The organism is Mesorhizobium sp. M0898 (assembly GCF_040319695.1).
Taxonomy (GTDB): Bacteria; Pseudomonadota; Alphaproteobacteria; order Rhizobiales; family Rhizobiaceae; genus Mesorhizobium.
Genome location: NZ_JAMYOE010000021.1, coordinates 54,089 through 108,045 on the forward strand (window position 1 = coordinate 54,089; position 53,957 = coordinate 108,045).

A 53,957-nucleotide genomic window follows, 5' to 3' on the forward strand; every position below is an offset into this window, starting at 1 on the left:
AACCGGTCCAGGCGCCAAGGAACTCGGCGTTGCGATCTACATCGATCGGCAAATGGCCGGCGGATACGGCAAGGGCGACCGGCTTTATCTGGAAGGGCCGTTCGGCGAGGGCACTCCAGAACAAGGCTATCAATTGCCGATGACACCATCGGAATTGATCCGGGCCGGCATCGCCGACGTCAGTGCCTATGTGCAAAAAAACCACAAGAGCACCTTCGACGGCCTGTCGGCAAAAGATCGCGCCGCGGTCATGTCCGAACTCGACGTCAAGAAGGTCGAGCTTCCAACCGTGCCAACGGCGACCTTCTTCGGGCTTCTGCTGCAGCTCACGATCGAGGGTTATTTCGCCGACCCGATGTATGGCGGAAACAAGGACAGGGCAGCCTGGAAGATGATCGGGTTCCCAGGCGCCGACGCCATGTACATGGACAAGATCGAACCGTTTCGGAACAAGGCCTATACGGCTGAACCGAAGGGCATCCAGGATCTCGTTTAGTTGACTGAAGAAGAAGGAGATGTAGCATGGCCACCAAACTCAACGCGGTCGATGTCCTGATTGTCGGTCTTGGCTGGACAGGCGGCATTATCGCCAAGGAGCTTGCATCGACCAAGCTGAAGATCGTCGCCCTTGAGCGGGGAGGCCCGCGCGACACCAATCCGGACTTTATCGACCCGCAGATCCATGACGAGCTGCGCTACGCCGCCCGCCACGACCTCATGCAGAACGTGCGGCGGGAAACCATTACCTTCCGCAACAGCGAATCGCAGAGGGCGCTGCCAATGCGCCAACTCGGCTCATTCCTGCCCGGCCAGGGCGTCGGCGGCGCCGGCGTGCACTGGAACGGCGTCACCTGGCGCTGGCTCGAATGGGATCATCAGGCGCGCACCCGGACGATCGAAAAATACGGTGAGAAGATCATCCCTTCGGACATGCACCTGCAGGACTGGCCAATCACCTATGACGATCTCGAGCCCTATTACGACAAGTTCGAGAAGACCTGCGGCACCTCCGGCAAGGCCGGCAATATTAACGGTCGGAAGATCGACGGCGGCAATATCTTCGAGGGATCGCGCAAGGACGAGTACCCCAATCCGCCGATGATTGCCGCACAGAGCATGGTGATGTTCGAGAAGGCGGCCCGCAATCTCGGGTACCATCCGTTCCCCAACCCTTCGTCTAATGCGTCGCGCGATTACGTCAATCCTGATGGCGTAGCCTTCGGCCAATGTCACTATTGTGGCTTCTGCGAACGTTTCGGCTGCGAGGCGAATGCCAAGGCGAGCCCGCATTTCACCGTGATTCCGCTGGCGCTGAAGAACCCGAATTTCGAGCTGCGCACCAACTCCATCGTGCTGAAGGTCAATCTCGACTCGACCCGCAACAAGGCGGTCAGCGTCACCTATCTCGACGCACGCGGGCGGGAGTTCGAACAGCCTGCCGACCTCATTATCCTGTCGGCCTACGCGCTCGGCAACGTTAACCTGTTGCTGCATTCGGGGATCGGCGTGCCCTATGACCCGACAACGGGAAACGGTGTGGTCGGGCGCAACTATGCCTATCAGTGCGGTGGCGGAGCTACCGCCTTCTTCGACAAGGACACCATTCTGAATCGCTTCATGGGAGCAGGTGCGCTCGGCACCTGCATGGACGATTTCAACGGCGACAATTACGATTTCGTGAAGGCCGGCTATATCGGCGGCGGCGGCATCAGTTGCAGCAACTCGGGCGCCAGGCCGATCCAGTCACATCCCACGCCGCGCGGCACGCAGCGTTGGGGCTCCGACTGGAAAAAGGCAGTGGTCGACAATTATGACCACGCGGCCAGCGTTGGCAATCAGGGCGCCGTGATGGCCTACCGCCAGAACTATCTAAGCCTCGATCCGACCTACGCCGACGTCTTTGGACGTCCACTGATGAGAATGACGTTCGACTTCCACGACAATGAGGTAAAGCAGATGAACGGTCAGGCCGACATCTGCGTGAAGATCGCCAGGGAGATGGGTGCGACCAAGGTCGATCGGAGCATACCCCCCGTGCCTTATTCGATCGTGCCTTATCAAAGCACCCACAACACAGGTGGTGCAGTCTTCGGAGCCGATCCGAACACTAGCGTTCTCAACAAATATCTTCAGGTCTGGGATGTTCCGAACGTATTCGTCACCGGCGCTTGCGTGTTTCCGCAGAACGCCGGGAAGAACCCGACCGGACCGGTAGGTGCTCTTGCCTACTGGGCGGTGGATGCGATCAAGAACCAATATCTGAAGACTCCCGGCCCACTGGTTCCCTCCTGAGGCAAGGCCTGCCGGATCCGGATCCGCGGTTTGGATCCGGCAGGCTGAGTGTGTTCCGAATCCCGATAATGCCAGGTGCGGACTTGGCCATAACCAAGCCGCCGCTCATTGAAAGCAGAAAACATGAAATCGACCTTGCTTGGATTGGCGACCGCGATTCTCACCGCAGTTGGTTCGGTCCATGCGCAGGACGCATTGTCCAGCAATGCCGAAGCCGGTGCCATCGTCTTCAAACGGTGCATGGCCTGCCACAAGGTCGGCCCTGACGCAAAGAACGGCATAGGTCCGGTCCTAAATGGTGTTGTGGGCCGAGCGGCCGGTGCATATCCCGATTACAGTTATTCCGCGGCGAACAAGAATTCGGGTCTGACGTGGGACGAACCGACGCTGACGACCTATCTGCGCGCGCCGCGCAAACTGGTTCCCGGCACAAAGATGGCGTTCGCCGGTCTCAGCAAGGACCAGGAGATCGCCGACGTCATCGCCTACCTGAAACAGTTCAACGCTCAGGGTCAGAAGGTCGGCCCCTGAGGCGCGACCAGTCACGGGCTGCAAAGCACAACCTGTATGAAGTTCCTTCTGCACCAGGGCCTGGGGTATTCCACGGTTCATCAGATCGGCGACTACCTGCGCAGCCATGGCGCCGGCCATCACTGGATCGAGCGATATCGCGGCGACATCTTCGTGTTCGTGTCGGATGCAGCCGACGAGGCAATCCTCAGAAGCGAATTCTCCGGGCTTCTCGACGCTGTTGACGATACGGAGACGGACAGGACAGGACGTCGATGAGCGAAAAAATCTTTCACGAGAGAGTAAAATTGAAAAGGGCATATGAGAGCCCTGCCGCCGTCGATGGCACGCGCGTGTTGGTGGACCGCCTTTGGCCGCGAGGGGTCAAGAAGACCGAGGCCTCCATCGATTATTGGATGAAAGAACTCGCGCCAAGCACCGAGCTTCGGCAATGGTTCGGACACGATCCAGCACGCTGGGAGGAATTCCGCCGGCGATATGCGGCGGAAATCCATGAGCATCGCGATGAGCTCGACCGACTAGGCGACCTGATACGGCAAGGCGCCGTCACACTCGTCTACTCGGCTCATGACGAGGCCCACAACGACGCCGTTGCCCTTAGAGAGATTTTGCTGAGACGTCGATAGAGAGGTCACGTCGCTCCTGCACTAGCACTGCGTTCAAAGACATAGGGCGTGCGATCACGACAGCGACAATAAACTCGTCTCTCCGGAACCAAACCAGAGAAAATTCATCCAATCATCGATTGGCGCGTTGAATTGAGGAGAAAAAACAATGAAATTCTTTGTCGATACCGCCGATATCTCTGAAATCCGCGAGCTTGCTGCCGCTGGCATTCTCGACGGGGTGACCACAAACCCGTCCCTTATCTCAAAAACTGGCCGACCGATCAGGGATGTGATCAAGGAAATTTGCCAGACGATCGAGGGCCCGGTTTCAGCGGAGGTCACCGCGACCGACTTCGACGGCATGATCGCCGAGGGAGAGCGTTTGGCCGGCATTGCCGCCAATGTAGCCGTCAAGGTGCCGTCGACCTGGGATGGATTCAGGGCTTGCCGGGCACTCAGTCAGCTCGGGCACAAGGTCAATGTCACACTGTGCTTTTCAGCCAACCAGGCACTGCTCGCAGCCAAGGCAGGCGCGACCTTCATTTCGCCGTTCGTCGGCAGGCTCGACGATCTCGGTCTGGACGGTATGGAATTGATCCGAGAAATCCGCACGATATACGCCAACGACAAATCCTTCACGACGGAAATCCTGGCGTCCTCTATTCGCACGCCTCTGCATGTCAAACTGGCGGCAATGGCGGGCGCCGATATCGCAACCGTACCGCCCACAACACTCAGAAACCTTGCCAAACACCCACTCACTGACAAGGGACTCGAGTCCTTTCTAGCCGACTGGGGGAAGACGGGGCAAACGATCCTGTAATCACCCGGGGGAGGGGCGGGGAGGTCGCAGGCAGCTATCACAAAAGTTGCACTCAATTGCCGATTAAATTCGTTTGCATGACGCCCAAAATGGCAGGAAATTGCGCGTGAAGAGCCGGTTCCGCTCTGGTCGGACGTTACCCGGAAGCGAAATGGAGAATTCGAAGACGCGCTGGCTATGTGCGCTCACAGGCTGATGAGCCTAGCACCGCTCCCCTAGGGGCGATTTTGTATAAAATCGCCAAGGACAAGAAAATGGCTGAAACCTATAGTAAATTGATCGGGCCGGATCTGATCCAGGGCATCGCGTTCTCGGACCTTCTAGATGGCGGCAAGCTAGTCGGCTATTGCCGCGATGAGCAGGTGCTACTGGTACGCCGCGGGACCGAGGTCTTCGCGGTCGGGGCGACTTGCACGCATTACGGCGGGCCGCTTGTCGATGGTCTTGTGGTGGAGGATACCGTCCGCTGTCCTTGGCATCACGCGTGCTTCGATTTGCGTACGGGCGAGGCCTTGCGAGGGCCTGCCTTCAATCCACTCGCGTGCTGGTCGGTGCAACAGCGAGATGGCCGGATATTTGTCGGCGAGAAACTCAAACGGACGGCACCGAAGCCGCGCGACGGAAGCGCTGGCCAGGCCCCCGAGAAAATCGTCATTGTCGGTGGCGGCGCGGCTGGTTTTACTGCGGCCGAAACACTGCGGCGCGAGCAGTACCAGGGCAGAATCGTCATGATCAGCGATGACCAAGCACCCCCCGTCGACCGGCCGAACCTCTCCAAGGACTACCTCGCCGGAAAGGCACCGGAAGATTGGATTCCGCTCCGCGGGGGGAAGTTCTATTCAAAAAACAACATCGACCTCCGTCTCGATACGAAGGCCGTTCGCCTCGACCTGCATTCCCGCGAGGTTGTCCTCGCGGATGAAGGCAGGATTCCTTACGACAGGCTACTCCTTGCAACCGGGGTCGAACCGATGCGCCTGACCATACCCGGCGCCGACCAGCCACACGTACACACGCTGCGCTCGTTCGCAGATTCCAAGGCGATCATCGAGCGAGCCACGACTGCGCGAGGCGCCGTCGTGCTTGGCGCCAGTTTCATTGGCCTGGAAGTTGCAGCGGCCTTGCGCTCGCGCGGCATCGACGTTCATGTCGTGGCGCCAGATAAGCGACCCATGGACCGGGTCCTGGGTCCGCAAATGGGCGACTTCATCCGCGCCCTCCATGAGGAGAACGGCATTGTTTTCCATCTCGAGGACACCGCGGGCAGCATTGACGGCAGGACGGTGAAACTCAACAGCGGCAAGACATTGACAGCCGACTTCGTCGTGGCCGGCATCGGCGTGCGACCGCGGATCGGGCTCGCCGAAAAGGCGGGGCTTAGCCTCGATCGCGGTGTCGTTGTGAACGCGCTTCTGGAGACGAGCGCACCAGGGATATTCGCCGCCGGCGACATTGCGAGGTGGCCAGATCCTCACAGTGGCGAGAACATTCGGGTCGAGCATTGGGTGGTTGCAGAGAGGCAGGGGCAGACAGCGGCGCTCAACATGCTCGGCCATCGCGAGAAATTCGTCGCGGTGCCGTTCTTTTGGAGCCAGCACTACGATGTTCCCATCAACTATGTCGGCCATGCCGGGCAATGGGACGAGATCGCGGTGGACGGTGACATTGCCGCCAAAGATTGCTTGCTCCGCTTCAAACGAGAAGGGCGCACTCTGGCTGTCGCCTCGATCTTCCGCGACGTTGAAAGTCTGGAGGCCGAGGTGGAAATGGAGCGCCAAATGGCAAGCTAGCTTCGGCTTCCGAACAAACGCGCATTCAGGTTCAGAATGGCGAAGCGGAATGTTGGTTGTGACTGAAAGGAGTTCGACTATGTCCACAGTGCAGCAGGAACTAGGTATCACCAGTGGCTTGGACACGTTTGCGCCCGTCCAGCGTTATTCAAAGATCGTGAAATTCGTCGACCAGGTCGCCAAGCAGGCGGCTAACGATCCACCGACCCTGGTTGAAATCTTCTCGGACAGCGGCCGCTGGTATTGCCGTGTTCGTCGCGGCGATGAAAAGACCCGGCCGATGGGTCCATATACCAAACAACAGGCTGAGCGGATCCAGGAAGCTCGGAGAATGTTGCTTGCCAAAAGAGGCGCCGCTCGGATCATGTTCGAGTAGGGAAGGAACCTTTGCGACCACACCGGCCGGCGAACTCCTGCTACAATGATCGTCATGACTTTTTGAGTATTTGCAGAGCAGGCCTTCGGCTTGCCGCGTTGGGAAGCCGCTTTTCGCCACGGCACGTCTGCTATAACTCGATGCGATCTAGGCACGGGCGAGGACGTCTCAGGCTGGATAGATGTTCCAGCATAGTCAACAGACCAGACGGACCTTGTGCGAGAAATTCTCGAGCTTGTCTAGCTTGTGCGTCTGCAAGTGTGGTTTTGCAATGTCCGCGTCAAATTACAAGATGCGATGTAAACGGCCGTTGCCGTTCTCGACGAAAGATAAGAGCACGACCCCCGCGCGAACGCTTTGCGAGCAGGATTGGGGTTTTGCCACCCTTTATTGATTTTGTACGAAGTACCCATCTACAAACCTGGATCTGATTATGGACGACTACGACAACCAGAAAGGCGCTGAGCCTGAGGACGTACGCGCCGCATTGAAGGGGTGGGCATGGTTTGGTGTTCTGATGAGCATTGTCTTTGGTGTCGCCTACGTCCTGATTGAGATGTAGTGGCCCACGAAGCAGCTAGCCTTGCGGATTGCGCGAGAAGAGGCGCGTTTGCAATGCCTTAGGCTGTGCTCGGTGCTGGTATATTTAGAATCGACTTTTGCATTCTAGCAGATTTCCGGCAGCGCTACCCGCTCGCTGCTTGAAAATGGCCGACTGAACCGTGTCATCTCGAATTGATTGCGTTAGTCGCCCTCGGTGGCGATCAACATCCAGTCGCGCTTCGTTGACTGGGTTTCGCGTGCGAACGTCCACGTATCGGTCACCTCAACAATCAGCGTGGGATCGCCAGCGGCGACCGAGTCGTTGGCTGAACAGGTGACACTGACCACCTCGGAAACGAAGCGAACGGCGATCTCTACGGTCCCATTCTCCCCAAGAGCGTCGATGACTTTTGCTTCACTCATGCCGATGAGGGTCAGCTGCAGCGTCTCTTCCCGATCCCGGCGCCCGGCAATCGTTCGTTCGAAGGTCTGAAGCACTTCCGGCCCGACAAGGCGTTTCAACGTTTGGATGTCGCCATGCGCGTAGGCCTGCAGGATAACTTTATAAGCCGTTCTGGCGCCGGCCAGAAACGCCGCCAGGTCAAAATTGGGATCGATGTCCCGGATCACATCGACGGGCTGGCCCGCCGATGAACTATAATCGGCAACGTCGCTTCCTTGCTCAGTGACGGCGTCGCCCCGCCTGGTCTTGTCTTCGCCCGAGCGCGGCAGCAGTTGGTCCCAACATCCCAGTAGTGCCCAATAGAACGCGACGATTGTTACGAGCAGGATCTGGTTGTTTGGATCTGTGGTCTCGTTCATGACGTTCTCCCGACAATAACAGACGCCGATTTGGAACTGGAGGCGAGTGTTAGAGAATGCGCGGCAGCTTTTCCCATTGGTGGAAGGGTGGCGGCGACGGCAGCAGCCATTCGAGGGTGGTCGCCCCTTCGCCCCATGGATTGGCGCCAGCCTGGCGTTTGCGGCTGAAGGCTTCCGCTACCGTGATGAAGAAGACGATAAGGCCGGCCGTTGAAATGTAGGAGCCGATCGACGAGACGAAATTCCAGCCGGCGAAAGCGTCGGGGTAGTCGGCATAGCGTCGCGGCATGCCGGCCATGCCGAGAAAATGCTGCGGGAAAAAGACCAGGTTGACGCCAATGAACATCACCCAGAAATGCAGCTTGCCCATCGTTTCGTTGTACATATAGCCGGTCATCTTCGGGAACCAGTAATAGAAGCCGGCGAAGATGGCGAAGACCGCGCCCAAAGACAGCACATAATGAAAGTGGGCGACCACAAAATAGGTATCGTGATACACGCGGTCGATACCAGGGTTTGCAACCATGATGCCGGTGACGCCCCCGATGGTGAACAGCAGCACGAAACCGAGAGCCCACAGCATCGGTGTCTTGAACTCTATCGATCCTCCCCACATGGTCGCCAGCCACGAAAACACCTTTACGCCGGTTGGAACGGCGATGACCATCGAGGCGAAGGCGAAGTAACGCTGGGTGTCCACGGACAGGCCAGTCGTATACATATGATGCGCCCACACGACGAAGCCGATCGCGGCGATCGCCACCATCGCGTAGGCCATGCCGAGATAGCCGAAGATCGGCTTTCTGGCGAAGGTCGAGATGACACGGCTGATGATGCCGAAGCCGGGAACGATCATGATGTAGACTTCGGGATGGCCGAAGAACCAGAACAGATGCTGGTAGAGGATCGGATCACCGCCGCCGGAGGGCGCGAAGAAGGTCGTCCCGAAATTGCGATCGGTCAAAAGCATGGTGATGGCGCCGGCGAGCACCGGCAGCGACATTAGAAGCATGAAGGCAGTAACAAGCATCGACCAGGCGAACAAAGGCATCTTGTGCATCGTCATGCCAGGCGCGCGCATATTGAAGATGGTGGTGATGAAGTTGATAGCGCCAAGGATTGAGGAGGCACCCGAAAGGTGGATCGAAAGAATGACGAGGTCGACCGCGGGGCCTGGCTGGCCATCAGTCGACAAGGGCGGGTAGAGCGTCCAGCCGCCGCCATGGCCAAGCGTGCCGGGCGCTCCTGGAACGAACATTGAGGTGATGAAGAGGATGAATGACATCACCAGCAGCCAGAATGAGATGTTGTTCAAGCGCGGAAAGGCCATATCGGGGGCGCCAATCATGATCGGCACCATCCAGTTGCCGAAGCCACCAATCAGTGCCGGCATGAGGACGAAAAAGATCATGACCAGCCCGTGGGCACTGACGACGACGTTGTAGACCCCCGGATCGCCAAATATCTGCAGGCCCGGCTCCTGCAACTCCATGCGGATCAACACGGAAAGCGCTGTGCCGAAAACCCCGGCCATGATCGAGAACAGCAGGTAAAGGGTCCCGATATCCTTGTGGTTGGTGGAGAACAGCCACCTGACGACAAACCGGGGCTTGTGATCGTCCAACGCCGTGGCTGGATTAGACATGATGTGCTTCCTGCTCTTCACTGTTGGCAGGCAAGACGACTCAACGATGGACGGCATCTGCAATCGGCCGTCACAAGGGGATCAGGCCTTGCCTGCACTTACTCATTCATCGGTGACGATCACATCCATCGGAATGTCGTGCGGCTGCGGATAGATGGTCGGGATCCTGCTGCCGGTGTAGCCGACGCCGATGACGAGAGGCCGCTTCGGCGCGGCTGCCAGGGTTCGGTCGAAGAAGCCGCCGCCATAACCCAAGCGATAGTTGGCCTGGTCGAAACCGACAACGGGCGCGATGACCACATCTGGTTGGACCGAAGGACCGTGTGACGGGACAAGAATGTTCCAGATGCCGCGTTCCAGAGGGTCTCCCGGTCCCCAGACACGAAACTCCAGCGGCCAGCCTTTCTTGATGACGACCGGAAGCGCAATCCGCCCGCCGCGCTCGATCACCTTTATCGCCCAGTTGCGTAGATCCGGCTCACCGCGGAATGGCCAATAGCCGCTGACGATCCGCCCACTCACCCGGCCAACAGCCAGATCGAGAGCGGAAGCGATACGCAAAGACCTCGCATTGCGTTCGTCCGCGTCGACCGCAAGACGCTCATCGATCAGACGTTTGCGTTCCGCCTTGCGCCATCGACAGACATCCGGCCAGGCTTCCTGCACAACCGACTCGATGCCGTATCCTGGAACAAGTTCGTGCATGAAGCACGGAGGAGAGGCGTACTCTCGCGTTTCCAAGGAAATATCGTCCTGATCAGACATTGCGCGCTCCATTGACCGTTGCAGTGGAAACTATCTCGCCCTCATCGACGGTGCGCTGCGTAAAATAGGAAGGCAAATGGAATTAAATGCTGTATTGATGCAAAAATATTGGACTGAACCGAAAGCCAGAATGGACATCGACCGCGCTCGCACGTTTTTGGAAATCGTTCATTCCGGCAGCTTTCTGAAAGCCGCCGACCGGCTCCACGTCACCCAGACCACGGTAAGCGCGCGGATACGCACGCTGGAGGAAGAGCTCGGACGTCAGCTCTTTATCCGCAACCGCAATGGCGCGCAGCTGACGCCGGCGGGCCGGGAGTTCGAGCGGTTCGCCCAGTCATTCGTGCAAATCTGGGAACGGGCACGGCACCAGCTCGCCATCCCATCGGGACGGACAAGCGTCGTTGCCTTGGGCGGAGAGCTCAGCTTATGGAACCCACTGCTGCTCGACTGGCTGGTCTGGATGAAGAAGGCCAGGCCGGAAATCGCCATCCAAGCCCAAGTCGGCGTGCCGGACCAGCTCCTCGAGCAACTGAGGACTGGAGTTCTGGACATTGCGGTGCTCTATGCGCCGAAGCTGCTACCGGGTTTCAGGGTAGAGCTTCTCGTCGAAGAGCAGCTCGTTCTGGTTCGGACCACGGACAGAGAGGGGGGACCGGTCGGCTCCAAGGACTATGTCTATGTCGACTGGGGACCGCTGTTTGCGGCCCAGCATGATGCCAGTTCTTCTGCCTTCGGCGAGCCGGGATTGATGGTCGGCCTTGGGCCGCTTGGACTGAGCTACATTCTGCGCGCCGGCGGAATGGGTTATTTTCGCAGGGGCGCCGCAGCTCCCCATATCGAGGCGGGGCAGCTGGAGGTCGTGGAAGGCGCGCCGGAATTCACCTATCCGGCCTATGCCGTCTATCCGGAAGCAAGCGAGGCGCGAGCCGACGTGCGGGAGGCGCTACGTGGATTGAAGCAAGTTGTGAAATGATCGTACCTCCAAGCGTGAAGCCACGGTTCGCGTGCCTGGAAGGATGGATTGCCACGGATTGACCGAACATGCCTTATCCGTTCCACACCATCGGTCACTCGACCCGGTCGATTGCCGGATTCGTCGCCCTGCTGCGGGTCGGAGACATCGCCTTGGTGGTCGATATCAGGACCGTTCGACGATCGCGGGCGAACCCGCAATTCAACAGCGAGATGCTTACGGAAAGCCTGGCAGCGTTCGGGGTCGGATATGAATACATCGCCGAGCTTGGCGGACTGCGCGGCAAGGCACACGACGTTCCGCCGACGCTCAACGCATTCTGGATCAACCAGAGTTTTCACAACTACGCCGACTACGCGCTGTCGGCGGAGTTTCTTGGCGGCTTGGATCGGCTCGTGGCCCTCGGCAGGCAGCGGCGGTGCGCCATCATGTGCTCGGAAACGCTCTGGTGGCGCTGTCATAGAAGGATCGTCGCGGACTACCTGATCAGCCGCGGCGAGTCCGTTTTTCATCTGATGGGCCATGACAAGGTCGAGCCGGCGAAACTCACCGACGGCGTGAAGGCACGGGACGACGGAACGCTTGTCTACCCGCCTGCACAGCCTTCGGAATAGTCGAGATCTCAGGCGGCCGATGGACCAGGGTCGTTGAAGCCGGAGTTGAAGGCCGCCACGACTTTGTTCTCCGCTTCGTCCTGCAGTTCCTCCAAACGATGGACGACGCGGAGAACCGGTCCGTCCAGTCGCGACGAGCCCGGCTCTAGGCCCTCTGCCAGCTTCAATCTTTCGCGCCTTGCGGCTTCCGGCTGATAAACCACTTCTTGGACGGTCAGCGTTTCAAGGCCGCCGTCTGCAGTCGGAATGGACATGGACTGGCCTTCGGCCAGACCGAGCAGCGCAAGGCCGCGCGGATTGGTGATCGGCAAAAGCATGCCAACCAGACCGCGCATCTCGTCATGTGCGACGATGCGGATCTCGGCAGGGCCGTCGTTCACCCGATAAGCCACGCGGCTGCTGAGCGTCACAACGGTTGCGGGAATGTCATCCCGAAACATTACAACCGCGCCCGAAATCTTCCGGTCGAGGATAGTCGAGAGGATTTCGCCGCGGCTCGGATGGCGTTCCCGCATTACTTCAAGAATTGCGTAGTCCTTGGTGGTCAGTTGGCAGCTATCGATAGTGGGCATGGTGCGTCTCCAGCCGGCCCGTGAAACGGGATACGGCATCAAGCGATTGATCGGGTGTGGAAAGCTACCCCTGTGCCGGACCTGGATAGGCCGGCGCAGGGGTCAGACTCCCGCGATCAGGCTGCCTGCATGATTGAGGAGACGGATGGAAACGCCCATACCTAGATGCCCGCCACAATCGTCGAAGACGCTGGTGCGCGCCGATCGGCTGTCTCGCCTTGCAGAGCGGGCTGGCTCACGGCAAGCACGCAAAGCTCGTGCCGGCGCCCGTCGCGTGCGGTCCACGTAATCGATTGCCCGGTCGAGAGTCCGATCAGCGCCGTGCCGATCGGCGTGAGGATTGAAACCTTGTTTTCGGAGATATCCGCATCGCCGGGAAAAACCAGCGTAACTGTTTTCGCGTCGCCCGTATCGGGCTTGAACGTCACCGACGAACCCATCTGGACGGTGTCAGCGGAGACCGAACCATGGGCGACGATACGCGCCCGCTCGAGTTCGGCGAGCAGTTCATCGGAAGCCTCCGGATTTCGTACAGCCACAGTCCTCGCAAGCGCCGATAGACGCGCATGATCCGACTGCGAGATGCGGATGTTCGGCTTGCGCCGGGTTTTCGTGTTGTCTTGCATTTGAATACTCGTGCTTCTGCCCGGACCAGCCGCCCACCAAGGGTGCCGGAACTGAGTCAATTCGTGAAAAAAACTTGCTGAAAACGCCGATGCCCCAGAGGCTCGCGGCCCTGCGGGATCATCCCATGTTGGTCAATGCACCGCCCCTCGGCTCAGGGCGTATGGCAACTGAGCCGGGGGCTACATTCCCGCTATGGGGCAAACCCGGAAAAGAAAATCGCGATGAATTTTGACTGCGGCGTTCATAAGACCATAGTTGGTGAAGCAATCCGGGAAGTCAAGCCAGCCACCTCGGTGCACCTTGGTGGGCATCAAACCCTAAGTTAGTCAGGGCGAGCACCAAGCAGCGTAGTTATCACCAGCTCTCTTCCGGCCCTGTTTATCCCGGTCCCGCTCGGTCTTTCTTCCGCCAATCCGAGGAAGACAAGGCGTTCGGCCAAGGCTTTTGATAGAGATGGGTAAGGCCCGCGGTTCATTCGCTTGAGTGCCGTTTGCTCCTCCTCAGTTAGCGCGTCCCAGATAACCGTCATGACGGCCACCTCCCTTGTTTGCATTGTCCAGCCAATGCGAATTCTGGATTGTCGAGCCACGCGCTGTGGCCGTGAATTCATCGAGCCCGAAAACCTTCAGTCTATGGAACGGCGTCTGGCTGTCGATGACACCGGCGCTCGGGCTCGCTAAAAGCGCACTGTCCACCCTAGTCGACCGCACTCGTGTCACCGCAATCGGACTAGCGACGGCTCTCACGTTCCTGACACCAGCTAAGCAACCCGCGCCTCTCTAGTCAGATCAAATTCACGCGGCGATTGCTCTGCAGCAGTTAGCCGCTTTCCCTCGTCTAGTAAAATGGCGGCCCCGGGTCCAACGTAGAATGCTTTAGTTTTACTAAATTGCTTTTTGAATGCTCTATTAAAAGTCGTCATTAGGTCCTGAGCGAGCGGCGTGTCGGAGACCGTAGCCACGCGGCCATTTATCACAACATCTTCAGCCAATCGCCCACCAGGCGAAAAAGTTACTGTGTCCAGATTGCCAAGCTGATCTAACGAATACCGGATGCCGAAAGGTGTTTGTATCGGCCTCACCTCAATGGGCACAGCGTGGCCGGTGACAAGAAATGATCGACCGCTGGAAGCCGATCCTGTGGTTGATTGCCCAAGAGTTGGAATTTGCATTCTATTGCTAAAAGAGTCGAATTCCATCTTGGGAAAATGACCCATGAAGATGTATTTTACCGAAATTTCAAGTTCTACTGCTTCCAATACGGGAAGAAGATCATCCTTTAGCGCGAAGAAGAGAATCTGCTTCATATGAATTATCGCCTAGGCACAAGTAATGGCTGGAATACGCTGATCCGTGTGCTGGGAAGATACGGCCAGTTCAAGCCAGCAGATGTGCCAGCAACGCCCTCAGTTGCGCTGGCTTCAACGGTTTGCGCATCAGTTCGATGCCGGCGGCGCGGGCGGCGTTGGCGATTGTCTCCGAACCATCGGCGGTGACGATCAGCGCCGGCACCGCGCGGCCGAGACAATCACGGACTTTGGCGATTGTGGTGGTGCCGAGGTCGCCGCCGTCGAGATGCTGGTCGGCTATGACAATATCTGGCAACCAGTCCGTATCGCCAAGCATGTCGAGCGCGTCACCGGTCGAGGTGGCGGGGCGCACCAGGCATTGCCAGCGCTCGAGCAGGGAGGTCATCGCCTGCAGCACGTCGATGTCGTTCTCGACCAGCAGCACCCTTGTGCCGAACAGACCGTAGCCGCGCGGCCGCTCCATGTCGACGGTGCTGGCGATTGGATCGGCCGTGTCGCCGATCCCGACCGGAACGTCGATATGGAAAATCGTGCCATGTCCGACCTTCGACGAAAACGTGACGGGATGGCCGAGGGCCGCGGCGATGCGGCGCACGATGGCCAGCCCCAACCCCAGCCCGCCGGCGGCAAGCCCGGCATCCGTCGGGATCACGCCGCGATGGAATTCCTCGAACACCGCCTCGCGCTGGTCGTCGGGGATGCCGCAGCCGGTATCGGCGACGTCGATGCGGATCGTGTCGCCGCGATGCCTGGTGCCGACCAACACGCCGCCCGAGCGGGTATAGCGCAGTGCATTGGACAGGATGTTCTGCAGGATGCGGCGCAGCAAGGTTCGGTCCGAACGAACGAGCGCATCGACCGGCCGGAACTTCAGCGTCAGCCCCTTCATCTCCGCGACCGGCTGAAAATCCGAGCGCAGAGACGAAAACAGCGTCTCCAGGCTGACATCGGTGATGTCGGGCTGCACGACGCCGGCATCGAGCTTGGAAATGTCGAGCAAGGTGCGGAGCAGGTCCTCCATCGTCTCCAGCGATCGCTCGACCTGGCGGACCAGCTTTCTGCCTTCCTCGCTGGTCTGTACTTCAGCAAGCGCCGAGACCGACAGATGCGCGGCGTTCAGCGGCTGCAGCACGTCATGGCTGGCGGCCGCCAGGAACCTGGTCTTGGACAGGTTCGCCAGCTCGGCGTTTTCCTTGGCTGCGTTCAAGTCGATGTTCGACTGCTCCAGCCGGCGCAAGGTCGAATGCAGCTCTTCGGTGCGGCTGCGCACCCGGCTCTCAAGCGAAATGGCGGTCTGGAACAGCGAAAAGGCATTGCCTTGCTGGTCCATGGAACGCTCGACGCGGCTGATCAGCGCGGCGTTGATCTTCTTCAGCCTTTCCAGGTCGTCGATGTTCCTGAGCGGCATCCCGGATTTCCTACTCCGCCGCTTCGGCCGCATTGCGTTCACCGAAGGCGATGCCGGTGAAGGTCTGGTTCAGATGCATCGAACGGTACTGTTCGCCATAGGTGCCGAAGCCGAGGACGTTGTTGACCTTGTAGAGTTCCGAAATCTCGCGATAGACCTGCCGATTGCGCGCGTCGAGCCGGCGCAGCACGCAGTCGAAACCGAGGATCAGGTCAATGCCGCCAAGCCTTTCGCTGACGTCGCTGAGCGCGGCGCGGGTCGCCTCGACCATGTCCTTAGGCTGGGCGACGGCAAGCACGACACCATCGTCGATGGCGCAGAAGAACGACAGCGAGCCGTCCGCGTGCATCTTCTGGATTGAACGGCAGTAAAATTCGCCGCCGACTTTCACCACCACCGGATGCGAGGCAAAACTCAATGGCGTCAGCATCTGCGCGACAACGCCGACCGAGGCGGCATATTCCTCGGCGGCAATGGTGGCGTTGAATTCGCGCACGATGCGATGGTCGGGATCGGATGCCGTCACCACCAGCTTCTCGTCGGTGGGAACGAAATTGTCGGTCTTGAACACGTGGAAAGGAATTTCCGTGGTGACCAGCACGATGATGGCGCTGTCGGAGGTCACTTTGCCGTTCGAGATCAGCCGTGTTGTCTCGAATTTCAAATCATCGCCAGCCGACCCACCGATCAGTGGGATGTCGTCGAGCCCCCAATGGATGGCGGAGGTCACCGCTTCTTCGGCATAAGACAGGCCGTCGATCAAGCAGAGCGCGAAAGTGGTGTCGGCCCGCTCGTGCCCGAGGCGCTCGTGTAACGAACGCCTCAGCGCCTCGACTTCGCCGGTAATCCCGTCCATGCCCGATGAGGACAGATTTTCGACCATGGTGCTGGCTGCCGAAAACGATCCGGAGGGAAGCAGCATAGCCAGGATCTGGCCTTCCTCCAGCCCCTTGGGCGTTATCTCACCGGCTGTCGAGCAGCCGGCATAGTGGAGCGCCGGTGCGTGGGTCTTCAGCGCTTCCGACAGGGCGACGGCCTCTATGAGGCTCTGCGAGAAAAACAGGAGGGCAAACCCGGCGTCAATGGCCGCTGCTTCCGCTGCCACCGCCCGGGCGAACGCATCCGCGTCAGATTCGTCGGTGGTGAGCACCGAAACGCCGCATGCATAGCGCGTCCGTGACTTGGCCAGCGGCTTCCTCCTCCATTTCCTCCAACGCTCTTTTTGTGCGCGTCTGGCGCGCCGGCGTCGAGGTCATTGTTGTCTTGAAGCGGCGCTTTGGCAATGAGCCAACATGATGGATTTGAAGTTTCTGCCGTTTGACGGCGTCCGCGCTGCCGCTCACAGACGAAAGGCCGCGTCGCACCGCCATCCGTGCAACGAAGGCCCAGCTGAATTTGCCGCAGGCGAATGTCAAGGCTCGACGTGCCAAGAATGGGGCAGGATATCGCGCTTAGCCGTTGCCGCTTTGGACAGGGTGTTAGTCTAGCCTGGCGGTTGTCGTGGTCAATCCGGGGCAGATGACAGCCTACGCCAATGCGCTCGGCAAGCGGGCCAGGACCGACACCACCGATGCTGCTGTAACGCTGCCTTCGTTGGGTCGAGCAAGCGGCAAGTGCCCGTTGCGCGGCACCGAAGCCGAGGCCCTGGCCGGGCTCGTCGCTCGCCGCCGTCAGATTGTGCGGATGATCGCAGCCGAGAGAGCCATGCCCGCACCGCCATGGCAACGCAGGCACCAAAGAGCATCCAGCCAAAAGGAAAAAGACCGGCTGGAGAAGGTGTTGTTTCGCGGTTATTTCCGATCGCTTAGACTCAATTAGGCGACTTTGAGATCTTTCATCGCCTTTTCAACGACATCCTTGATCGGCCTCGATACATCTTCGGCAGCCTTGGTCGTCACGGCCTGAAATTCCTTGGCCTGCTCGACGGTCTTTTCGAGCTGCGTGCGCAAGAAGGCAGTCTGCAGTTCGATGAACTCGGACGGCGACTTCACGGCAACCAGGGCTTCGAGGTGCGAGAAGCCGGCTTCGGCATTGGCGCGCAGAGCAGCAATTGTCTTCAGCGACAACTCGTTGCCGACGATCTTGGCGGTTTCGAAGCTCGACTGCAGAGCCTTCTGGGTCGTGTCGGTGCCTGACGCAAATTTCGCATAGGCTTCTTTCGACTGCTCGACGCCCTTTTCGGCGACAGCGCGGACCTGGTCGGCAGCCTTCGACGCGTCGAAGGTGGGGAATGAGGTATTTTCAACGGTGTCAGCGGTCTTGGCCATAGTTTCCATCCTTTCCGGTGGACGGCCTTTCACAAAAGCCGTCTCGTTCATTTACGAAACTGACGTTACGGCATTTATAGTGCATTGCAATATTTTTGTGCGACGCACCATCCCTCTTCCAGCGTTCCGAGGGGGCATGCGGAGGGTCGGTGGCATCTCGAGATCGCCGGTTCTGCAGGAAGAACTCTTCTGGACGGATCACCTGATCCCTGATCCAGCATAGCCTCGCAACAGAGCACGACGTTTTGCCACCTGCGTATCTACTTCAGCCGCTATTCGGCAACCGTCCAAGTCTACGTCAACGAAAGCGTTAAATTCGTGCGCCGCAAACTTTCAGTCGGCGTACCCGCTGGGCACAAGGCGATCGCTTTCCTTAGCGCGCCATCGAGAAGTTGCCTCGATATGGCGGTGGTTGACGCGAAGGCGCGCCTCTACCGCTTCCAGTGCGCCGTGAAGTGACCACCCCTGGTGGTCTATCGGTTAGCCAAGTTCCGGATCAGTGCGGATGCCTGAAGAAGACAACCGCTTCCTATCATCCAGGCATACAGTCCCACATGATCCGACGGGCTGAAGCCGGTGGGCAAATGCACGATAGGCATTCGAAACGACTTATCGTCGATCACCAACCCAACGGATCGAAGATCCGGTGGCACGTTTCCGGGAATTGCCAAAATTGGGGTATCCTTGTCCCAGACCAAGCTTGTCGCCAGCGACTCTTCATTATAGGCAACCGAAACATCCGCCCTGTGCCCCGGTGGGCGCCAAAGCTCCAGTTTGAGGTCATAAACGCAGCCTGTCAGACCATTTTCGACCGGCACCATCCAAGGTTCCAAGGTGGCGGCCGTCGTGTCGGAAACGCCACGAGATCCACCTATGGTTTGGAGCTGACCAGCGGCATTCCCCAATAGATCCGAAATCGCAGTCAAACTCGAAGAAGCGCCTGCCGCCCCGTTAGACGTTGATCCAGAATCTGATGCGTCGTCGGTCACCACAATATCCGCAGGTCCCGGCAACGCAGTGACCGAGCCATCGTCACCCATCAAAGTGACAGTCGATCCACCCTCGATATGCACGAGGTCGCCCAGTCTGAACAGTTTGCCGAGCTGAGGGCTGTCCGCGGGAGGATCGACAGCGACAACGACATACTCGCTGGCCGCAAGAGCGCTCGAGCAGGAACCAACTGCTGCGATGGCCGCAGCCAGTAGGAAAATGATTTTGGGTTGCCGATACATGACGCACATTCAACCATACGCTTGTTTTACTTGCCTTCAAGATAGATCCTATCGCCAGCCTCACCCTGCTTCAGTCTCCCAAGGTGATAAGCAACGAGGCCATCGTTGGGATATTGAATGGCCAGCGATGCAAAGGCAGCAGCGGCAGTCTTGTCGCGCGCGGACATCAGCAAGTAAGCTTGCGAGTAAGCCTCCACCATCTCGCGATTCATACGCCCGTCTTCCAGCAACTCGAAGGCTGAGATCCACTCAGTCTTGCCTTTCAGACACAACACACCGGACGGCCGAAGCAGGTAGTCATCGGAAGAGTTCGCCACCTCCTCGCTGATGCAGTTCACGGTACCTAGAAACTTGTTCGCGCCTTCGAGCCTGGCAGCGGTGTTCACCGTATCGCCCATGGCCGTGTAGTTGAAGAATCGATTGCCCCCAAAATTTCCGACAACTGCAGGTCCTCGATGGACGCCGATACGAGTGACGCCAACGTCATGGCCTCTAGACTTTAGATCTGTCCGAAATCTTCGAGACATCGCGACGGTAGCAAGCGTTAGTTTTAGGGCGCTTTCGGCTTGGTCCTCCTGCACACCCGGTGCGCCAAAAAAACCAATGACTGCATCGCCTATTAGTTTGTCTATCGTGGCGCCATGTTCAATGAAGAGACCACAAACCGCCTCGAGGTATTCATTCAGAACCGTAGCAAATACCTCTGGTTCCGTCCGTTCGCCCAAACTGGTGAATCCCTCAAGGTCGGTGAACACGCACGTTATCAAGCGTTCGGATCCGCCGAGGCGCAGTGACGCCGGCTTGCTGACTAGCTCTGCCACGACTGCCGGGCTGAGATACTGAGAGAACGCGTTCTGGACGAAACGCCTTTCTTTCGAGTCCCGGTGCCATGCCAGAATTGCGACGAATCCGGAGAGCCCTAGCAGCAGCATCGACGGCGCGACCATAGGTAACAGAATTCCGGCCTTGGCAAACGCGGTTGCTTCTAAGATCAAAACCGAAACGACTGCGCCGATGATGACCACAGGTTTCACCAACACTGATATGCGGAGCCAAGCGACCCAGATGCAGAGCGCCGTCGCGAGAACGAAGGGCCCAAACGCCGCCACCGCCTCTGGCGTAATGATTTTGTCGCCCTTGATCAATCTCGCCAGCGCATTGGCATGAATAACGACACCCGGCAGCGCTCCGGCAACAGAGCCGTTCAGCACGGCAAAGGGGGTTGCATGACGATCCTGCAGCGGGAGGTCAACGCCGATCAAAACGAACTTCCCGGCGAACCAGGCCGGGGGCGCGAAAGCGGCGGCGTGTGCCGGATATATTGTCCATCGTGCCGGATGAATGCCTGTAGACCGATAGTAGACCATCTTCTCCGCAGCTTGCGATGCCGATATGCCGGCGGTCTGCGCAAGCGCTGATGCAAAGCTAGGTTGCCAGTTGCCATTCACCACGCGCCCGGGAAATTCTTCCCGCACAACCCCGTCGACCCTATCATGAGACAGGGCGGCCAGTCCGCGGATGGCGCTTGGCGCGAAGCGACTAAGATACGACAGTTGCTTGTCGGTAAGGTCGTCCCCGTGTGATGCAGATGCGACAATTACCGGACTTTCGGCCGCCTCGATAACCTCAGCTAGGCGCCGATCCTTTTCCGCCTCGGTTGGCTGATCGAAAAGCAAGTCGATGCCTATTGTTCTCGGATGAGCCTTATCGATTCTCTGCACGAGGTCGGCCAAGGCACCCCGATCCAGCGGCGATCTATAGGGAAACCTTTCCAATGTCTGCTCTGTGATCGTTACGATCACGATGTCTGTCGGGGGCGCGACGAAGGGCGAGATGGTCGTCATCAAGACGTCGCGCAGCAGTTTCTCGCCTGAGGGAGAGAATGTGGCAATGCAGGCGCCCAGAATGAAAAAGAATCCGAGCGAGGCGAGAAGGCGCCCTTTTTGAACCATTCCGATCGGCGTGAAGACGGCCAAGCTGCGTGCAATTCGTTTCGGTGTCTATCGGCGTGAATCTACACAGCATAGACCGCTGACGAACTGTGGGCTAGCGGTGGGCCCTTCGCTAGATCCGCTGGACTTGACACTGCGAAGCACCGGGCTCAGTCTCGCAAGACTGCTCCGGTTTTATCCTGTCCATCGACTGGTGAATCCGCTGCATGAGCTGAGACTAAGGATATCAGCCATGATGGCGCTTCGCTTCGCCATTGCGCTTCTTCTAGTTTCGCTGAGCGCCCAAGCGTGGGCAGAACGGCGCGTAGCGCTGGTCATCGGTAATTCTGCCTATAGATACGCGGTTCCACTTTCCAATCCAAAAAATGATGCGGTGGATATGACCGCAAAACTGCAGGCGTTGGGCTTTGAGGTGGTTGCAGGCGAGGACCTCGATCTGAGCGGGATGCGCGGCACGGTTCGAGATTTCATCGGCAAGCTGGATGGTGCCGACATGGCGCTTCTCTTCTATGCCGGCCATGGCGTCCAGGTGAACGGCACCAACTACATGGCTCCCGTTGATGCGCGGCTATCCACATATAACGACCTCGACTTCGAAGCCGTGCCCATGGACCTCGTCTTGTCGGCCATGGAGCGAACCACGAAGGTCAACCTGGTATTTTTGGATGCTTGCCGGGACAGTCCTTTCTCACAGAACCTTGGGCGCTCGATGGGTACGCGATCAGGGTCGGTCGGTCGGGGCTTGGCAAAGCTAGGCACGGGCGTTGGATCGCTCATAGCCTTTGCAACGCAGCCCGGGAACGTTGCGCTGGACGGCGAGGGAAGGAACTCGCCGTTCACATCTGCGCTGCTGAAGAATCTTGGTACGCCTGGCCAGGACATCTCCCGCGACCTCATCAACGTCCGTAGGGATGTGCTTGAAGCAACCGACGGCAAACAAGTGCCATGGGACAACTCCTCGCTGACGGGCGACGTCATTTTGCAACCGTTGTCCGGAAACACCGCTGTCACGACGGGTGCGAAAGGAGGGGACGTAGAAGTCGCCTATTGGGAGACCATCAAGGAAAAAACGGACAAGCGCTTCTTTGAGGCCTATCTCAGACAGTATCCAAGCGGCGCCTTTGCGGCGTTAGCCAGCTTGAAGATCGACGAGATCGAACAGGCAGCAACAGATCGTGGCAAAGCCCCCTCGATTTCCATCGAGGGCGTGGAGGTTGCAGAAGCTCATCCTGATTTAGATGTGACGCAAGCTTCGGCTGATCCGCGCGCGTTGACAAAGGCAACGCAAACAGAGCTAACGCGAGTCGGCTGCCTTGTCGGACAGGCAGACGGCAAATGGGGACCGGGAAGTCGGAAAGCTCTTCAAGCCTTTGCCGAGCAGCGGGGATTGAAGCTTGCCGGCCTGGAGCCGACGAAAGAGGTGTTGCGCGCAATCAAGAATATCCCAGAACGTGTCTGCGCTCCGGTCAAGGTAAAGGCTTTTGATGGCGCGTGGGCACTGACGCGGCGCGCAGGTAATTCCGCCTGCGATTACACTGAACAGTCAACGACAATCTTTATCGATGGAACGGAAATTTCCGCGATGGTGCCGTTGGCCGGAACAATCACCGCCGACGGGGCATTCGACATCTATTTAAGTTTCGTCGATGACGATGGTGCGCCAAGGCAAAACCATATCATCGGCAGGCTTCAAGGTGCGAAAGGCAGCGGTGAGTTTTCTCGAGTCGGAGGCGAGTGTGCAGGTGTCGTAAGACTTGACAAGCGTACTGAATAGGGCCGGCATTTGCGGGTCCGTGCAAACGCCGACCAAACCATTCGGACGTGGTCCGTCTCATTGAACCAACGTTGAAGTCGCGTGGACTTTGCCGTCGTCGCGTACCTCGTAAAATTTGTCGTTGTCAATGTAGATAAGATGACAAACTGGCTTACCTTGGTCTTGTGAACAGGCCTTGTCGCCGTCTAAAGTCAATGGAACTTTGACCTTTATCTTAGTTTTGTTGTTCACCAAAGCTTCACCAATGATCTGTTTTTTCTTCCAGTTCCAGACAAGAGTGGCAGTTATGGCGGCTCCAGCGTCGTATATAATTACATTTACCTTTTTCCCATCAGCAAAAGTCTTAAATTCTTCCATCGATGCTTTCTTCGCGCTACTTGGTAGATCCTCGGCCCAAGCGGACATAGCAAGTGAAAACGTAGCTGCGACAACAAGCGATAACAGTTTCATCCTATCCTCCCCATCCCCCGCCGGTTTGACTGACACGTCTATATATTCTTAAGCGAGGAGACTGAAAATTATCATGATAACAAGCTTTCAAGAAGCGGAAATCAGCGCGTCCTAGATGTCGTTGGGGACATTTGCTCAAGTTGAGCGAAGCCGCACATTCTAGCATGTTCCCTAGGATTTGCGCTTAAGCCAACGCGTTCTCGGTGTTTACAATGCGCAGACCGCCCGAGCGTGTGATGCGTGGTGTTTGGATTGCGAGCCTCTTTGCACTTACCGCCGCGTATGTTGCCGACCAAGCGGGCCTTGAGGGCATCGTCTCGAAGCGCGCCGACAGCCCGTATCGAAGCGGCCCGACGACGAATTGGCTGAAGACGAAGAGCTTCACAGTCCAGGAATACGAACTATTGGGCGTCGAGCGCGAGCCGGGCAAGGCGGCATTCGCCTTGCTGGCGAAGCCCGGTACCGGAAAATATGCCGGTTCGGCTTTCATCACCTTGAACCAGGAGATGCGAACGGCTGTGGAAGCGTGTCCAAGAGCACGCCGGGCCACCGCCGAAGGGCAAAAAGCGGCCGGCGACCATGGGTCAGGCCGGGCTGAAAGCCCACGTCAAGCATCTACGGGGCGAGTTCGGATTTCGCCACGCCTCACTGCAGGATTCAGAGAGGAGTGATACCTCCAGCGAACACGGCACGAATTAGCCGGCAAACCGCGGCGGGCGGGTGCCTCGGGGACAAGATGGTAGATTGCCAATGCGTTTGCGGGTGTGGCCTTAAGTCGCAAACTATTGGCTTCAGAAGCAGGGCGTCGGGCTTCATTGACGGTGCTGCCAACACCATATGGTGATCCATAGCCTCCCAAACGAGAGAAGCTCGCCCCTGACGGGTCGCACTGCGGCCGTCACCCGGCAATTGCTACGAACTAGGAAACCATCATGCCTGAAAATATCAGACTAACTTCGAGAGATGTCCCCCTCATTCAGCTAGGCCTCTATCAATGCCGCTTCCCGGTGAGCGAAGACCCGTCAGTACCCGGTGGTTATCGTTTTTGTGCTGGGCCAACTTCGCCGGATCGCGTCTACTGCGATCACCACCACAATATTGTGACCGCCGTGGACCCTCGTCGAGCCCGTTCGGGTCTCCACCTCGCTCAACGACGCGCTGCGTAAGTCTGACTGGCGGCGGCCTCCCGGCCAGGCGCTATGCGCTCCAAGGCCTTGGCTACGACCATTCCGTCGGCTCGGTCTGGCGCATCCTCCCTTATCCCGTCTTCGCCGATGTATCCCCCCGTCGCCCGATTGAGAACGACGACTTCTCGCCGAAGCGATCGCTTCGTAGCCCGACTGGAAGCTCAGTGTGCTTTTGTAGAGGTCGAGGGTCCCATCCAACGTCTGGACTCCACTGGAGTGCCTGCACTCGAGAGCGATTGGCTCTGCGGCAGCCGATAAGGACCAAATGCGCCATCTGCGGAAGTTCGAGGCATCGCCGATGAACGGCAGCCATCGGGCCCGTCGCAGAAGTTGGGGTGCGAGCGCACTATGGCGCAAGTCGGCCCCATTGCCGACTTTCCCGCACCCAATATTCCTATGAAGGATGATCTTGCTTTGAGGGCAACCACCGTCCACAACACAAAGGCTTCAACGGTTTTTATGCGGCCAATCGGACTTCTGCCGGGCCACAACCGGACAGCCGTTCACTCCGGCAACCCCGCGAACCGCATGTGTCCGATCCAGCGATCGAGGGCCCCGCGGGCGAGGTAGTTTTTCTCCCATTGCCTGCGTTGTTTGCTGATGGAGTCGCCGGGCGAGTCTTTGAGGAAAACCGCAAGTGCTTCCTTTGCTTCCCGCTTGTTTCCCAGACAAGCGTGGATCCCGGCAAGCATGCGCTGTGCGCCGCTCGGGATTCTAGACATTTTCCGCATCGCCGTCAGCGCAGCCCCGCAATCGTTCTTTTCGTAGAGCGCCCAGCCCATCTGCCAGTGGAACCAGTCAGGGTGGAAGGGATCGATGCCCTTGGCCTGCTCGATCCGATCAATCGCTTCGTCCGTGCGGCCAACGTTCAGCAGCACGCCTGCACTCATGACGAGGATATTCGAGTCGCTGGGGTTCAGGGCGATCGCCTGATCGTACCGGGCAAGGGCCTGCTCCATCTCGCCGGCTTCGGTGTGGATGCTGGCGCGGATGTTATGCGCCTCGGAATCGTCGGGAGCGAGTAGAATAGCCTTGTCGGCGTATTCGGCGGCCCGCTTCAACGCCTCGTCGGGGTTATTTTCCTGCTTGTGCCAGAATACCGCGTCATTGCGATAGGACCAGGCCATCCCGATATAGCCGAACTGGGCGTTCGGATCCGCTTCGATCGCCTTGAGGCTGAACTGCCTTAGCAGATCGTTCCCCGCGGCAGAGAAATTGATCTCGGCCCTTCCCATCAACTCGGCCCTTCCCATCAGGTAGTAGCGGAGCGCGCTGACCTGCGCGGCGTCACTCCTTGGCAGCGGGCGCTGGATTCTCTGCCCGACCCGATCCGCAAGCGTGCGGATGATTTCCTCCTGGACGACGAAAAAATTGCCAATCTCCCGGTTGTAGGTGTTGGCCCAGACATGCGATCCGTCATGCGCATTCAGCAACTGGGCGGTCACTTTCAGCCGGTCTCCGACCTTCTGCTGGCTGCCTTCGAGCAGGTAGTCGACGCCGAGTTCATCTCCGATCTTCCTGGTGTCGACCGGCTGGTCGCGGTACCTGAAGCTCGAGTTTCGGGCGATGACGGCATAAGTCTTGCTCCGCGAAAGCTCGGTGATGATCCCCTCGGCGACGGCATCGCTGAGATATCCCTTATCCGCGCCGGTACTGAAGTCGTCGAAGGGAAGGATCGCAATCCTCGGCATGTCGCTCGAAGGAACTGGAGCGGCTCGCCATATTTCCGCGCCGTAGTATGCGCCGATCGCTGCCGGAGCGAGAACGATTGCAGCAAGAATGAAGCCGCGCTGCGAGAATCGTGTCTTGGCACGTTCCGTGTCGGCTGCGGCGTTTGCGTCCGCCGCGTCCGACGGATTGGCATTCAGCCGGTAGCCTCGCTTGGGGAGGGTTTCCACGATCACGTGCGCGTCGTCCCTTAATGCGCGGCGAATATCGGCAATGCATTGAGTGAGGCTGTCGTCGGTCACGAAGGTCTCGGGCCAAACCGCCTGCATCAGCGCATCCTTGGACACGATTTCGCCCGGTCGCGCCGCGAGCACCGAGAGCACCTCGGCGGACTGGCTGCGAAGATTGACCGCTTTGCCTTCGACGGTTCGGAGTTCTTTGCTTTTCGTCAGGAAGGCAAAACCGCGAAACGTGATCGTTTCAGCAGATTTCAGGTCAATTTCAGGGGCCGTTCGGGACATTTCACCTTCCTGGCGCGCTTCCTAGTTTAGCCCATTCGGCCTTCGCCTCCAAGCGATCCCAGCAGCACCGGATGAAACGGAGGACGACATGAATCGCACCAAGCTCATCATCGCTCTCGCTCTTCTTTTGGCAACGCAAACGGCCGCAAAACCGGATCCCCGCATCGCGAGATTCTGTGGTCCTGACCATGTCAACGAGGTTGCCTCAGACGACGTCCGTCCCAACCCCGGCGGTTATTGTGTCGCCAGCCTTAAGTCGATGGATAACCGGGCCATGTTCACCGCCATCGCTGTCACAATCCTTCTGACCAACCAGGGGGAGCTAATCAGGCTCCCCGACGTGAAACCCATGACCTCCATGGCGGAGTGCAGAGCTTGGACCCATCAACAGGAGTTCATGCGCGTACTCCCCGGCTATCTCGCCACCTTCCATTACTGCGACAACGCATCAGAACCATGATTTTGCAAGGCCTGGCTGTTCACGCTCGGATCGAAGGATGGCACCACTCCTGCCGGGACCAAGGTCGTCGAGATCGGGCCCGTTCCGCCGATCAGTGCGAGCGAGTATTTGCTGCGCGTCAACGGCCCGGTGGAGCGACGGTGCCAAGACGCCGATCCATACACATCCGGGACCGGAGGCCTTCTATGTCCTGGGCGGCAAGCTCGGCCAAAGAACGCCCCACAGAGTGAGCTATGCCGAAGCCGGCACGACCATGGTCGGACACGGGGTCGACATGCCGATGGAGGTGTTCAGCGCCGGCACAACCGCTCTTGATGAGCTGGCCATCTTCATGGTGGACGCCAATCGGCCGTTCTCGTCGCCGGCCAGCCTCGACTGAGGCGACGTTTCGCGGGGTGGCGCGCATGTTTGGTACGAGCTGAGGCGGCACCCCAGCGAAGATCCGCAAGATTCGGGAAATTTGGATTCTCGCTTACACGCATCATCGAAGCCGTCGGGCGGCACTGGGGCGCGGCGCTATCCGTATCTCAGCCGCAGCTCGCGCTGGCTCCCGGATCATATCGAGTCCGGCGGGACAAGAAAACAGTTCTCATGCTCTTGGGTCGGATGGAGGCATATATGATAGTCGCCGTCCTGCGACGGAATCTCATCACCATATGGGATGAAATATCGCTGTTGCCGCGTGATCTTCCGATGACCCCCGGGCCTCAGGATCACAACCCAGCCACCGGGACGAACATGAACCGCGCCGTTTGGGATTCGCTGACACTCGCCATGTTCGGCGTCGCCGTGACAGCAGGCCGGCGGATAGCTCCATCCGGACGGGGCATCATGTGCGCTCGAGGGAACCAAGAATCCTGACGACGAAAGGGCCGCAAGGACGACCGCCGCAGGGCTTGGCGCCGCGGCATTCCCTTTTCCGATTGCCGCTTCGGCCACATGTTGAAGCAATTACACGCCTTTATTAGCATTAGCTAACAAAAAGGTGCTGAGGCGTCATCTTATGCACCCGTTCTTGCGTTCCGTTTCGGCATGCTGTCTACCCGGTTCTATCCCGGTTGTGTGTCTCAGTTTGAAATTTCGCGTTCGCTTTCGTTACGCCGTTTCCTGCCTTTGCGTGACAACCGCGTCATCCAGAGGGCAGTGCAACATCACGACCGATGCGGAATCCGTCAAAGCGGTGCGAAACTTCGTAGGAGCAAGGTCTTCGCGAGTGCCGGGCAGGGGATATTTGTCACCACCGCCTCTCGTTCTCGAAAGTAGCGCGAGCGCTACCGAGGAAGGCCCGAGAGACGAAGTTAAAGCTGCACCTGGAGCTTGATCGACGGAGAGCGGTTGCTTGAGATGCTTTACACAACCAACGCGCCGAAGCCTGCCTTGCCTCGGCCGCCGGTCAAACTCGACCAGGAATGGCGGGACGTCCATGGCCCGGGTCATTCTCGCACTCGACTTTTTACTGATTACATGAGCGGATGGCCCCGTTGGGGGAGCCGCAGACGCGCTCGGCCGAAGGTGTCTGGCATTTGGTCTGAGATCGATCGTGTCGAAGCCAATTTCCGCCTGCTGCGCTTCACGCTATTGCAAGACATTCAAATTTGAGCTTCCGCACTCATGCTTTGTCGAGAGTATCTCCGTAAGTTTTAGCCGTTCTGAATCGCCGTCGGCGACGATGACGACGAAATAGGAGAACGCAATGGCTCGCAATCACGTTGAACGTCTTGGAGAGTTTAGGGAAATCTTAGTCGCGACGCGGCGCGAAGGAGTCCGTAACGTGCACCATACTCGCGACGCAATGCGGGCAAGTGGCTTTCAGATCGGGGACAGCGACGGCTCCAGCTACGGAGCCGAGCTGAAGGTGCTCCAAGAGGAAATTGAGGCAGTCGATCGCGCCATCGAAGACGAGAAGCGGTTGGCCCTGGCCCCCGAGAGCGCGGCTCAATCCCGCCGACCGACTAAACCGAGAATCGTGAAGGGAACATAGAGTCAGGTAAGGCCCTTGGCGCCCGTCGCGTCGATCGCCTTCGGTACAGTGTCGGGCTCGTCGCCGCCGTGGCGCAGCGCCCTAAAAGCGGACGTTTCGCTTTCGGCCCCTAGCGCAACGCAGAGCATCTGCTCGGCAAAAATCGCTCCTGTGAACTCCGACGTCGCATGCCGGACCAACAGGTTCGGCCAACATCAGGTGTGACGCAGTCCCAACAAACATGCAGTTCAGACAATCGATTACGCGTTTTTGTTGAAGTCGTGCCATGCGGCCGATCCGAAAGGATCGGCCGCATCCGGCATCCTTCACCTTCACTGACTGAAACACGCTTAAAAAAATCGGGCCCGAGTAGACTAAGTTCCATGGACTAAGTCAGAGGCCCGCAATGCGCACCGTCAATATCCACGAGGCCAAGACATCTGTCTCGTCTCGTCGACAGGGGGCCAAAGGCGAATCCTTCATTATCGCCAAATCCGGCAAGCCGATGGTCAAGGTCGTTGCCATAGACGCACCTGCGGCCGGCGAAATGCGTCGGGTGGGGTTTATGGCCGGGCGGTTTTCAGTTCCGGACGATTTTGATCGCATGGCCGATGACGAAATCGAGAAGCTGTTTGGCGGCCATGCATGAAACTTCTTCTCGAGACCCATCTTCTGCTCTGGGCGGCGGGCGAACCCGAAAAGCTTCCGCGTGCCGCCCTCGCTGAGATCGAGAATGCCGATAACCACTTGACGTTCAGCGTCGCAACTCCCTGGGAGATTGCCATTAAACGCGGTCTGGGCCGCCCTGACTTCAGGGTCGATGCGCGCGTCTTTTATGTCGGGGTCTGATGGACAATGGCTATCATGAGCTGCCAATCACCGGCGAGCATGCCGTCGCAGTGGAGGGGCTTCCACCCATCCACAAGGACCCCTTCGATCGGATCCTCATTGCTCAATCGATTGTGGAGGCATTACTTTGACTGTCGACGATCGGGTCGTGCGGTATCCTGCGCCCGTCCGTCGTCTCTGATCAAGCTGGATCGCAAGCCCCTTGGTAGAGTAGTCGGCTATCGCTTCAGACCACCCATGAAAGCCTTTACTCGAGCAGAGTCGACTTGGTTCCACCAGACGCCGTCGTGCTTCAGCGCGCTGGCGATGATGACCCCGTCGACAATGGCGAGGATATCCTTGGCATTGTCCGGCGTGACACCGCTGCCGACCAGCGTCGGCAGGCCGGCGGCCTGCTTGATCATACTTATGTAACCCAAATCCGCGGCGTGGCCGGTGCGCTGGCCAGTGGCGATGATGGCGTCGGCGTCGAAGAAGACCAGGTCCTTGACCAATTCCTCCACCGGCCGGTCGGCGACGATGGCGTGTGCGCCGTGCTTGACATGGGCATCGGCGAAAATGCGGATGCCGTTGGCGCGCAGCCTGGCGCGGTAGCGTGCCGCGCGGCCCGATTCGCCTTCGACAAAGCCCTCATTGGCGACGTAGGCATTCGCCCATTGATTGACGCGGACGAAGCCGGCGCCGGCTGCGCTGGCGATCGCCAGGGCCGGGATCGCGGCATTGGCCAGCACATTGATGCCGATCGGCCTGCCGAGTTCACGGCGGATGCGGTCGGAAACGACCGCCATATAGGCCGCCGTCTCCGGGCCGATATCATCAGGCTTGGCGAACGGGATGTCGCCATGGTTCTCGACGATGACGCCGTCGCAGCCGCCGTCGAGATAGGCCTTGGCGTCGTCGAGCCCGCGCTGGTAGATCGCCTCGATAGCCTCGCCGTCATAGCGCGGCGCGCCGGGCAGCGGCGCCAGATGAACGACGCCGATCACCACCTTTGTGCGGCCGAAAAGGTCTACGAGCGCGTCGCCGCCAGATTGGCCGAGCTGGGTCATGAGAGCTCCATTTGATCGATGAGCGCCGCCATCTCGGAGGCGGAAGGACAGGATGCCAGCGTGCCCGGCCGTGTCACGGCGATTGCGGCGGCGGCGAGCGCCAGCTTCAGCGCCGAGATGACCGGCATGCCCCGGGCAAGCCCACCGGCCAGACAGCCGCAGAACACATCGCCCGCGCCGCTGGTGTCGAGCGCTTCGACCTGCGGCGCCGGCAAACGAAGCGGCTCTTCATGGCCCGGGCCAAGCAGGAGACAGCCTGCGGCGCCGAGAGTGATGACGACGGTGCCTGCGCTTTTGGCCACCAGCGCATCGGCCGCCGCCGCGATGTCATCCCGGCCGGTCAAGATTTGCGCTTCGGATTGGTTGACCACCAGAACCTCCGCCAGGCCGAGATCGGGCAGCGAGGCCGTGTCGATCGGGCTGGCGTTGAGAACGGTGCGCGCACCGTTTCCCTTTGCTGCTCTGAGGCAGGAATTGGTCACGGCAGTCCGCAAATTTCCCTGGCACACGAAGATGTCGCCGGGGGCGATCCAGCGGACAAGTGCTGTCTGCGTCACCGGATCGAAGGCCTCGCTGCAGGCGACGCCGCTGACGATGAAATTCTCTCCGCCTTTATCGACGACGATGGTCGAGCGGTCGCTCGGCAGCTCGAATTCGCTCACCTCAAGGTCTGACAGCTCGCTGTCGAGGCGGCTCCTGATCCATGCGCCTGCGGGGTCCTTGCCGAGCGCCGTCCAGAACGTCACTTCTGCACCAGTCCGTGCTGCTGCGACCGCCTGGTTGGCGCCCTTGCCGCCGAGACCGTCGGCGTAGCTCACGGCATTCAAGGTCTCGCCCGGGGCAGGGAAGCGGCCGACACGAAACATGGTGTCGACGCAGGCATTGCCGACGACGTGGACATGCATGGCTCAGCTCTCACCGGTCGCCCAGCCCAGCATCTGTTCGAACAGGGTCTTGTAGCCTGGCCAGGCGATGAATTGCGGCGGCAGCCAATGCGGCCCGACATCGGATGTCCAGGCCACGGTGCGGCCCTTGCCGTAACGGCCGGTGACAAGCAGCGGCAGCGAGCCATAATCCGACGACACACTGGCCAGGACCTCGGCCCCGTCCTTCAGCGTCACCTCGTTAAAACCCAGCAGGATCGGCCAGTCCGAGCCGAGGCCCCTGAGGATGGGATGGCTCGACCCTGGTTTCGGCACCGGCGCAAAACCTTCGGGAACCTCGACGCGGTCGTCGTAGGCCAGGCAATTCACCGGCAGCACGTCCTCGACCGGGGTCTTGCGGTAGCGCGCGCCGCCGTTGATGCCCTGGAAACTGTAGTAACCGCCGAACATCAATAGACCGCCGCCGCCGCTGACGTAATCGCGGAGCAGGCGCAGGCGGTTCGGCGTCGGCTTGGAGCGGACCCAGGTGTCGGGATGCAGCAGCAGCGTGTTGGCGCCGATGTCGGAGAGCACGACCGCGTCATAGGCCGACAGCGCCTCCATGGTCTGTGGAAAGCCGCGCTGCGCCTCATGCGCCGGCATGAACGTGACGTGGAAGTCGGTCGCCTTCAGCGCGCCCAGCAACTCGTCTGCGCCGGTGTGGTAGGTAACGGTCGGAAACTGGTCGAAACCCTTGATATGGGTCGCGGTCGACACCCAGGATTCGCCGGCAAGCAGGATCTTCTTCTTGGACATTTGAACTCCAGTGTAATTCCAGGCCGCTTAGAGCCGCGCGAATACGCTTTTCGGATTGGCGATCAGCATGCGGTCGATGGCCGGCTGCTCGACGCCATGGCGTTTCAGGCGCGGTATGAAATGCTTCAGGATATAGCCATAGCCGAAGCCACCGAAGCGCGTCAGCATGATCTTGAGGAACACATCCTGCGACAACAGCAGGCGGTCGCCGAAGCCCGCCTCGACAAGGGCGGCGATGGCGCGTGCGTTCTCTTCGTCGGAGGGCGATTGCGCGTCCTGGTCGGCATAATAATAGTCCATGCCGATCATGTCGTATTCGAGGAACGCGCCGCGCCGGGCGAGGCTTTTCTGGTAGTCGGGATCGTCGTGGCTCGGGTTCATGTGGCAGAGCACGGTGTGGCGAAGATCGGCGCCCTCGGCCTCGACGATATCGAGCACGTCGTGCGCCAGCCGCTCCCAGCCAGGCAGATGGATCGACAGCGGCACGCCGGTTATGCGCGAGGCGCGCGCCGAAGCTCGCAGCGACTTGCGTTCCTCGGCGGTGAAATCCTTGCTGACGCCGACCTCGCCGATCAGCCCGGCCATGATCGGCGGCTGCGTCTCGCCGCCGCCGACATCGTTGACGATGAACTCGGTCACGGCGTCCACATCCATCGCCTTCAGCCATTCGGGATGAGTGTGCTCGAGATAGAAGCCGGTGCCCATGACGATCTTCAGGCCGGACATGCGGCTGATGCGAGCGAGCTTTTCGGGGGCGCGGCCGATGCCGATATTGGTGGCATCGACGACGGTGTGGCCGCCCAGCGCGCGATAGCGCTGCATCTCCGACAGCGCCAGGTCGGCGTCGTCGAGCGAGACGTTGTCGCGGTTGACGTATGGGTTCATGCGCAACTCGCCGATGATCTCGATGTTCACCGGCTGCTCGGCGATCGCCATGTCATCGGGATGGCAGGGGCATTTCCAGCTGCGCGCGCCATCGAGCAAGATGTGCTCGTGCATCAGCGTAATGCCCATCTCCTCGACCGGAACCGGGCCGAGCACGGTCATCACATGGCCTGTTTCGACGCCGATTGGCAGCCGTCGCCTGGGCACCGCGTCATCGAACAGATCGCTCATCGGCTCAACGGCTCCGCACGGCGCCGCGAAACAGGCGGAAGTTCAGCCAGATGGCGATCAGGATGATCGTTCCGGTGACTATCGGCGTCAGGAAAGGTGACAGATGCGCCAGGATCAGGCCGTTGCCGATGACGGCCACGGTCAGCGCGCCGAGCACCGTGCCGATGATCGTTCCGCGGCCGCCGAACAGGCTGGTGCCGCCGAGCACGACGGCGGCGATGACTTCCAGCTCAAAACCCTGGCCGGCATTCGAAGATCCCGATCCAAGCCGGGCAGCAATAATAATCCCGGCAAGGGCTGCCGCGGTGGCGGAAATCACATAGACGAAGAGCGTCGTCTGCCGCGTGTTGACGCCGGCGCGCCGCACCGCCTCGGCGTTGGCGCCAATGCCGGTGACATAGCGGCCGAATGGCGTCTCGTTGAAGGCGAGATAGGCGATGGCCAGGATCGCCAGCGCGATCAGCGCCGGCACCGGCACGCCAAGAAACCAGGCGCGGCCCAGCACGGTGAAAGCGCTTCCGGGCTCGATGGGGATGGAATAGCCGCCGGTGATCAGCAGCGCCACGCCACGGATCACCGAAAGCCCGGCAAGCGTGACGATGAAGGACGGGATGCCCTCATAGGCAATGAAATAGCCCTGTACCGCCCCAAGTAGGGCGCCGAGCGCCAACATGGCGAGGATAACGACTGGCCACGGCAGGCCAAACTGCAAAACCGTCGCCGACAGCGTCGCCACCAGCGCCAGCACGGAGCCGACCGAAAGATCGATGCCGCCAGTGGTGATGACGAAAGTCATTGCCGCGGCGACGATCAGCAGCGGCGCCGACTGCCGAAGGATGTTCAACAGATTGGGCGATGTCAGAAACGCGTCGGTCGCAACCGAGAAGATGATGCAGACGACCAGAAAGAACAGCGCGATTGAGACGACGCTGCCATTGGCGAGCAGCGCATCGCGCCAGGTGCCCCTGCGTACTCGTGAGGGCTGGGCGGTGTGGATCGCGTCGCTCATGCCGGCGCTCCACCGCGATAGCCATTGGTGGCGGAACGCGCACTGAACTTGCGGCCGACGATCAGATTGACCACGTCTTCGATATTGGTCTCGCCGATCAGCCGCTCGGCGACATTGCGCCCTTCATACATGACCTGGATGCGATCGCAGACGAGGAACAGATCCTGCAGCCGGTGGGTGATCAGGATGACGCTGACACCGCGCGCACTGACCGCGCGGATCAGTTCGAGCACCGCCTCGACTTCGGCCACGGCAAGCGCTGCCGTCGGCTCGTCCATGATCAGCACGGCCGGCTCGAACGAGGCGGCGCGGCCGATCGCGATCGACTGGCGCTGCCCGCCGGAGAGGTTTTCGACCTTGAGCCGCGTGTCGGCAATGACGATGCCAAGCCGATCGAGCATCTGGCGCGTCTCGTCATGCATGCGCTTCTTGTCGAGAAAGGAAATGCCTGCGATGCGGCGCCGCGGCTCGCGGCCAAGAAACAGATTGCCGGCAACATCGACCGTGTCGCACAGCGACAGGTCCTGGTAGACCATCTCGACGCGCGCCGCACGTGCGTCCGCCGGGGAGCTGAAGATCATCGGCTTGCCGTCGATCTCGATGGTGCCGGCGTCGGGAACCACTGCCCCCGACAGCACCTTGCTCAATGTCGACTTGCCGGCGCCATTGTCGCCGACCAGCCCCAGCACCTCGCCCGGCTTCAGCGTCAGCGACACGTCATCGAGCGTCTGGATGGCGTTGTAGCGCTTTGAGATGCCGCTCATCCGCACCCGATAGGTCTGGCCACTGCTCATCTGGAATTCCACGCGATTGCAAGGGATCCGCGGCGCAGCCTCGGGCGGCGCCGCGGCTCGGTCGCCGACGCAGTTTACTTGAACATCGCGCGATATTGGTCGACATTCTTCTTGGTCACGATCGTCACCGGGATATTGATGATCGGGTCGATTTTCTCGCCCTTCTTGATCTTGCCCAGCGCTTCGACCGCGGCCTTGCCTTCGCCGGCCGGATCCTGCTGCACGACCGCCACCACCCAGCCGTCATCGATGCCCTGAACGGCCTGCTTCGTCAGGTCCCAGCCGAACACCTTGACGTCGCCGGTGCGGCCCTGGCTGGTCACCGCCGAAACGGCGCCGAGCAAGGCCGGCTCTCCGGTCGCATAGAGCGAGTTCATGTCCGGATTGGCCGTCATCAGGTTTTCCGAAGCGCTCAAGGCGGTCTCCTGAACGTTCTGGCCGTCGACTGTGTCGAGGAAGGTGACGGCCTGGCCGCTTTCGGTCACCGCCTTCTTGAAGCCGTCGAGGCGCTGGTTCTGGATGAATGAATTGAGTGCGCCGACGATACCGATCTTGGCCTTGCCGGCCATATCGGTCTTCACATAGTCGGCGTAGAATTTGCCGATGTCCTCGCCGGCCTTGGTGTTGTCGACGCCGATGAACGAAATATTGTCGCCGTCGGGGATCTGCGCGTCGATGGCTATGACGGGAATGCCGGCCGCCTTGGCTGCAGTAATCGCAGGCTTGACGCCGTTGACGTCGATGGCGACCAGAATGATGCCGTCGACTTTCTGCGTGATGTAGTTCTCGATCGCGTCGTTCTGCGCGCTCGGCACATTGTTGGCGTTGAAAATGACCAGCTTGGCGCCAGCGGCGTCGGCAGCCTTTTGCGCGCCCTCGTTGATCTGGTTGAAGAACAGGGCCTGCTGGTTGATGTTGACGAGAGCGAACGTATCGGCAAGCGCCGATCCCATGGCTGCCGAGCCCATGGCAATGGCGGCGGCACAGCCGGCGAGAAGTTTGAACAGACGCATTTCGGTTCCCCTTGCTTGCGGACCAGACCTCGGCTGGTCCCGTTGGTGCTACAGGCACGAGGCAAGCATTCAAGAGACTTGAATATTTGTCAATCCAAATGAACGCACAGCGTTGCTCAGAAAGTCGCCGGCGTGTTGACCCAGAAAATGCTAGCGCGTTCCTCGCCGATGTTGCGGTAATGATGCGGCAGCTCCGACCTGAACACGAAGGCATCACCCGTGGCGAGAGCATGGCTCTTGCCGTCGACGATCAGTTCGATCCGCCCGGCGAGCACGTAGCCGACTTCCTCGCCGGCATGCTGGATCGGACCTTCGCTCGAGCCCTCTGCCTCGATGTGATGGATGTTGCATTGTAAGAGGTGGCCAGGCGAATACGGGATGATGCGTTCGAGCGAAATTCCTTCGCCACGCCGTAGCGCGTCGAGCGCGATCAAAGGCCTTGCGCCCGCCCGGAATACGATCGCCTCGTCGTCGTCGACTTGCTCGAACATCCAGCCGATGTTGGTGTCGAGAACCTCGACCAGGCGGTGAAGCATGGGCAGGGACGGCGAAGCCTTGCCGTTCTCGATCTTGGACAGCAGGCTTTCCGAGCAATTCGCAGCCGCGGCCAGCGTCTTCAGCGTCATGCCGCGTGTCTGGCGGGCGAGGCGCAGCCGAGTTCCAAGTCTTGCGGCATTTACGGTGGCGTCCGTTTCTGATTCTGGCCGCCGTCGATCGATTTTGTTCATCTGTTCGCCAACCATTCAACGGTCAAGGGCAACTATCGCGCGAGCAAAAGACCTCGGCTGACGATTTGCAAGTGCTGATGCGTCAAATTCGAGACTGCAGCCGTAGCTGCCTCATCCGGCGAATGCCGCTCCCGCATGAACCGTGCTGATGATCCCGCGCCAGTTATCCCCTATCGCTTGGCTGTCCATCGTGGTCGAAATCGCCAGCCGTTACCGCGTTTGCGTTATGTGGCGAGTGGACTTGGAACGACAATGCGGGCAAGGCGGGCCACGCAGCCAATCTACACAACCACGGCCGCGCCGACACGATCTGTCACCGAATTGCGGAGCGCGCCCAGAAGTCACCCGCGGCAGCGCCCCATGGAGTTACGCCCAGGGGCGTAGGCTCTCGATAGCCGCGATGTATCCAATGAAATCCCTGGGGCAGTCGCGCACCGCTTAAGCTTCGGCAATTTTGAAGAAAGTCCAACAGAATTAATGGACTAGCACCTTGCTTATGTAAGTTGCGGAAGTGACGCGCGGTTAATGCTTTAGAAGTATAGACACATCGACACGAGGTGCGAAGAAGCAACGCCAATACAGCTGGTTGGTTACAACATATTTATTTTCGCAGATATGGTATTGCCCGTCCGGGGATTCCTGTACCCGGTCCCGTGGGATGGTGAAATTATGCGGCAAATAAGTGTACCCGCCGTCCACCCTGGACCGCACCGAAGACCGGGGTATGGCGCGGCAATCTGAACCGCCGCAGCACTTGAATTTGGTCTGGGGGTCAATCTTGTCTTCGTACCAATCATGGGCGTTAGCGGCTGTTGCGGCGGCGATACACATCGCCGTGAAGATGAGCCTTCGCATGGCATTCCTCAAGTATCTGGCAGGCGCTGCTCGTTGGGGCTTCCATGTATATTAGCGTTCCATTGAAAATACCATTGGCCTCGACCGACTTAACGCAGCTCCAGCAACCGACGCTCGCAACGGAAGACCGCATTGGGTCACGTCAGGACGACACTTGCGCCGACCAACGGTCAGCTCTTGTCGCTCCGCGTTGGAAACCCGACCGTTTGCTCTGCGCCAATGTCGGCCGTAGACGTCGGTCTTGTCATTGCCCGGAAGCAGACGTCGCCCAAAGCGGGAGCGATCGTGGTTGCGCGACATCTCCAGCACAGACTAGCTATAGTGGAGCGTTACGGCGACCCAGCAGCAGAGCGATGCCCAACGCCGGAAGCGTCGCCGTCGCGACGACGAGGAAGACGAATTGCAGGCCGGCCGACGCGGCGACCAAGCCGAGCGCCGGGCTGCCGAAGCCGAGCGCCACGTCGAGGAAGACGGTGTAGAGTCCCATGGCCAGGCCGCGGCTGCGTTGCGGAAGACGGCCTACGGCCTCGGCACCGAAACCGGGATACACCAGCGAGTAGCCAAGGCCAGTCAGGCCCGCTCCGATGGCGGCGAGAACAGGCCCGGGCGCAAGCCAGGTCAGCATCAGCCCTGCCGCCTCGACCGCCACGAAGATCACAGCGACGCGCGCGCCCCCCAACCTGTCAGGCAGGTGGCCGAAGCACAGCCTTGCCGCGATCAGCGACGCGGCATAAGCGGTGAAGGGAAGCCAGACCGGCTGCCAGCCGCGTTCGGCAAAGAGCAGCGCGCCAAAGGACAGGATCGCGCCATAGCCAAGGCTGCTGAAAGCAGCTCCGACGCCGGGAAGCCAGACCGCTTGCGCCACGCTCGCCCATGACTGTCGCGCGGCGCTCGCGGCGAGGCTGGTGCCGCGCATAGGCAGGATGGCAAGCAGCGTCGCAAGCGGCAGGCCGACCGTCGCGAGTGCGATCGCGGCGAAGCCGCTCGCCGCGTAAAGCGCAGATCCGATTGGCGCGCCTAGCGCGAGCGCCGCAAACATCGCCATGCCCACCCAGGCTATGACCTTTCCGGAGTTCTGTCCGCCCGCAAGGGAAAGGCCCCAGGCGACGCCGCCGGTGATGATGAAGCTCTCAGACGCGCCCAGTACCGCCCGGCCGGCGAAGAGCGCCGATGCGGACGCTACCGGTCGGTCGAGCAATGCCAGCGAGCCGAGGTAAATGAACCCCACCAGGGCAGCGGCAATGAGGCCGACGATGACGGCCCGCTTGCCGCCGCGCCCATCGGCATAATTTCCGGCTCCAATGCGCGACAGCATCGAGGCGACGAACTGGCTGCCCGTCACCAGCCCGACTGCGAAGGGGCCGAAGCCGAGCTGCTGGTGAAGATGCAGCGGCAGGACGGGTAGCGCCAAGCCGATCAGGAGGAAGCCGGCGAAGACAGCCGCCATGATTGGCGCCAGTTCCGCTGTCGCGCCATTTCGGTCTGAAGTCCGCGCCATTGTGGCCATCGATGACAGGTTGACAGTCGGGCTGTTCCGATCAGTAACGTTCGTAGGTTACGCGCCAGCCTTCGGCCGGATTGTCCGGGGTGAGGACCAGTTTGTTGCCCAAGACTTCGAATTTGCGTTTCATGCTCTTCCCGACAAGGTTGCGGACCAGGGAGGACTCGATCGTGATGACGAAGGTCTTGTCCTGGTCGTTGATGGCGACCGGCCCGTAATAGGCTTCGTAGCCATTCGCCGTATAAGGCGTGTCCGGCGCCTTGGCGTCGGGGTTCTGGGCCTGCACCGAGAGGGTGCCGGCCTCGGTGAAGATGACCTGGCCGGAATATGGCACGGGCTTGAGATTTCCCTCGGCGCCGGCCTCGAGCGACCTCATGCGCCATGCGCCGATGATCGGGGACTCTTGGGAGAAAGCCGGCGTGATAACTGAAAGCGCAAGGGCGGCGATCTTCAATCTCATCGTCATATGTCGTTGTTCCTTTTCTGATTTGCGGGTGCGCACAGGCCGTCCGCCCAATCTTCGCTCACACCGAAAGCATGACCTTGATGGCGCGCCGCTCGTCCATGGCGCGGTAGCCTTCAGCGACCTCGGCCAACGGCAGCTTGAGGTCGAAGACCTTGCCGGGCTTGATCCTGCCGTTGAGCACACGGTCCATAAGGTCGGGCAGGAAGCGGCGCACCGGCGCCGGGCCGCCCAGCATGCGCTTCTGGCCGAAGAAGAGGTTCTGGCCATCGAAGCTCACGCCATGCGGCACGCCGACATAGCCGATGGTGCCGCCGGGGCGGGAGCAGGCCAGCGGCTGGTCGAAGGATTCCGCCGTGCCGACGCATTCCAGCACCGAGTCCGCGCCGACGCCCCTGGTGAGCTCCTTGATGCGCGCGACGCCTTCCTCGCCACGCTCGGCCACAATGTCGGTGGCGCCAAACTCGCGGGCGAGTTTTTGGCGGCTGGCGTGCCGGCTCATGGCGATGATGCGCTCGCCGCCCATCTCCTTGGCCGCAAGCACGCCCATCAGGCCGACCGCACCGTCGCCGACCACCACCACCGTCGATCCTTCTCGGACCTCGGCTGCGTCGGCCGCATACCAGCCAGTGCCGAGCACATCGGACACGGCCAGCAGGTCGGGGATGAGTTCGGCCGGCGGCACCTCGGCGGTGGCGACCAGTGTGCCATCCGCCAACGGCACGCGGGCATAAGGTGCCTGCGCGCCCGACATGAATTCGCGTTGCACGCAGGACGACTGGAAGCCGAAGCGGCAGTGCGGGCAGGTATTGTCGGAGAGACAGAACGAGCCGACGACGAACTGGCCGGGACGGACCGTGCGTACCTCTGCGCCGACCTCGACGACGATGCCACAATATTCGTGGCCCATATGCATCGGGCCGTCGACCGGCTGCAGCCCGCGATAGGGCCACAGGTCCGAGCCGCAGATGCAGCTTGCCGAGAGCTTGATGATGGCGTCCGTTGGCCGCATGATTTTCGGATCGGCGATTTCCTCGCAGCGGATGTCGCCCGGTTTGTGAAGAACAGTTGCGAGCATTTTGGTTCCTTTCGAGTGGAGAAGATCAGGCGCCGTAGTCGGCGTCGCTGACATGTTCCAGCCAGTCCACGACCTTGCCGTCTTTGACCTCCTGGAGGGCAATGTGGGTCATGGCGGTCTGAGGCGACGCGCCGTGCCAGTGCTTTTCGCCGGGCGCGAACCAGACGACGTCACCGGGACGGATTTCTTCGACCAGGCCACCCTCGCGCTGCACGCGGCCAAGGCCCGAGACGACGATCAGCGTCTGGCCGAGCGGATGCGTGTGCCAGGCGGTGCGGGCGCCGGGCTCGAAGGTCACCTGTGCGCCTTGGACCCGCCCGGCATCGAAGGGATTGAAGAGCGGATCGATCCGCACCGTGCCGGTGAACCAGTCAGGTGGCCCCTTGCCGGAAGGCCTCGTGCCAGCGCGAAGAATGTCCATGGTGATCTCCTCTGAGTCCTCAAATGCGTTCGATGCGAAGCGGGAACGCGCCGCGAATGTGCAGGGCCTGCTCGCCCTCATCGAAGCGGCCGAGCTTGATCAGCCCGGGATGGCGATAGTCGGCGTAGAACATGGCCAGGTTGCCCCAGGGCATGAAATAGCAAAGGTCATAGGGCTGCTCGTTGGCGAACGGACCGCTTCCCTCTTCAGTCAGCTTGCGCGGCAGATAGGCGATCTTCTCGTTATGCGCGTAGTCCTCGATCTTGAGGTCGAGCGGCAGCATGGAAAAGAAATCCCGCGCCGACGGATTGTCGTAGAGCGTGGCGGTCATGGTGCGGCCGTTGAAAATCATCCTGATCTTCATGTCAGTTGGCTCCTGGCTTACAGGGGCTTCGCCTTCTTGGCTGGCGGCTGCGCGAGGCAGGGCCGCCACCGCGAGCGCGGCGCCAAGCAATGTCCTGCGGCTGAGCGGCGCACGCTCGATGGTCATGGCAAAGATCTCCGGGCCGTATGCGATGCGGCAAAGGCGGCGAGCGCCGATCCGCAGAGCAGCACCGCGCCTAGAGTGAACGCTCCCCACCAGCCGACCGTATCGAAGAGCGTGCCGCCGATGGCGGCACCGCCGGTGATGGCGAGCTGGATGACGGCTACCTGCAACCCGCCGCCGGCCTCCGCGTCGTCCGGCAACGTGCGGCTGAGCCAGGTGCCCCAGCCAACGGGCGCGGCCGTGCCGAAAAAGCCCCAGCAACGAGCAGCGGCGCTGTAGGAATTGGCGTCGTACCGAAGGCGATGAGCGCTACGGCCAGCGCGGCCATGACAAGCGGGATGACGATGAGGATGCTGAACAGGCGCGTGCGCAAAAGCCGGCCTATGCAGAGGGTGCCGAGCACCCCGGCCAGCCCCATCGCCAGCAGGATCGCCGAAAGCTCGGCGATGTCGAGCTGAGTGACGCTTTCGAGGAAGGGCCGCAGATAGGTGAAGAGGGCGAACTGACCCATGAACGGCATCATGATTGACGCCATGCCGGTGGCGACAGGAAGACGGCCGAGGAGCGCCAGCGGATTGCCAGGACGCTTCCTCCGGCGCGGGGGCAGCGCCGGCAGGCTTGTCCACTGCCAGACCAGCGCCAGGACCCCAAGCGGCACGACGAGGAAGAAAGCGCCGCGCCAGCCGACATAGGCGCCAAGAAAACTGCCCAGCGGCGCGGCGACGGTGGCCGCAATGGCATTGCCAGCGTTTAGCATGGCGAGACCCTTCGGAACCATGTCTTGCGGCACGAGGCGCATGACGATCGCGGTCGACATCGACCAGAACCCGCCGATCGCGATGCCGAGCAGCGCCCGGCCGACCATGAGGAACGCGTAGTTCGGCGCGAAAGTGACAGCGAGCCCGGATACGATCAGGAGAAGGGTAAAGCCGGTCACAACCAGGCGGCGGTCGATCCGGCGTGTGAGGCCCGCGACCAGCAGGCTGGTCACGACGGCGAAAGCGCCCGAAATCGAGATCGCCTGTCCCGTGCGGCCCTCGGTGATGCCGAGATCGGCCGCTAGCGGCGACAGCAGGCTGACCGGCATGAATTCCGACGCGATGAGCACGAAAACACACAGCGCCATCGACAGCACCGCGCCCCATGCGGCGCGGTCTTCGACAAGCCTTGTGTCGTAGGTCGTTTCCATAGTTTGGCATCCTTGCAAGGCGACTGGGGCGGATCAGCCGCCCATCCCGTCGCCATGCCGGAGGATATTGCAGAGGAACCCATTCTATTAGACTGAGTAATTCGCATGGACTTATCTGCTCATGATATAAATATCCGACGGGAGGTGCCCTATGCAGCGCGATGGCATGAAGGATCTGCTCTGGTTCGTGGCGGTCGCGCGGGAGCGCAGCTTCACCAAGGCGGCGGCCAAGCTCGGAACCTCGCAGTCGACCCTGAGTTCGACAATCAAGGAGCTTGAAGCTCGTCTTGGCGTCCGCCTGCTGACACGTACGACGCGGAGCGTCGCTCCGACCGAGGCCGGCGAGCGACTTTTCCAATCTCTTGTTCCCCGCTTCGAGGAAATCGAAGCCGACCTCGCAAGCCTGATGGCCTTTCGCGACAAGCCCTCCGGAACGGTCCGTATCACGCTGTCCGACCATGCGCTCCAGACGACCGTCTGGCCGAAGCTGCAGCCCTTGCTCGGCGACTATCCTGACGTGTGCGTCGAGCTTTACAGCGACAACGGCTTGAAGAACATTGTGGAAGAGCGCTTCGACGCAGGCGTGCGGCTTGGTGAGAGCATCGACAGGGATATGATCGCAGTGCGCATCGGGCCGGATTGGCGGCTCGTCGCCGTGGCTTCGCCCGAGTACTTTTCCCGCCATCCGGTTCCGACCGCACCGCAGGATCTGGTCGATCATGACTGCATTAATATGCGGCAGGCGACGTTCGGCGGATTATATGCCTGGGAATTCGCCAGGGATGGCCGCGACCTTCGTGTGCGGGTGGAGGGCCAACTCACCTTCAATTCGTCCATTCCCATGATCGAGGCTGCGATAAGCGGTTTCGGGATCGCCTATGTCCCGGAAAACCTCGTCAGCCAGCACATCGCCAAGGGATGCCTTAGGCTCGTGCTTGACGACTGGAGTCCGCCGTTTGCGGGCTATCACCTCTACTACCCGAGCAGGCGACAGCTCTCGCCTGCGATGGCGGTGATCGTTGAGGCGCTCCGCCATCGCATCTGACGGGAGGTCGGGCAGTTTGCGTCTCAGCGCCGCAAGGCCCGATCTGGCTACCTCGGGGTCGTCCAGAGTGATCACCAGGGCCTTTGCACAGTCAATTTTCGCGGCGGCCACCATCTCCTCCTGCGAAGCGTTGCCGAAAAGACCAGTTCTTTCCGGGACCGCTCTACATTTTTGGCGTCGAGGTCGACCGCAACCCACCTGTATCCACGCTCGTCGAGCAATCTGCCGATCACCCCGTCTACCCACCCGAACCCGGCAATGACGAATGTCCGGACACGGCGGACTGAAGCAACGCAGCATTTTCCACTTTGAGGCGAAGTAATTCTCAATTATGGTCCGCCAGGCTTTTGGCATGAGGGGGAATATTGCCGATGGTTTTATCACGCAGGGGTGTCGTGCTCGGCGGCCTGGCGCTGGTCGCGGTGGGTGCAACCGGCAATATTGCTCAAGCCGCGGCGGCAAAATCCTTTTTCGCCGGTACCGCCAGCGACAACAATTTTGTGTATCGCAAGACCAACTTCGCCAAGATCGACAAGAGATGGCACCGCCAGATCGTCAAGTATTTCAGTAGCGAGCCGGTCGGCACCGTCGTGGTCGATACCCGCCACCATTTCCTCTACGTCATCATGGAAAACAAGACTGCCATCCGCTACGGCGTCGGCGTCGGCAAGGACGGCTTCAAATGGTACGGCCGCGCGACGATCGACCGCCGCGCGCTGTGGCCGGACTGGGTCCCGCCTCCCGAAATGCGCAAGCGCAGGCCGGAGCTACCGGACATGATCGCAGGCGGCGCGTCCAACAATCCGCTCGGGCCGCGCGCGCTCTATCTGCACCGCGACGGCGCCGACACCGGCTACCGCCTGCATGGCACGCTGGAGCCATGGAGCATCGGCACCGACGCTTCCAGCGGCTGCATCCGCATGTTCCCGGAAGACATCATCGACCTCTACCAGCGCTGCCCGATCGGCACCGCGGTGCAGGTCCTGCCGCACATCGCCGACCAGGCGCCCGCTTCCACCACTGTCGAATGATTGGCGCTCATGAACCGCATCATTGAAAACACGCGCCGGCTGCTCGCCGCCGGCCTGCTCGTGCTGGCCGCATCCTGCTCGACCAGCAACACGCTGGCCCCTCCCACACCCGACGTCACCAACACCGAGGTTGCCGGCTTCCAGAACGTGCAGCCGGGCAGCGAGGAGGATTTTATCCTCAATGTCGGCCGCCGCACCTATTTCACGCAAGGTTCGGCCGCGCTCGATTCCGTCGCCAAGGCCACCCTCGACACCCAGATCGCTTGGTTGGCAAAGCATCCGCGCTGGCTGCTCAAGCTGCAGGGTTTCGCCGACGATCCCGGCGCAAAGGAAACGGCGCTGTCGCAGCAGCGCGCCGATGCGGTGATGGACTACCTCGCCGCCGGCGGCATAGACCGCAACCGCATGTGGGCCAAGGGCTACGGCAAGGACAGGCTCGTCCGCGAGTGCCCCGACACCGCTTGCAGGTCGCAGAACCGCCGCGTTGTGTCTAATTTGCGCGATGAGAGGGACGAGCCGTAGGGGGCTGCTGTTCTGCTTGTCACCGAAGCAGAGCCTCACAAACAACGGCGGTATGGCTGCTTTGCGCCGCAATGTCGGCCATAGAGGCGAACTTTGCCTCCCCCGGAAGCAGACACTGACCGCGCTGAAGGTCGTGATCGCGCCAGAGCCTGCAAAGGCACAACTCGGCACACGAGGGCGAACATTCCGCTGCGGAAACAACTTGAAGAAACGCTTCGCGACCCATAGCATGCCGCGCCATGGTGAAATCTGAGGTCAGTGAGATCGGTCGGGTTTTTGAGCCAGTGCAAGGTAGGGAGGATAATAATTATGGCTTCCGAAGTACAGGCAAACAACGGTGTTAACGTAGAGGCGCTGCTCGGCGCACGCGAAGCGCTCACCAACGCCCCGGAGGCAGCGCAGTTCAAGTGGCGCGCGGCCTGCGAATGGAAGGATGGCACCCACAGCCACTCGTCGGTCGAGAGCTTCTACGGTCTCGGCGAGGATCAGCATCGCAAGACCACCTTCACATTCGACGCAGACCATCCGGAGGTCTTCGCTTCCCAGGACAAGGGCGCCACGCCCGTCGAATACGTGCTGGTCGGACTGGCGAGTTGCCTGACCGCCGGCATCGCCGCGGTTGCCCAGAACCGGAACATCCAGTTGAAGTCGGTGAAGGCGACCATCGAAGGCGACATGGATCTCGCCGGAATTCTCGGCATCGACAGCGACGTGCGCAACGGCTTCAGCGGCATCACGGTGAAATACAACATCGACGCCGACGCAAAGCGCGAGGACATCGAGGCTATCGTCGCTCAGTCGCAGAAGCGGTCGGCGGTCTATGACATTGTCACCAATCCGACGAACGTCACGGTCGTGGTGAATTGAAAGGCGCTTCGAACCGTAGACTCTCCTGATGAGAGGGTGCGATTAGTTCCGTCACCACAGCGATCGTCGGCGCGGGGCACGCGGGGCTCGCGATGAGCCGCTGCCTCGCGGAGCGCTCTATCGACCATGTGCTGCTGGAGCGCGGCGAGATCGCCCATACCTGGCGCACCGAGCGATGGGATTCACTGCGGCTGCTCACCCCGAACTGGCAGAGCCGGCTGCCGGGCTTTCGCTATGACGGCGACGATCCCGACGGCTACCGGACGATGCCTGAGGTGATCGACTTCCTCGGGAACTATGCCAAGGCGATCTCGGCTCCGGTCAGAACCCACACGACCGTCACCTCGGTTCGCAGCGACGGGGCGGGATATCTTGTGCGCACGGACCGCGGCGAGTGGCGGTGTCGGACCGTCGTGCTGGCGTCGGGCGCGTGCAACATCGCGCGCCTGCCCGACGTCGCCAGCCGCGTGCCGCCGTCGGTCGCCATGCTGACGGCACAGTCCTACCGCAATCCGGGTCAGGTCGCCGACGGTGGCGTGATGGTGGTGGGCGCGTCGTCGAGCGGCACCCAGATCGCACAGGAGCTGCAGCGTTCGGGGCGTCAAGTGACCCTGTCGGTGGGCGAGCACATCCGGGCGCCCCGCGTCTATCGCGGCAAGGACCTGGAATGGTGGATGGACGCCGCCGGCGTGCTCGACGAGCGTTACGACGAGGTGGACGACATCAGGCGGGCGCGACGGGTTCCTTCGCTACAGCTTGCCGGCACGCCCGACCGCATCACCCTCGACCTCAATGCGCTCGACGACCTCGGCGTCCGGCTCATCGGTCGTCTTGCCGGCATCACCGAAGACGGCAAGGCCCAGTTTGCGGGGTCGTTGCGCAACATGTGCGCGCTTTCCGATCTCAAGATGGCCCGGCTGCTCGACCTCATCGACGAATGGGCGCGCGCCAACGGCCTGGACGCTACGGTCGGGCCGCCGGATCGCCCGCCGCCGACCCGTGTCGAGGACAACCCGCCGCTCGGCCTCGATCTTGCCGGAGACGCTATCAGGACGATCATCTGGGCCACCGGCTACCGGCCGGACTACTCCTGGCTGGAACTGCCGGTCCTCGACCGCAAGGGCCACGTCCGTCACGACGGCGGTGTAGCGGAACATCCGGGCCTGTACCTGATGGGGACGCAGTTTCTGCGCCGCCGCAAGTCTGCTCTGATCGACGGCGCTGGCGACGACGCGCGTGATCTCAGCGATCATCTGGCATCGTACCTCGGGCAAAATTCAATCTGATAGCAGAATCAACGTCTGAGACTCCAGAGGGAACAGGTTGGTTGCCGCGACAACCCCGAATTCTGCGCCCCTGCAGTCATATTCCCAAATGCAGCTTTGGCTTCCAGAAGGGGCGGAACAACTCAATCTTTGGACAGCGGTTCATCACCACTTTCAAGCCCGCTTCCTCCGCCAACTGGGCGGCAGCGTCATCGCGCACCCCAATCTGACCCCACAGAACCTTGGCGTTGATTGCGATGGCCTCCTGTGCAACGTCCAACAGATCTTCGGAGCGGCGAAAAACCTCAACCATATCCACAGGCCGGTCGATGGCCGCTAGTGACGCGTACACCTTAAGCCCTCGAATCTCATCCAGACCGGGACTGGGGTTGACCGGGATCATGTCGTAGCCGATTTCGTGCAGCACCCTGAGTACCCCATAGGAAAATTTAGTTTTATCGGGGCTGGCCCCAACCATCGCGATGGTTTTGACCGATTTCAGAATGTCTTGCAGATAAGCCTCCGAATAGGGCTCATCATGATTCATATGGGTCATTTCTTTGCTTCCAACGGGGTCGCAATATCGGCTTTCAATTCATGAGCGGCCAGCGGGTCAAGGAAGGGGTTGCGATAGAGCTTGTCGTGGCTCTCAACGCCGACCTCCAGCGTGCAGTCGCTCAAAGGGCGGGCGACGCAGAGGATTATATAGCCATTGTTGATCTGGCGGTTGTTCAGCGCCCGCTGCGCTTTTTGATCGACTTTGCCGCTGATTATTTTGGCCGCACAGGTTATGCAGCCGCCATACTTGCACCCATACGGCAGATCCACGCCCTGCTCGCGCAAGCTTTGCAAGAGGGGCTTGCGGTGATCGACGTCAAAGGCCGCACCGCCTTGATTGGCGAGGATGATGGTGAAGCAGGTCATACCCAGATGTCACTCGTGCAATCACCCCCGGGATAACGGGTTTCGTGGCAGCGGCTTGGTCCATTTGGTTCCTTACCAAAATCAACAACGAATAGCGGATCGATTTCCATGCCGCCGTTTTCTGTATCGCAATTGACCATCAGCATGCATCCGCCATTGGTGCGGATTTCCGGATAGAACTGATTATCCCACGTCGAGAAGAGTGAGGTCGTCACGTAAAGGCGCTTGCCGTCGAGGCTGAGCTGTATCATCTGAGGCCCGCCAGTCACTTTCACGCCATTGACCTCAGGCGCACGGCCGAGAAGTCCGCCCATCCACACTTGTCCGGTAAGCTTGGCGTTGTGAGGGTCCGAGATGTCGTACTGACGAATGTCGCCATGCAACCAGTTGCACAGATAGAGGTATCTATCGTCCATGCTGAGCAGAATGACCGAGATCACGCCCGGTATTGGTATCGGCCATTCGGGATGCGGCTCATTGCCGACATCGACAATTTTTTCCCATTGCCAGTCACCCGCCGCGTTCTTCCACCAATGGATGATATTTGCAGAAAGGGCCGCGCCAACAAAGCCGTGACTGCTGTCGGGGTTATGATGGAATCGCACTTCCAGTGGGATCAAGCCATCTTCACCGAGATAGAATGTTTGCTTTGGCTCCTTCTTTTCAAAATCCCACAAATGGATCTCTCGGCCATATTTCAGATGACCAACCTCTTCCAGGTCAAAGCCAGGCATGAAGGTATTGGGCGCGGCCCATTCCGAGCTGACCATTACGTTGTGTCGCGGCTGGTACCAGAAATCATAACCAAACTTGATCCTGCCCATGGAATTTTCCCAGCGGCCGACAATCTCGAACTCCTTGCTGAGTTGCAAATAGCCGCCGGGGGCATTGCCCTGGGCGTCACCAAGCATGGAAACGATGATGTCCGAGCCGAGGCAATGCACTGTGTGTGGCGCCGACAGGTTAGTCCTGGCTTTGATTTCAGCGCCGTCTATCACCTTGAACAGTGTCGGGCTGCGCGGATCGGTACCGCAATCGACAATATGCAGATTTGACGAGCGCACACCCGGCACGATCAGATATTTCCGCTCCATGCTCGCATCGCCGTGGCACGACGAACAGGCATTCCAGCCCGAGTGATGAAGCTCATCGCCAATACCCGGCATTTGCAAACGCGAAATCACCTGGCTGTAGGTCGAACTCTCCGGGTCGACATCAATGGTGCACAGATAGTCCGGCTTCTGAATGCCCGTGCCGGTGTAGATGGCAATCGTATAGAGCAGCTTTTCGCGAGGTGCCGTCATCGCCTCGGCTGGAGAAGCATAGCCCGGTCCACAGCAATGATTGGTCATGGCTACTTCCCTTTGAACAGATCACTGGCCAGCCCCAAAGGGGCAAGCTGGAATGTTAGTGCATGCTTGGCATTGGCGCTATGGCCGGGGTGGCTTGTGAAGTGCGCACGTGACGTACAACTTGGCTACAGAGCTCCCGTGGGACCACCCAACGCCAGCTTCTTATCCCGAGGGAACGTTGGCGGAGTGATCGGAGAGCAGTGCCTGGACCAAGCCCAAGTGAAAGCGCCCGGCTTCTTTCCACGGTTTCGAGACAGTATTCCAGCGGTCGGGAACGTCTGGGTTGGGTCAGTTCGAGACTTCCTACCCCGGATTGGATGTCTGCATTCTCGCGCGTTCTTACCGCAATTGATCGGACCGCTTCCGGCCATTACCTGATCCTCAATCGCAATCGCACATGGCATCCTATCAGGTTGAGCTACCATCGGCGCAATGCGTGTGGGGTCTGCGCGGGCGTGCAAAATGAGAGCAAGTCTCCTTGCAATCGCTACCTCGACGCTGCTGAGCGAACCCAGCACTGCGTGCACGATGCCTGGTTCTTTGAGTGTGGAGGAACGAGCACTCGCCGACGGTGTCTTCGTCGGACGCTTGCACGGCGTCTCCGCGGTGCGGCGGAAGCGGTGAGGCCACCGCTGGTGACGACCTCCCTCAGCCTTGCCTCTCCGGCCTGGGCGTCAGTCCCGGAGCCCGACATCCTGCGCCAGCGACGCGGGCGTGCGCACAAAGGCGGAGGCGGCACAATAGGCGCGCCCGACGGGGTTGACAGCCAGATGATCGTGCGCGAACGGCTCGACGATCATCCACGTGCCGTCCGGATTGAGCGAGCTACGAGCATGCGTGGCATGGCGTCGAGGCTGCCGATCTCCCCCACAACAACGGTACAACAACGGGGAAGTTGCGCTCTCTGCCAAAACGCGGCTCCGCCTCGCTTTTTTATTGATCACGGCAAAAAAACAACGCTAACTGGCTCCCGCGAGGGGCCATGCTGACAAGTGATGAAGTGGGAGCAATCCCGTTGTTTTCGGGTTTGCCGGCGGCAGAGCTGGAGCGGCTGGCGCGGACAGCGGCCGATCTTCACCTCAGCCCCGGAGAGTTCGCGATTCACGAGGGTGGAGAGGCCGCGCTGTTTGCGGTTCTCGCCGGCAAGATCGAAGTCGTAAAGACCTTCGACGGCATCGAGCGAACGCTGGGTTGGCGTCTGCCGGGAACGATCTTCGGCGAGGTGCCGATTGCGCTTGGCTCGGGTTTTCCCGGTGGCTATCGCGCCGCCGAATCTTCCCGCGTCATGCGCATCGAGGTTCAGCAGTATTATTCCATCGCCGCGGTGTCAAAGGACGTAGCCCAAAAGGTCAGCGCGCTTGCCCGCGAGCGGATGGGCGGGCTGCAAAGCGTCACTGCCGAGCCGCAGAGGCCGCGCGTCACATTGGTCGGCCATCGCTGGGACACGGCGTGCGGCGAACTGCGCCGGTTTCTGGCCCGCAACCAGATTTCGTTCACCTGGCTGTTGCCCGACACATCGGATGCCGAGGCTTTCTGGTCTGCCCTCAGCAGGCCGGCTCTCGATGGTCCCGTTGCCCGGCTGGCGGACGGGGAGATTATCGAAGCACCCGCCGTGCGCGATCTTGCCATCCGCCTCGGGCTGCAGACGCGCCCGCGCGGCGCCGAGTACGACGTCGCGATCATCGGCGGCGGACCGGCCGGTCTTGCGGCTGCGGTCTATGGCGCCTCCGAGGGGCTGCGCACCATCGTCGTCGAACGCGAGGCGCCCGGCGGGCAGGCGGGAACATCCTCGCGCATCGAGAACTATCTCGGCTTTCCGAGCGGCATTTCCGGTGACGAGCTTGCCAGCCGCGCGCTGCAGCAGGCAAAGCGGCTCGGCGCCGAAATCCTGGTCACCCGTTCGGTCGCCGGCATCGACCCGACGACGCACGAGGTGGTGCTCGACGGCACCGATGTCGTGCGCGCCCGCAGCCTCATCCTGGCAACCGGCGTCGCCTGGCGCCGTCTTGCCATCGACGGGTTCGACCGGTTGATCGGCAAAGGCGTTTATTATGGCGCCGCGCGCAGCGAGGCGAGCAGCACGCATGGGCAGGATGTCTACCTGATCGGCGCCGGCAATTCGGCCGGCCAGGCGGCGATGCATTTTTCCGGCCATGCGCGCAGCGTGACGCTGCTGGTGCGCGGCCCCGCGCTTGCCGACAGCATGTCTCACTATCTGATCGAGCAGCTCAGGGCGAAATGCAACGTAAAGGTCCAGCTTCACTCCGAAGTCCAGGCCGTGCACGGCGAGACGCACCTGACGGCGATCGACATTCTCGACAAGACCGGCAACGAGGTGAGCCGGCACCAATGCGGCGGGCTGTTCGTGTTCATCGGCGCCAACGCCGAGACCGAGTGGCTGCCGGCCGACGTAGCGCGCGATGCACGCGGTTATGTGCTGACCGGCGACGACGTGAAGAAGGCCGGGCTCTGGTCGCATGGCCGCGACCCCTACCTGCTCGAGACCAGCGCGCCCGGCATCTTCGCCTGCGGCGACGTACGCCTGAGCCCGGTCAAACGCGTTGCCTCGGCGGTCGGCGAGGGCAGCATGGCCATCGCCTTCGTCCACCAGTATCTGGCCAATGAAGAGAAAGTAGACCGCAACCAAAGCCAGAGGGTCAAGTAACCAGAATGTCATCAGCCGGTCGATGCGGAGTGAAAACCGCCAATTAAGCATCGAAAGCACGCTTGACGGCTGGCCGCACTTCGCCGCGGGCTACATAAGCGGAGAGGTTCGGATATTCGTCCAGTATACCCGATCCGTTCAACCTGCGCAGCACGCCACCATCAGAAGGTCACCGGCGCTGAGCGCACCATCGAGCCAGGTCGGCATTGCCCAGGCGATCGGAAAGTTCGCCGAGCCGGCCACGGATGCGATCCTCGACCATGGGCAGGCGCTGCTTATGCCAGGTCTCGTCGCGGGTCGTCAGCGGCCCCAAGGCTGGCGGGCAGCAATGCGCCCCTTCCTGGACATTACCAAAGCAAGACCACGGGGAATTCTGACCCACGTCCCGAACTTCATGGCCTTCGTCTCGCTGGAATGTCTAACGCGACTCCGTCATGATGTCCCAGCCCTGTCGAGCGACGCTGCCAAAGCCGTTGACGCCAACGCAGGTGATGAGGGCAGGCTAGACCAGTGCAGCAGATCCGCCCGGCGACTTTTCTTTTTGCGGCCCGAGCCCTGCGCGACATGGGCGATGGCTTCGTGGCCGTTCTGTTGCCGGTCTATCTCCTCGCATTAGGCTTCGCGCCTCTGCAGGTCGGCATCATTGCAACCGGATCGCTGCTCGGTTCAGCGCTCTTGACCATCGCCGTCGGACTCCTTGGTGCCCGACACGATCACCGCCAACTCCTGCTTGCCGCCGCCAGTCTGATGGTGGCCACGGGTGTGGCCTTTGCTGTGGTCCACGACTACGCGCTGCTTTTGGTGATCGCCTTCGCAGGCACCATCAACCCGTCGGCCGGCAGCGTCAGCGTGTTCGTGCCCTTAGAGCATGCCGTCCTCACAC

At 60.4% G+C, this 53,957-nt stretch carries 55 protein-coding genes and 4 pseudogenes (1 of these 59 cut by a window edge); 26 read left to right on the forward strand and 33 right to left on the reverse strand.

Annotation, left to right across the window (positions count from 1 at the left end):
- The 9 genes from NKH90_RS20870 to NKH90_RS20910 form a co-directional block, all read left to right on the forward strand.
- On the forward strand, positions 1-496 hold the 3' portion of the coding sequence (locus NKH90_RS20870) for a gluconate 2-dehydrogenase subunit 3 family protein (RefSeq protein WP_352820673.1). 266 nt of this gene lie to the left of the window's left edge; only the last 496 of its 762 coding nucleotides appear in the window; the start codon falls outside the window, past its left edge; the stop codon is at positions 494-496.
- Between the two features lie 26 nt (positions 497-522).
- The gene (locus tag NKH90_RS20875; protein WP_352820674.1) at positions 523-2,292 is read left to right on the forward strand and encodes a GMC family oxidoreductase; all 1,770 of its coding nucleotides are present in this window, start codon (positions 523-525) and stop codon (positions 2,290-2,292) included.
- A 123-nt stretch (positions 2,293-2,415) separates the two neighbouring features.
- Positions 2,416-2,823, forward strand: coding sequence for a c-type cytochrome (locus tag NKH90_RS20880; protein WP_352616154.1), 408 nt, complete (start codon positions 2,416-2,418; stop codon positions 2,821-2,823).
- A 36-nt stretch (positions 2,824-2,859) separates the two neighbouring features.
- A complete protein-coding gene (locus NKH90_RS20885) occupies positions 2,860-3,081 on the forward strand; it encodes a hypothetical protein (protein WP_352616156.1) in 222 nt (73 codons plus the stop codon).
- Positions 3,078-3,449, forward strand: coding sequence for a DUF488 domain-containing protein (locus NKH90_RS20890; RefSeq protein ID WP_352820676.1), 372 nt, complete (start codon positions 3,078-3,080; stop codon positions 3,447-3,449). Before NKH90_RS20885 ends, NKH90_RS20890 begins: the two co-directional genes overlap by 4 nt.
- A 148-nt stretch (positions 3,450-3,597) precedes the next feature.
- Positions 3,598-4,254: a fructose-6-phosphate aldolase gene (gene fsa / locus NKH90_RS20895; RefSeq protein WP_352820678.1), complete on the forward strand. Its 657-nt coding sequence runs from the start codon at positions 3,598-3,600 to the stop codon at positions 4,252-4,254.
- A 254-nt stretch (positions 4,255-4,508) separates the two neighbouring features.
- Positions 4,509-6,044 carry an FAD-dependent oxidoreductase gene (locus NKH90_RS20900; protein ID WP_352820679.1) on the forward strand — a complete coding sequence of 512 codons (1,536 nt, stop codon included), beginning with the start codon at positions 4,509-4,511 and terminating at the stop codon, positions 6,042-6,044.
- A gap of 79 nt (positions 6,045-6,123) precedes the next feature.
- Positions 6,124-6,420: a hypothetical protein gene (locus NKH90_RS20905; RefSeq protein ID WP_352616161.1), complete on the forward strand. Its 297-nt coding sequence runs from the start codon at positions 6,124-6,126 to the stop codon at positions 6,418-6,420.
- Between the two features lie 433 nt (positions 6,421-6,853).
- Complete coding sequence (locus NKH90_RS20910) at positions 6,854-6,982, forward strand: hypothetical protein (protein ID WP_352566357.1); 129 nt, start codon at positions 6,854-6,856, stop codon at positions 6,980-6,982.
- A 182-nt stretch (positions 6,983-7,164) separates the two neighbouring features.
- On the opposite strand, the gene NKH90_RS20915 is transcribed toward NKH90_RS20910, so the two are convergent.
- From NKH90_RS20915 to NKH90_RS20925, 3 genes are all read right to left on the reverse strand, one after another.
- On the reverse strand, positions 7,165-7,785 hold the full coding sequence (locus tag NKH90_RS20915) for a Tim44/TimA family putative adaptor protein (RefSeq protein WP_352774901.1): 621 nt from the start codon (positions 7,783-7,785) through the stop codon (positions 7,165-7,167).
- A 49-nt stretch (positions 7,786-7,834) separates the two neighbouring features.
- Positions 7,835-9,430, reverse strand: a complete 1,596-nt coding sequence (gene ctaD / locus NKH90_RS20920; RefSeq protein ID WP_352820680.1) for a cytochrome c oxidase subunit I — start codon at positions 9,428-9,430, stop codon at positions 7,835-7,837.
- A gap of 102 nt (positions 9,431-9,532) precedes the next feature.
- Positions 9,533-10,195 (reverse strand): 5-formyltetrahydrofolate cyclo-ligase, encoded by a 663-nt coding sequence (locus NKH90_RS20925; RefSeq protein ID WP_352820681.1) that lies wholly within the window; start codon positions 10,193-10,195, stop codon positions 9,533-9,535.
- 130 nt (positions 10,196-10,325) lie between these two features.
- Here NKH90_RS20925 and NKH90_RS20930 point away from each other — a divergent pair, with 130 nt between their 5' ends.
- On the forward strand, positions 10,326-11,171 hold the full coding sequence (locus tag NKH90_RS20930; protein ID WP_352820683.1) for a LysR family transcriptional regulator: 846 nt from the start codon (positions 10,326-10,328) through the stop codon (positions 11,169-11,171).
- 68 nt (positions 11,172-11,239) lie between these two features.
- The gene (locus tag NKH90_RS20935) at positions 11,240-11,785 is read left to right on the forward strand and encodes a DUF488 domain-containing protein (RefSeq protein ID WP_352774894.1); all 546 of its coding nucleotides are present in this window, start codon (positions 11,240-11,242) and stop codon (positions 11,783-11,785) included.
- A gap of 8 nt (positions 11,786-11,793) precedes the next feature.
- On the opposite strand, the gene NKH90_RS20940 is transcribed toward NKH90_RS20935, so the two are convergent.
- The 5 genes from NKH90_RS20940 to NKH90_RS20960 form a co-directional block, all read right to left on the reverse strand.
- Positions 11,794-12,357: a GreA/GreB family elongation factor gene (locus tag NKH90_RS20940; protein WP_352820684.1), complete on the reverse strand. Its 564-nt coding sequence runs from the start codon at positions 12,355-12,357 to the stop codon at positions 11,794-11,796.
- Between the two features lie 161 nt (positions 12,358-12,518).
- On the reverse strand, positions 12,519-12,983 hold the full coding sequence (gene rnk, locus NKH90_RS20945) for a nucleoside diphosphate kinase regulator (RefSeq protein WP_352774890.1): 465 nt from the start codon (positions 12,981-12,983) through the stop codon (positions 12,519-12,521).
- A 761-nt stretch (positions 12,984-13,744) separates the two neighbouring features.
- Positions 13,745-14,290, reverse strand: coding sequence for a hypothetical protein (locus NKH90_RS20950; RefSeq protein ID WP_352820685.1), 546 nt, complete (start codon positions 14,288-14,290; stop codon positions 13,745-13,747).
- A 70-nt stretch (positions 14,291-14,360) separates the two neighbouring features.
- On the reverse strand, positions 14,361-15,701 hold the full coding sequence (locus NKH90_RS20955; protein WP_352616179.1) for an ATP-binding response regulator: 1,341 nt from the start codon (positions 15,699-15,701) through the stop codon (positions 14,361-14,363).
- A 10-nt stretch (positions 15,702-15,711) separates the two neighbouring features.
- On the reverse strand, positions 15,712-16,851 hold the full coding sequence (locus tag NKH90_RS20960; protein WP_352774886.1) for an FIST N-terminal domain-containing protein: 1,140 nt from the start codon (positions 16,849-16,851) through the stop codon (positions 15,712-15,714).
- A 350-nt stretch (positions 16,852-17,201) separates the two neighbouring features.
- Between NKH90_RS20960 and NKH90_RS20965 the strand changes: the two genes are divergently transcribed.
- Positions 17,202-17,519 carry a hypothetical protein gene (locus NKH90_RS20965; RefSeq protein WP_352774885.1) on the forward strand — a complete coding sequence of 106 codons (318 nt, stop codon included), beginning with the start codon at positions 17,202-17,204 and terminating at the stop codon, positions 17,517-17,519.
- Here NKH90_RS20965 and NKH90_RS20970 read toward each other — a convergent pair.
- From NKH90_RS20970 to NKH90_RS20980, 3 genes are all read right to left on the reverse strand, one after another.
- The gene (locus NKH90_RS20970; protein ID WP_352820687.1) at positions 17,516-17,977 is read right to left on the reverse strand and encodes a phasin; all 462 of its coding nucleotides are present in this window, start codon (positions 17,975-17,977) and stop codon (positions 17,516-17,518) included. The genes NKH90_RS20965 and NKH90_RS20970 overlap by 4 nt on opposite strands.
- A gap of 464 nt (positions 17,978-18,441) precedes the next feature.
- Positions 18,442-19,200: a hypothetical protein gene (locus NKH90_RS20975; RefSeq protein WP_352774884.1), complete on the reverse strand. Its 759-nt coding sequence runs from the start codon at positions 19,198-19,200 to the stop codon at positions 18,442-18,444.
- Between the two features lie 26 nt (positions 19,201-19,226).
- A complete protein-coding gene (locus NKH90_RS20980) occupies positions 19,227-21,176 on the reverse strand; it encodes a CHASE2 domain-containing protein (RefSeq protein WP_352820688.1) in 1,950 nt (649 codons plus the stop codon).
- 208 nt (positions 21,177-21,384) lie between these two features.
- Here NKH90_RS20980 and NKH90_RS20985 point away from each other — a divergent pair, with 208 nt between their 5' ends.
- Positions 21,385-22,926, forward strand: coding sequence for a caspase family protein (locus NKH90_RS20985; protein WP_352616190.1), 1,542 nt, complete (start codon positions 21,385-21,387; stop codon positions 22,924-22,926).
- Between the two features lie 57 nt (positions 22,927-22,983).
- Here NKH90_RS20985 and NKH90_RS20990 read toward each other — a convergent pair whose 3' ends face one another.
- Positions 22,984-23,376 (reverse strand): hypothetical protein, encoded by a 393-nt coding sequence (locus NKH90_RS20990; RefSeq protein ID WP_352616192.1) that lies wholly within the window; start codon positions 23,374-23,376, stop codon positions 22,984-22,986.
- Positions 23,377-23,588: 212 nt separating this feature from the next.
- Between NKH90_RS20990 and NKH90_RS20995 the strand changes: the two genes are divergently transcribed.
- Complete coding sequence (locus NKH90_RS20995; RefSeq protein WP_352820690.1) at positions 23,589-24,047, forward strand: hypothetical protein; 459 nt, start codon at positions 23,589-23,591, stop codon at positions 24,045-24,047.
- 1,019 nt (positions 24,048-25,066) lie between these two features.
- Here the strand turns inward: NKH90_RS20995 and NKH90_RS21005 are convergent.
- Positions 25,067-26,752 (reverse strand): winged helix-turn-helix domain-containing tetratricopeptide repeat protein, encoded by a 1,686-nt coding sequence (locus tag NKH90_RS21005; protein ID WP_352820692.1) that lies wholly within the window; start codon positions 26,750-26,752, stop codon positions 25,067-25,069.
- Between the two features lie 88 nt (positions 26,753-26,840).
- Between NKH90_RS21005 and NKH90_RS21010 the strand changes: the two genes are divergently transcribed.
- The 3 genes from NKH90_RS21010 (at position 26,841) to NKH90_RS21020 (ending at position 29,193) form a co-directional block, all read left to right on the forward strand.
- On the forward strand, positions 26,841-27,212 hold the full coding sequence (locus tag NKH90_RS21010; protein ID WP_352820694.1) for a hypothetical protein: 372 nt from the start codon (positions 26,841-26,843) through the stop codon (positions 27,210-27,212).
- A 226-nt stretch (positions 27,213-27,438) separates the two neighbouring features.
- Positions 27,439-27,591: a hypothetical protein gene (locus tag NKH90_RS21015; RefSeq protein WP_352819437.1), complete on the forward strand. Its 153-nt coding sequence runs from the start codon at positions 27,439-27,441 to the stop codon at positions 27,589-27,591.
- A 1,314-nt stretch (positions 27,592-28,905) separates the two neighbouring features.
- On the forward strand, positions 28,906-29,193 hold the full coding sequence (locus tag NKH90_RS21020; protein WP_352820696.1) for a hypothetical protein: 288 nt from the start codon (positions 28,906-28,908) through the stop codon (positions 29,191-29,193).
- 2 nt (positions 29,194-29,195) lie between these two features.
- On the opposite strand, the gene NKH90_RS21025 is transcribed toward NKH90_RS21020, so the two are convergent.
- Positions 29,196-29,372 (reverse strand): hypothetical protein, encoded by a 177-nt coding sequence (locus NKH90_RS21025; RefSeq protein WP_352819439.1) that lies wholly within the window; start codon positions 29,370-29,372, stop codon positions 29,196-29,198.
- Between the two features lie 206 nt (positions 29,373-29,578).
- Between NKH90_RS21025 and NKH90_RS21030 the strand changes: the two genes are divergently transcribed.
- Both NKH90_RS21030 and NKH90_RS21035 read left to right on the forward strand, forming a co-directional pair.
- Positions 29,579-29,821, forward strand: coding sequence for a type II toxin-antitoxin system Phd/YefM family antitoxin (locus tag NKH90_RS21030; RefSeq protein ID WP_352820697.1), 243 nt, complete (start codon positions 29,579-29,581; stop codon positions 29,819-29,821).
- Positions 29,818-30,021, forward strand: a complete 204-nt coding sequence (locus NKH90_RS21035) for a PIN domain-containing protein (protein WP_352820698.1) — start codon at positions 29,818-29,820, stop codon at positions 30,019-30,021. The genes NKH90_RS21030 and NKH90_RS21035 overlap by 4 nt, the downstream gene beginning before the upstream one ends.
- 218 nt (positions 30,022-30,239) lie before the next feature.
- Here the strand turns inward: NKH90_RS21035 and NKH90_RS21040 are convergent, their stop codons facing one another.
- The 14 genes and pseudogenes from NKH90_RS21040 to NKH90_RS21105 form a co-directional block, all read right to left on the reverse strand.
- Positions 30,240-31,070 (reverse strand): BtpA/SgcQ family protein, encoded by an 831-nt coding sequence (locus NKH90_RS21040; RefSeq protein WP_352474307.1) that lies wholly within the window; start codon positions 31,068-31,070, stop codon positions 30,240-30,242.
- Positions 31,067-31,975 (reverse strand): ribokinase, encoded by a 909-nt coding sequence (locus NKH90_RS21045; protein ID WP_352820699.1) that lies wholly within the window; start codon positions 31,973-31,975, stop codon positions 31,067-31,069. Before NKH90_RS21045 ends, NKH90_RS21040 begins: the two co-directional genes overlap by 4 nt.
- A gap of 3 nt (positions 31,976-31,978) precedes the next feature.
- Positions 31,979-32,749 carry a glutamine amidotransferase gene (locus NKH90_RS21050; RefSeq protein WP_352820701.1) on the reverse strand — a complete coding sequence of 257 codons (771 nt, stop codon included), beginning with the start codon at positions 32,747-32,749 and terminating at the stop codon, positions 31,979-31,981.
- 27 nt (positions 32,750-32,776) lie between these two features.
- A complete protein-coding gene (locus NKH90_RS21055; protein WP_352820702.1) occupies positions 32,777-33,865 on the reverse strand; it encodes a phosphotriesterase family protein in 1,089 nt (362 codons plus the stop codon).
- Positions 33,866-33,869: 4 nt separating this feature from the next.
- On the reverse strand, positions 33,870-34,874 hold the full coding sequence (locus NKH90_RS21060) for an ABC transporter permease (RefSeq protein WP_352503424.1): 1,005 nt from the start codon (positions 34,872-34,874) through the stop codon (positions 33,870-33,872).
- The gene (locus NKH90_RS21065; protein WP_352775819.1) at positions 34,871-35,668 is read right to left on the reverse strand and encodes an ATP-binding cassette domain-containing protein; all 798 of its coding nucleotides are present in this window, start codon (positions 35,666-35,668) and stop codon (positions 34,871-34,873) included. The genes NKH90_RS21060 and NKH90_RS21065 overlap by 4 nt, the downstream gene beginning before the upstream one ends.
- A gap of 74 nt (positions 35,669-35,742) precedes the next feature.
- The gene (locus NKH90_RS21070; RefSeq protein WP_352449198.1) at positions 35,743-36,681 is read right to left on the reverse strand and encodes an ABC transporter substrate-binding protein; all 939 of its coding nucleotides are present in this window, start codon (positions 36,679-36,681) and stop codon (positions 35,743-35,745) included.
- Between the two features lie 116 nt (positions 36,682-36,797).
- Positions 36,798-37,409, reverse strand: a complete 612-nt coding sequence (locus NKH90_RS21075; protein WP_023679230.1) for a cupin domain-containing protein — start codon at positions 37,407-37,409, stop codon at positions 36,798-36,800.
- Positions 37,410-38,580: 1,171 nt separating this feature from the next.
- Positions 38,581-39,771, reverse strand: a complete 1,191-nt coding sequence (locus NKH90_RS21080) for an arabinose transporter (protein ID WP_352820703.1) — start codon at positions 39,769-39,771, stop codon at positions 38,581-38,583.
- 31 nt (positions 39,772-39,802) lie between these two features.
- Complete coding sequence (locus tag NKH90_RS21085) at positions 39,803-40,225, reverse strand: lipocalin-like domain-containing protein (RefSeq protein ID WP_352775847.1); 423 nt, start codon at positions 40,223-40,225, stop codon at positions 39,803-39,805.
- 64 nt (positions 40,226-40,289) lie between these two features.
- Positions 40,290-41,306, reverse strand: a complete 1,017-nt coding sequence (locus NKH90_RS21090; protein ID WP_352820705.1) for a zinc-dependent alcohol dehydrogenase family protein — start codon at positions 41,304-41,306, stop codon at positions 40,290-40,292.
- A 25-nt stretch (positions 41,307-41,331) separates the two neighbouring features.
- Positions 41,332-41,727 carry a (R)-mandelonitrile lyase gene (locus NKH90_RS21095; protein ID WP_352820706.1) on the reverse strand — a complete coding sequence of 132 codons (396 nt, stop codon included), beginning with the start codon at positions 41,725-41,727 and terminating at the stop codon, positions 41,332-41,334.
- Positions 41,728-41,746: 19 nt separating this feature from the next.
- Positions 41,747-42,217, reverse strand: coding sequence for a cyclophilin-like fold protein (locus NKH90_RS21100; RefSeq protein ID WP_352820708.1), 471 nt, complete (start codon positions 42,215-42,217; stop codon positions 41,747-41,749).
- Positions 42,214-43,403, reverse strand: a pseudogene (locus NKH90_RS21105) (MFS transporter). The gene NKH90_RS21100 and the pseudogene NKH90_RS21105 overlap by 4 nt, the downstream one beginning before the upstream one ends.
- A gap of 151 nt (positions 43,404-43,554) precedes the next feature.
- Between NKH90_RS21105 and NKH90_RS21110 the strand changes: the two are divergent.
- The 5 genes from NKH90_RS21110 (at position 43,555) to NKH90_RS21130 (ending at position 48,154) form a co-directional block, all read left to right on the forward strand.
- Positions 43,555-44,448 carry a LysR family transcriptional regulator gene (locus NKH90_RS21110; protein WP_352820709.1) on the forward strand — a complete coding sequence of 298 codons (894 nt, stop codon included), beginning with the start codon at positions 43,555-43,557 and terminating at the stop codon, positions 44,446-44,448.
- A 371-nt stretch (positions 44,449-44,819) separates the two neighbouring features.
- Complete coding sequence (locus NKH90_RS21115; RefSeq protein WP_352820710.1) at positions 44,820-45,479, forward strand: L,D-transpeptidase; 660 nt, start codon at positions 44,820-44,822, stop codon at positions 45,477-45,479.
- Positions 45,480-45,488: 9 nt separating this feature from the next.
- Positions 45,489-46,001, forward strand: coding sequence for an OmpA family protein (locus NKH90_RS21120; protein ID WP_352820712.1), 513 nt, complete (start codon positions 45,489-45,491; stop codon positions 45,999-46,001).
- Between the two features lie 309 nt (positions 46,002-46,310).
- Positions 46,311-46,868, forward strand: a complete 558-nt coding sequence (locus tag NKH90_RS21125; RefSeq protein ID WP_023679231.1) for an OsmC family protein — start codon at positions 46,311-46,313, stop codon at positions 46,866-46,868.
- Positions 46,869-46,930: 62 nt separating this feature from the next.
- On the forward strand, positions 46,931-48,154 hold the full coding sequence (locus NKH90_RS21130; RefSeq protein ID WP_352820720.1) for an NAD(P)-binding domain-containing protein: 1,224 nt from the start codon (positions 46,931-46,933) through the stop codon (positions 48,152-48,154).
- A 76-nt stretch (positions 48,155-48,230) separates the two neighbouring features.
- Here NKH90_RS21130 and NKH90_RS21135 read toward each other — a convergent pair whose 3' ends face one another.
- The 4 genes and pseudogenes from NKH90_RS21135 to NKH90_RS21150 all read right to left on the reverse strand — a co-directional run.
- The gene (locus NKH90_RS21135; RefSeq protein WP_352820722.1) at positions 48,231-48,680 is read right to left on the reverse strand and encodes a CoA-binding protein; all 450 of its coding nucleotides are present in this window, start codon (positions 48,678-48,680) and stop codon (positions 48,231-48,233) included.
- A gap of 5 nt (positions 48,681-48,685) precedes the next feature.
- On the reverse strand, positions 48,686-49,057 hold the full coding sequence (locus NKH90_RS21140) for a 2Fe-2S iron-sulfur cluster-binding protein (protein ID WP_352474288.1): 372 nt from the start codon (positions 49,055-49,057) through the stop codon (positions 48,686-48,688).
- Positions 49,054-50,409 carry a selenium-binding family protein gene (locus NKH90_RS21145; protein ID WP_352474286.1) on the reverse strand — a complete coding sequence of 452 codons (1,356 nt, stop codon included), beginning with the start codon at positions 50,407-50,409 and terminating at the stop codon, positions 49,054-49,056. Before NKH90_RS21145 ends, NKH90_RS21140 begins: the two co-directional genes overlap by 4 nt.
- A gap of 593 nt (positions 50,410-51,002) precedes the next feature.
- Positions 51,003-51,230: pseudogene (locus NKH90_RS21150) on the reverse strand (SAM-dependent methyltransferase); the annotation flags it as partial.
- 161 nt (positions 51,231-51,391) lie between these two features.
- Between NKH90_RS21150 and NKH90_RS21155 the strand changes: the two are divergent.
- Positions 51,392-53,074: an FAD-dependent oxidoreductase gene (locus tag NKH90_RS21155; protein ID WP_352820714.1), complete on the forward strand. Its 1,683-nt coding sequence runs from the start codon at positions 51,392-51,394 to the stop codon at positions 53,072-53,074.
- Between the two features lie 43 nt (positions 53,075-53,117).
- Here the strand turns inward: NKH90_RS21155 and NKH90_RS21160 are convergent.
- A pseudogene (locus tag NKH90_RS21160) lies at positions 53,118-53,366 on the reverse strand (glutathione S-transferase family protein); the annotation flags it as partial.
- A gap of 272 nt (positions 53,367-53,638) precedes the next feature.
- Between NKH90_RS21160 and NKH90_RS21165 the strand changes: the two are divergent.
- Positions 53,639-53,957: pseudogene (locus NKH90_RS21165) on the forward strand (MFS transporter); the annotation flags it as partial.

What these genes read in the sequence shown, in the direction of transcription:
- NKH90_RS20875 (WP_352820674.1), top strand. Translation starts at nt 523, where the DNA reads ATGGCCACCAAACTCAACGCGGTCGATGTCCTGATTGTCGGTCTTGGC.
- NKH90_RS20880 (WP_352616154.1), top strand. Translation starts at nt 2,416, where the DNA reads ATGAAATCGACCTTGCTTGGATTGGCGACCGCGATTCTCACCGCAGTT.
- NKH90_RS20885 (WP_352616156.1), top strand. Translation starts at nt 2,860, where the DNA reads ATGAAGTTCCTTCTGCACCAGGGCCTGGGGTATTCCACGGTTCATCAG.
- NKH90_RS20890 (WP_352820676.1), top strand. Translation starts at nt 3,078, where the DNA reads ATGAGCGAAAAAATCTTTCACGAGAGAGTAAAATTGAAAAGGGCATAT.
- fsa (WP_352820678.1), top strand. Translation starts at nt 3,598, where the DNA reads ATGAAATTCTTTGTCGATACCGCCGATATCTCTGAAATCCGCGAGCTT.
- NKH90_RS20900 (WP_352820679.1), top strand. Translation starts at nt 4,509, where the DNA reads ATGGCTGAAACCTATAGTAAATTGATCGGGCCGGATCTGATCCAGGGC.
- NKH90_RS20905 (WP_352616161.1), top strand. Translation starts at nt 6,124, where the DNA reads ATGTCCACAGTGCAGCAGGAACTAGGTATCACCAGTGGCTTGGACACG.
- NKH90_RS20910 (WP_352566357.1), top strand. Translation starts at nt 6,854, where the DNA reads ATGGACGACTACGACAACCAGAAAGGCGCTGAGCCTGAGGACGTACGC.
- NKH90_RS20915 (WP_352774901.1), bottom strand. Translation starts at nt 7,785, where the DNA reads ATGAACGAGACCACAGATCCAAACAACCAGATCCTGCTCGTAACAATC.
- ctaD (WP_352820680.1), bottom strand. Translation starts at nt 9,430, where the DNA reads ATGTCTAATCCAGCCACGGCGTTGGACGATCACAAGCCCCGGTTTGTC.
- NKH90_RS20925 (WP_352820681.1), bottom strand. Translation starts at nt 10,195, where the DNA reads ATGTCTGATCAGGACGATATTTCCTTGGAAACGCGAGAGTACGCCTCT.
- NKH90_RS20930 (WP_352820683.1), top strand. Translation starts at nt 10,326, where the DNA reads ATGGACATCGACCGCGCTCGCACGTTTTTGGAAATCGTTCATTCCGGC.
- NKH90_RS20935 (WP_352774894.1), top strand. Translation starts at nt 11,240, where the DNA reads ATGCCTTATCCGTTCCACACCATCGGTCACTCGACCCGGTCGATTGCC.
- NKH90_RS20940 (WP_352820684.1), bottom strand. Translation starts at nt 12,357, where the DNA reads ATGCCCACTATCGATAGCTGCCAACTGACCACCAAGGACTACGCAATT.
- rnk (WP_352774890.1), bottom strand. Translation starts at nt 12,983, where the DNA reads ATGCAAGACAACACGAAAACCCGGCGCAAGCCGAACATCCGCATCTCG.
- NKH90_RS20950 (WP_352820685.1), bottom strand. Translation starts at nt 14,290, where the DNA reads ATGAAGCAGATTCTCTTCTTCGCGCTAAAGGATGATCTTCTTCCCGTA.
- NKH90_RS20955 (WP_352616179.1), bottom strand. Translation starts at nt 15,701, where the DNA reads ATGCCGCTCAGGAACATCGACGACCTGGAAAGGCTGAAGAAGATCAAC.
- NKH90_RS20970 (WP_352820687.1), bottom strand. Translation starts at nt 17,977, where the DNA reads ATGGAAACTATGGCCAAGACCGCTGACACCGTTGAAAATACCTCATTC.
- NKH90_RS20975 (WP_352774884.1), bottom strand. Translation starts at nt 19,200, where the DNA reads ATGTATCGGCAACCCAAAATCATTTTCCTACTGGCTGCGGCCATCGCA.
- NKH90_RS20985 (WP_352616190.1), top strand. Translation starts at nt 21,385, where the DNA reads ATGATGGCGCTTCGCTTCGCCATTGCGCTTCTTCTAGTTTCGCTGAGC.
- NKH90_RS20990 (WP_352616192.1), bottom strand. Translation starts at nt 23,376, where the DNA reads ATGAAACTGTTATCGCTTGTTGTCGCAGCTACGTTTTCACTTGCTATG.
- NKH90_RS20995 (WP_352820690.1), top strand. Translation starts at nt 23,589, where the DNA reads ATGCGCAGACCGCCCGAGCGTGTGATGCGTGGTGTTTGGATTGCGAGC.
- NKH90_RS21005 (WP_352820692.1), bottom strand. Translation starts at nt 26,752, where the DNA reads ATGTCCCGAACGGCCCCTGAAATTGACCTGAAATCTGCTGAAACGATC.
- NKH90_RS21010 (WP_352820694.1), top strand. Translation starts at nt 26,841, where the DNA reads ATGAATCGCACCAAGCTCATCATCGCTCTCGCTCTTCTTTTGGCAACG.
- NKH90_RS21020 (WP_352820696.1), top strand. Translation starts at nt 28,906, where the DNA reads ATGGCTCGCAATCACGTTGAACGTCTTGGAGAGTTTAGGGAAATCTTA.
- NKH90_RS21030 (WP_352820697.1), top strand. Translation starts at nt 29,579, where the DNA reads ATGCGCACCGTCAATATCCACGAGGCCAAGACATCTGTCTCGTCTCGT.
- NKH90_RS21035 (WP_352820698.1), top strand. Translation starts at nt 29,818, where the DNA reads ATGAAACTTCTTCTCGAGACCCATCTTCTGCTCTGGGCGGCGGGCGAA.
- NKH90_RS21040 (WP_352474307.1), bottom strand. Translation starts at nt 31,070, where the DNA reads ATGACCCAGCTCGGCCAATCTGGCGGCGACGCGCTCGTAGACCTTTTC.
- NKH90_RS21045 (WP_352820699.1), bottom strand. Translation starts at nt 31,975, where the DNA reads ATGCATGTCCACGTCGTCGGCAATGCCTGCGTCGACACCATGTTTCGT.
- NKH90_RS21050 (WP_352820701.1), bottom strand. Translation starts at nt 32,749, where the DNA reads ATGTCCAAGAAGAAGATCCTGCTTGCCGGCGAATCCTGGGTGTCGACC.
- NKH90_RS21055 (WP_352820702.1), bottom strand. Translation starts at nt 33,865, where the DNA reads ATGAGCGATCTGTTCGATGACGCGGTGCCCAGGCGACGGCTGCCAATC.
- NKH90_RS21060 (WP_352503424.1), bottom strand. Translation starts at nt 34,874, where the DNA reads ATGAGCGACGCGATCCACACCGCCCAGCCCTCACGAGTACGCAGGGGC.
- NKH90_RS21065 (WP_352775819.1), bottom strand. Translation starts at nt 35,668, where the DNA reads ATGAGCAGTGGCCAGACCTATCGGGTGCGGATGAGCGGCATCTCAAAG.
- NKH90_RS21070 (WP_352449198.1), bottom strand. Translation starts at nt 36,681, where the DNA reads ATGCGTCTGTTCAAACTTCTCGCCGGCTGTGCCGCCGCCATTGCCATG.
- NKH90_RS21075 (WP_023679230.1), bottom strand. Translation starts at nt 37,409, where the DNA reads ATGAACAAAATCGATCGACGGCGGCCAGAATCAGAAACGGACGCCACC.
- NKH90_RS21080 (WP_352820703.1), bottom strand. Translation starts at nt 39,771, where the DNA reads ATGGCCACAATGGCGCGGACTTCAGACCGAAATGGCGCGACAGCGGAA.
- NKH90_RS21085 (WP_352775847.1), bottom strand. Translation starts at nt 40,225, where the DNA reads ATGAGATTGAAGATCGCCGCCCTTGCGCTTTCAGTTATCACGCCGGCT.
- NKH90_RS21090 (WP_352820705.1), bottom strand. Translation starts at nt 41,306, where the DNA reads ATGCTCGCAACTGTTCTTCACAAACCGGGCGACATCCGCTGCGAGGAA.
- NKH90_RS21095 (WP_352820706.1), bottom strand. Translation starts at nt 41,727, where the DNA reads ATGGACATTCTTCGCGCTGGCACGAGGCCTTCCGGCAAGGGGCCACCT.
- NKH90_RS21100 (WP_352820708.1), bottom strand. Translation starts at nt 42,217, where the DNA reads ATGACCATCGAGCGTGCGCCGCTCAGCCGCAGGACATTGCTTGGCGCC.
- NKH90_RS21110 (WP_352820709.1), top strand. Translation starts at nt 43,555, where the DNA reads ATGCAGCGCGATGGCATGAAGGATCTGCTCTGGTTCGTGGCGGTCGCG.
- NKH90_RS21115 (WP_352820710.1), top strand. Translation starts at nt 44,820, where the DNA reads ATGGTTTTATCACGCAGGGGTGTCGTGCTCGGCGGCCTGGCGCTGGTC.
- NKH90_RS21120 (WP_352820712.1), top strand. Translation starts at nt 45,489, where the DNA reads ATGAACCGCATCATTGAAAACACGCGCCGGCTGCTCGCCGCCGGCCTG.
- NKH90_RS21125 (WP_023679231.1), top strand. Translation starts at nt 46,311, where the DNA reads ATGGCTTCCGAAGTACAGGCAAACAACGGTGTTAACGTAGAGGCGCTG.
- NKH90_RS21135 (WP_352820722.1), bottom strand. Translation starts at nt 48,680, where the DNA reads ATGAATCATGATGAGCCCTATTCGGAGGCTTATCTGCAAGACATTCTG.
- NKH90_RS21140 (WP_352474288.1), bottom strand. Translation starts at nt 49,057, where the DNA reads ATGACCTGCTTCACCATCATCCTCGCCAATCAAGGCGGTGCGGCCTTT.
- NKH90_RS21145 (WP_352474286.1), bottom strand. Translation starts at nt 50,409, where the DNA reads ATGACCAATCATTGCTGTGGACCGGGCTATGCTTCTCCAGCCGAGGCG.
- NKH90_RS21155 (WP_352820714.1), top strand. Translation starts at nt 51,392, where the DNA reads ATGCTGACAAGTGATGAAGTGGGAGCAATCCCGTTGTTTTCGGGTTTG.